Origin of the sequence: Streptosporangium sp. NPDC049248, from assembly GCF_040678965.1 — a bacterium.
Classification (GTDB): domain Bacteria; phylum Actinomycetota; class Actinomycetes; order Streptosporangiales; family Streptosporangiaceae; genus Streptosporangium; species Streptosporangium fukuiense.
The window spans coordinates 1-57,671 of record NZ_JBFAQY010000017.1; the positions used below are offsets into that span (position 1 = coordinate 1).

Below are 57,671 nucleotides of genomic sequence, written 5' to 3' on the forward strand. Positions count from 1 at the left end.
TCCAGCACGTGTATGCCTCGGCCGGTGACCACACCGTCGTGCTCGCGGTCACCGACGACAAGGGCGCCACGGGCACCGCCCGGCTCACCGTCCATGTCACCAACGCCGCACCCGAGGTGACGGTCAAGGCGCCGGCCGCCGGCAAGATCGTGGCCGTGGGCACCCCGGTGTCGCTGAACGCCTCCTTCACCGATCCGGGCACCGCCGACACCCACACTGCCACCTGGACAGTCGGCACACAGCAGGTGGCCGCGGCGGTGGCCGAAGACGGTGGTAAGGGCACGGTCACCGGCTCGCACACCTTCACCAAGGCCGGCCGTTACCCGATCGCGGTGACGGTGACCGACGACTACGGCGGCGCGGCCAGCGCAGACACCGTCGACGGGGCCACGATGTATGTGCTGGTCTACGACCCGGTCAGCTCGCTGGTGGGCGCCGGTCAGATGACCTCGCCCGCCGGCGCCTGCCGGCTGAGCACCGCCTGCGCCAAGGAGGGCACGGCGACCTTCGCGGTCACCGCCCGCTACCCGCGCAAGGCCACCACGCCCAGTGGGGCGCTGAACTATCAGGCCCCCGACTTCAAGCTGCGTGACACCTCCTACGCGGTGCTCGCCGCGGCGGACGGCACCACGATCCTGCGCGGAAAGGCACGGGTCAACGACAGCACCGATGTCAGCTTCGAGATCACGGCTGTCGACTCCGGCAAGCCCCTCGACCGCACCGACCAGCTGCGGGTGAGGGCATGGGACAAGAACGGGAAGCTGGTGTATGACAACCAGCCGACCGGCTCGACCTCACCGGTGACCGGCGTCATCCGCGTCAGCGGCTGAACCTGACAGTTCCGCGGGCCTCAGACCACCTGAGGCCCGCGGACATCCGGCTCAAACCCCCAATCACACTCAAATCGCTTGAGCAAGCATGAAAGCGCTCCATCCGCCTGGCCCTCACTGTCACCCTTCCGTGTCAACGACTCGTTGACAGGGTGAGCCTCCCGGGAGGGATCACAGCACGCCGTCTCCATATCAACGGGGTGTTGACATCTGCCTTCGGTTCACTGCTTCGCGACGCCCGACGCGACGATGGTCAGGATCGGCCAAGGGATGGAGCTGGGCCACCGGCGCGGACGCGCCTCGGTCGACGCGCTCGGTGACGACGGGTACGGGCAGTTGATCAGGCAGGGGGTCGACCGTCTCGCCGATCGCCTGCCGACCCCTGAGGATCCGGACTCCGGGGACGGAGCCCGCCGCCGGATCAGGTCATGTGCGGCGGGCGGGCTGCCGGGCAGGTGAATCGCCTCCCCGTCCCGGTGCGGCAGGCGAGCGTCGCGTCGATGCTCGCCGGGTCAAGAGGTCAGCAGCGCCGCGTAACGGTCGAGGTCGACGTTTCCCCCGCTGATGATCACGCCGACCCGCTGCCCGCGCAGCTGGGGGGCGAGATTGCGGACGGCGGCGAAACCGAGGCATCCGGTGGGCTCGACCACCGTTTTCATGATGGACCCGAAGATCCTCATGCTCTCGACGAGCTCGGCGTCGGTGGCGGTGAGGATGTCGTTGACATCGCGGCGGATGATGTCGAACGGGTAGGTGCCCAGGTGCTGGGTCTGCGCGCCGTCGGCGATGGTCTTCGGGGTGTCGATGTGCACGATGGTTCCCTGGCGCAGTGATCGCCGGCCGTCGTCGCCCGCCTCGGGTTCGACGCCGTACAGCGCGCAGTCCGGTGACAGCGCCCGGGTCGACAGCGCCGTGCCGGACAGCAATCCGCCGCCGCCCAGCGGTACGAAGAGCGCGTCGAGCTCGCCGACCTCGTCGAACAGTTCCTCGGCCGCGGTGCCCTGACCGGCGATCACGTGGGGGTGGTCGTACGGGGGGATCAGCGTGAGGCCGCGGTCGGCGGCCAGCGCCCGGCCGATCTCCTCCCGGTCCTCGGTGTAGCGGTCGTAGCGGACGACCTGCCCGCCGTAACCCTCGGTGGCGGTCACCTTCGCGGCCGGCGCGTCGTGCGGCATGATGATCGTGGCCGGGATGTCCAGCAGCCGGGCGGCCAGGGCGATCGCCTGGGCGTGGTTGCCGGAGGAGTAGGTGATCACGCCGGAGCGGCGCTGCCCGGGGGTGAAGCGGGACAGGGCGTTGAACGCGCCGCGGAACTTGAACGCGCCCACACGCTGGAAGTTCTCGCACTTGAACACCACATCGGCACCGACGCGTTCGTTGATCAGCCGCGAGCGCAGCACCGGGGTGCGGTGGGCCTGTGACGCGATGCGGGCGGCGGCGCTCCGGACGTCGTCGTAGGTCGGCGACTGGGACATCGGCTGGCTCTTCTCTGTTGGACACGGCCGGGGCCACGATCTCGGCGGCCCGGGGCCTGGGTGATCCGTACTCCTCCTGCGAGGGCAGGATCCTACCCAGAGCGCGGAAAGCGCCGCTGCCGCCTGTCGTGGTGACCGGCTTGCTCTGTCGAACGTGTTTACCGAACCACCCGTTCACCACTCAAGCACGTTCTAATATTTCTTGGCACGCTCCGGGGCGCCTCCACATGGTGAGCACCGAACCGCTGCGCGATGTCGCCTCCACCATCCCGGCGAGGGACCAGACCAGAGGAGAACCGTATGATCGATGTCACCCGGCAGATCAGCGCCGTACGGCGGCAGGTCGGCAGCCGCGTGCTCGAGGCGGGTGAGGCGCGTGTCGTGACCATCAGCCAGACATACGACACCGAGATCGAAGACCTCTGGGACGCCTGCACCAACCCCGAGCGCATCCCCCGATGGTTCCTGCCCATCTCCGGTGACCTGCGGCTCCATGGCCGCTACCAGCTTCAAGGCAACGCCGGCGGCAGGATCGAGCGTTGCGACCCGCCCAAGGGCTACGCCGTCACCTGGGAGTACGGCGGGGACATCAGCTGGATCGAAGTCCGGCTGACGGCCGAGCCCGGGGGCGGGGCGCGTTTCGAACTCGAGCACATCGCTCATGTCGACGACAGGTGGGAGGAGTTCGGGCCCGGCGCGCTCGGCGTCGGCTGGGACCTGGGGCTCGTGGGCCTGGCCATCCATCTGTCGTCGGCACAGGCCGTGGACCCGCAGGAGGCCGAGGCATGGGTGGCGTCCGACCAGGGCAGGCGGTTCATGGAACTCAGCAGCCTGGGGTGGTACGAGGCGGACGTCGCGGCGGGTGCTGACCAGGCCCGGGCGAAGGCGGCGGCGGATCAGGTCATGGCCGCCTACACCGCCCCGGCCGCTGAGGCGTCGAGCGAGCTCTGACGCACCGGTCGGCCGGGGGAGCCGGTGAACGGACGGCGAAAGCGGTCGAGGTGGTCGTGGATCGGTGCGCGCGGCGCGCCGTCCGGGCTAGCATCGGGTCGTCCGGCCTGAACGGGGACGGTGCCGGCCCGCTCCCTCGGCGGGCTCCGGCAGGCGGCCGGTGCCGGGAACGCACACGGATCGGGTTCTGGATCCGGCCGCGAGGTGCCCGGGCCGTCGGGTGGTGGGTGACAGAGCGATGAGGAGGAGAGCGGTGATCCGGCGCGACAGGCGGGCCGGATCCCTGGGCCGGAGGGATCCGGCAAGATCATGTAGAGCGTCGCGATTCTCTGTGCAGGTGGTGTTGTGGTGGCAGTCGGTACGATCCTCCGTTTCGACGAGGTGCGCGGATACGGTTTCATCGCCGCTGTCGGAGGAGGCGAGGATGTGTTCTTCCACGCCAACGACTTCGGTGAGAACCGGCATGTGGTTCAGCCGGGCCTTCGGGTGGAGTACGAGGTCATGGAGAGTGAGCGCGGCCTGAAGGTGTCGACGGTCAGCCTGGTGGACCCGCCGTCGGCGCGCCGGCCGGTCGCGGTGACGGCGCCGTCGGTGACGTCCTCCTCGGTCGCCTCCCCGCAGTTCGGCGACGACGACGGCGTGTGCGACGTGCTGTCGGCGAAGTCCTTCAGTGGCGCGGTCACCGAATTGCTCATCGAGAACGCGCCCACGCTGACGGGTGCGCAGATCGGGCAGGTCCGGCGGCATTTTCTGGCGTTCGCCCGATCCCACGGCTGGGTCGACGACTGACACCTCTGTCGTGGGGCCCGCGCGTCCTCCCGGATGCGCGGGCCGCGGCCGCTTCGGTCGCCGAACGAGAACCGGCCGACGCGCCGGTGAGGGTGATGTGGGCCGTCCTTCTCGCGCCGCGGGCCGAGCGGTGCGGCGGAGATCGCCGGGGCACCGGTCCCGACGGGCGTCAGAAGGGCCGAGGGGTCTCCGTGGAGGGCTGTACGACCACCAGGGACCTGTCCACCGGGATGGAGGCGACCAGGAGCCGGGTCGCCTCGGCGTGCCTGGACAGGATGACCACCTTGTTGCTCTTCACATCGACATAGCGGACGCTTCCGCCGGTCGGGTGGTTCGGCAGGGACTCGTCGAGCTTCTGCTTGATCGCCCTGAGCTTCGCGAGCGACGCGGCGACGACCTTGGGCTGGGCGCCCGCCGCGACGATGCGGGGGACGTCGGCCGCGCGGGTGGTGGCCACCACCAGGGTCTCGGAGAGGGTTCCCATCAGCCAGGATCCGCCGAAGCAGCCGCCGAGCATGTCACGGAGCCTCGCCTCGACCACCGTCAACCGGGCCTCGTTGCGCAGCCGGGTCTCGGCCTGTGCCCTGGTGAGGCCGAAGTCGCGTTGGAGCGCTTCGATCACGCCCGGCGGTAGCTGTTTGATGGGATCGGGCGGTGGCTTCCGTTTCCCGGTGGACGAGGCGGCAAAGGCGCTCGCCTCCCGAACCGGGACGGCTGCCGGGACGACCGACGAGGTAAGCACGGTGAGCGTCAGGACGCACCCTGCGGTGACGATGTGCCTACGGGACATGAGCCTCTCCTCGACTCCGGCTTCTCCGGACCTGAGGGGACCCCGCATCTGCGACTGGTGACGCGACACGGGTGATACAACTCTAATTCAGCCGTCGCCGGTCACGGCCACGGGGACCGGACGCCACGCGGATGGCGATTTCGAGCCGGGCCACCGGGCCGTTCCCGGATCTCCCGCGTGGGGGCCGGTGCCGCCACGCCACGCCTGAGCAGCGCGGATGCCCGCCTGGGGAGTCCGTTTCGCGCACACTGTGACTGATCCGTTGGAACAGGCCGGGCCCGCCGGCCTCTCGCTGATCGGTGTGGAGTGGTTCGATGAGCTTGTCCAGGCGTGAGATGGTCGCAGGGCTGGGTGTGCTGGCCGTTCCCCTCGCCCCGCGGCCGACGGCCTCGCCCTCACCGGAGTCCCGGTCGACGGCCGCGCTGCCGGTCGTTCCCGCCGGTGCCGATCCCGGGCGGCTCGCCCGGGACGAGGGCTTCTGGAGCACCGTGGCGCGGCAGTATCGGGTCAGCCGGGACTTCGTCAACCTGGAGAACGGCTACTACGGGATCATGCCCGAGCCGGTGCGCCGTGCCTACCAGCGCAACACCGACCACCTCAACGAGGTGAGCTCCTACCTGCTGCGCAACACCTACAAAGGGCGGGCGGACCAGGTCAGGAAACGCATCGCGACCATGCTCGGGGTCTCCATGGAGGAGATCGCCCTCACCCGTGGCGGTACCGAGGCCCTGCAACTGCTGATCGCCGGCTATCTGCGGCTGCGCCCCGGCGATTCGGTGATGTACGCCGACCTGGACTACCACAGCATGCAGTACTCCATGAACTGGCTGCGCGACCGGCGTGGCGTCCAGGTGGAGCGGCTGGTCATTCCCGAGCCGGCGACCCGCCAGGCGGTGCTCGACGCCTACGCCCAGGCGTTCCGGGAGCACCCTCGGGTCAGGCTGCTGCTGCTCAGCCACATGAACAATCGCACCGGGCTGGTGGTGCCCGTGCGCGAGATCGTCGCGATGGCCCGCGAGCGGGGCATCGACGTGATCGTCGACGCCGCCCACTCCTGGGGGCACCTGGATTTCACCATGGGCGACCTGGAGGCGGATTTCGCCGGATTCTCCCTGCACAAGTGGATGGGCATGCCGCTGGGGGCGGGCTTCCTCTACATCCGCAAGGATCGCCTGGCCGACATCGACGTCGCCTTCGATGATGTGACCTTCCCCCGCGACGACATCCGTTCGCGAGTGCACACCGGCACTCTGAACGTCGCCCCCGTCCTGACCGCCGACGTCGCACTGGACTTCCACGACGCCCTGGGCGCCGCCGCCAAGCAGGCGCGGCTGCGCTTCCTGCGCGACCGCTGGGTGAGCCAGGTGCTCGACATCGACAACCTGGAGATCCTCACTCCCGAGGAGCCCGCCATGTACGGCACGATCACCGCGTTCCGGATCACCGGACGTACCTCGGAAGCCGAGAACGTCGCGATCGCCGCCGACCTGATGAAGCGACACCGGATCTTCACCGTCAACCGCGGCGGCCCGGCCAGGGGCGACTGCGTGCGGGTGACACCGGCGCTCTTCACCGGCTGTGACGACGTCGACCTGCTGGCCGCGGCGGTGCGCGACATCGCGGGGCGGATGCGTGTCTGAAGGTCCTCGTGCTCCGGTACGTCGGCGAAGTCCTGCGGGCCGCTCCTTGAGTATGCCGACGGGTGTCCGGATCGGGCAGGTCGGACGGCGTTTCCTGACGTTCGCCCGATGACGCGTGCCGCGGCGGGACGATCCCGGGTGATGGGGCCCGCGCGTCCGCCGGGACACGCGGACCCCCGGGTTCAGTTGCCGAACGAGAACCAGTTGAGGTTGACGAAGTCGGCGGGTTGCCCGCTGGTGAAGGTGATGTAGACCGTGTGGGTTCCGGTCACCGAGGCGATGTTGGCCGGGATCGTACGCCAGCTCTGCCAGCCGCCCGTGTTGCCGACGGCGAAGTCGCCGATCGGAGCCGCGGTCAGGCTGTCGAGGCGCACCTGGACCAGCCCGCTGACCCCGCCGGCCGCCCCGGACGCGACGCGGGCCTTGAACTGGGTGGCCGCCGCGCCGCCGAAGTTGACTCCGTCGAAGCGCAGCCAGTCGCCGTTGCCGATCTGTGCGACGTTCTGCCCGCCACCGGTGTCCGTGGTGGTCTCCAGCGACGTGCCCGCCTGCGCCTGGTAGCGCTCGGCCTGGATGGTCGAGCGGGCGTCCACCCCGCCCGGAGGGGGAGTGATCGTCGGGGTGGGAGTGGAACCGGAGCCGCTCTGCCAGACGGCCACGTAGTCAACGAGCATCGGACGGCCGGAGACCGTCGCCGCGGTCGGGGTCTGCCCGGCCAGCGCGTTGGGGAACGCCCCGCCCATGGCCACGTTGAGCAGGATGAAGTAGCCCTGGTGGCCGGTCATGTTGCTCCAGGTCCCGGCGTCGAACTGGGACTGGCTGACACTGTGGAACTGCTGTCCGTCGACGTACCAGCGCAACTGGTTCGGGGTGATGCTGCGGTCCCACTCGAAGCGGTAGGTGTGGAACGCCGACTGGCAGGAGGAACCGGGGCACGTCCGGCTGGCGCCGATGCCGGTGGTCTCGTTGCAGGGCCCGCCGGGGTTCACCCCGCAGTGGAGCACGCCCCAGACGGAGTTGATGCCGTTGACGTTCTCCATGATGTCGAACTCGCCGATGCCGGGCCAGTTCCAGTAGCTGCCGCGATACGGCGCGCCCAGTGCCCAGAAGGCGGGCCAGTAGCCCAGTGCGGCGTCACCGGTGACGTTGGGCATCTGGATACGGCCCTCGATGCGCAGGATGCGGCCGTCGGCGGGCTTGAAGTCCGAGCGGCGGGTCTCGATGCGGGCGGACGTCCACTCGCTGCCGCTCTTTATCGGGGTGATGCGCAGGTTCCCGCCACCGTCGAGGCTCAGGTTGGCGGAGGAGTCGGTGTAGCGCTGGATCTCACCGGTGCCCCAGTTGGCGGGACCGCCCGGGTAGGCGTGGCCGGTGTCGACGATCCAGTTGGCGGAGGAGGGAAGCGACCCGGCGCCGCCGGTGAAGTCGTCGCTCCAGACCAGGGACCAGCCGGAGGGGGTTGCCGGGACGGAGGCGTGGGCGGTGATGGCGATCATCATCGGCACCAGCGCGGCGACGATGACCGAGATCCATCCGAGAGAGCGCTTTCTTTCTGAGGGGTGGCTCATTCGGAACCTCTCACAAGGCGAATAAAGTGGACGGTCGACCATCGCTGCAGCATAAAGACCGATTAATACCACTGTTACGCGAAGGTTAAGCCAGGGTCAACACCCGAGTCGGAAAAAGCAAGAGAGCGCTCTCAGTGCTCGTTCGCGCCGGGTTCGGCCATCGCTTCGCGTTCCGGACGTGCTACCCGCGCCGCCGGCTGACGTGCGGCGTTCTGTCGGGGCCCGGGTGGCCGCTCGCCTTCTGTTCGGGCCGTCGGCCGGCGGAAAGTCTGACAATGCCTTCGGAAATCCACTGACTCGAATATTTACCGTTAGGAAAGTTTCTTTTATATTCGAGTCACCCCCCCAGCCAAGGAGCAGTACATGCGCAGAACGGTCACCTTCCTCGCGACGGCGATCATCGCCATCGCCGCCACCGTGTTCGTCGCCTCACCGGCCAGCGCGCACGGCTACATCTCGTCGCCGCCGAGCCGTCAGGCCATGTGCGCCCAGGGCCGCGTCTCCAACTGCGGTGACATCATCTACGAACCGCAGAGCGTGGAGGGCCCCAAGGGCCTGCGAAACTGCCACGGAAACGTCGGTCGGTTCTCCCAGCTCAGCGACGAGAGCAAGGGCTGGCCGGCCACGAGTGTCGGCAACTCGGTCACCTTCAACTGGGTGCTGACCGCCCGCCACGCCACCAGCACCTGGGAGTACTACATCGGCAACACCCGGATCGCGGTCTTCAACGACGGCGGCAGGCAGCCCGGCGCCACGGTCTCGCACAACGTGAGCCTGGGCGGCAGGACCGGCCGTCTGAAGGTTCTCGCGGTCTGGAACATCGCCGACACCGCCAACGCCTTCTACTCCTGCGTCGACCTGCAGCGCTGACCCGTCCGGCCCGCTCCCGCTCCCTCCGCGCCCCGGTGGGGCGGGAGCGGTTCCCGTCATCCTGATCGCAGCTCGGGTTTCCCGCAGTGAGCGAGCGACCCGGCGTCCTCCGGCGCCCTGCCCTGCCGGGCGGCGCGCAGGGCGTCGGCGAACCGGGCGAGGTCCAGTTCCCCGGCGGGCAGGTCGCCGTTGACCACCGCGCGGGCGCACCCGCGGAACACCTCGCTGAAAGCGGAGTAGTAGGAGTACTGCGGGCGTGACTCGGCCTTGCACAGGGCCTGGTGGATCTTCCCGGCCAGCTCCTGGAGCATGGAAGCGGTGATCTCAGGGTCCTCGCCGGGAGGGCCGGCGGCGATGGCCGCCCCCGTCGAGGGATTCGCTCCCGCCCCCGGCGTGCAGTCCGTTCTCCCGGAGAAGCCCGTTTCCGTCCCGGGGGAGACCGAGAGTTGGTCACAGCTGCGCGGGGCGCGCCGGTACTCCTCGTAGACGGATTCGAGCACGGGCGGATAGCCGCTGCAGGCGAACAGCCGGGCCTGTGCCTGGTGGCCGGTCAGGAAGTCGATGAGCATCCGTGCCTGGTCCGGATTCTTCGAACGCGCGGAGATCGCCAGATTGAAACCACCGAGGATGCCGGTACTGGGCAGCGCGGCCAGGCCGAAGCGCAGGCGCCGCTGGTCGTCGTACATCGAACTGTCCGTGGCCAGGCGGTGGAACGCGAACGGCCAGTTGCGCATGTAGCCCGCGCCCTCGTCGCGGAACGCGTGCAGGCTGTTCTCCTCTGCGGAGTGCTTCGGGCCTCGCACCAGGAGTCCGTCCTTGAAGGCGTCGAAGGTGTCCTGCTTGGAGAACTCCTCCGCACCACGTGCCAGGGTGCCCTCCCCCAGCAGCGCCTGCCAGTGGGCGAGCGCCTCGCGTACCCGCTCGCCGTTGGCCTCCTCGTCCACCACGATCCGGTCACCGTCGGTGACCCTCCCGCCCTCGGAGAGGATCGCCTCCATCAGGTTGACCGTGCCGCCCTCGTAGTCGCCGAGTTGCACGGCGTACCCGCCGCTCCCGGCGGCGTACTTCCAGAGCTGTTCCATCGTGGTGGGCACCGGCAGGCCTCGGCGGTGGAACAGCAGGGGCACGTCGGTGACGAAGGGCACCGCGTACTGGACCCCGTCCACCTGGCCGGTCTCCAGGACGGTGTCCACGAACAGGTTCGCCTTCTGGGGGTCGAGTGGGTACGGCAGGATGTAGCCACTTCGGGCGAATTCGGTGATCCAGGCGACGTCCACCGAGAGCACGTCGTAGGCGCAGCTCCCGAATTGGGATCGGCCGGCCATCTCGACCCGCTGCTCGTCGGTGGGGTCGGCCACCTCGACCAGCATGACCTGGGTGGTGTGTGTACGGTTCCACTCCTCGATCAGGTCGCGGCGGAAGCTGCCCGCGGTGATGTCGGAACCGGTCGCCACGGTGAGCCGGTCCGACCTCCCGCAGTCGCTGGATTCCCCGACGGGGAACGAGGGGACCTTGGTGGTGAGGGAGATGAGCAGCGAGGCCAGCACCATTCCCGCCAGCACTCCGGCGCCACCCCAGCGGCGCTGGGCGGGGGTCAATCCGCTGACCAGGGCGACAGGGCGGCGCATCAGGCTCATCGAAGATCCCTTCCCCGCAGGCTGGAGATCAGATGTCTCAGTGCCTGCCGTATGTCGGCTCCTGCCTCCACGCACTCGCGGTACTTCCCCTGGCGCGGGGGAGAGCGGTCGCAGCCGTTGTCACCGAGAGCCAGGACGTAGAGGGCGCTGACGTTGGACGCGCGGGCGAGGGTCGCGCCGATGCTCCTCCCCGATGGCTCGTCGTTGAAGACACCCCCGTCGGTCACGACGACGAGGGCACGTCCCGGGGCTCTGGCACGCCCGTTCAGGTTCATGATCATGTCCGATATGGGGGCGTCGGAGCCGTCAGGTGTCGCGCCGGTGACCATCCTGGTCAGACTGTCGAACTCCGCGCGGCCCACCGCCTGATGAAGCTGCCTGAACCGGGTCCTGTCTTTGACAGTGGAGAAGGAGCTCAGCGTGAAATCATCCCGTGGGGTGATCAGCGGCTTGATGTCGGGAAAGGTCTCACGCAGTCGTATGAGCAGGGACCGGGGCGGTTCGGCCATCGAACCGGACACGTCAAGGGCGATCTCGGCGTCGACGCGGGGCAGCCGGCCGAAGAATTGGCCCTGGGCCTTTTCCAGTTCCTGGAAAGTGCGCACGGGCTGCCTTTTCCCGGGGCCCGCGCCGAAGAGCGGGTTGGCGACCAGCCAGGCGCGGAACAGGTCGAGCGCGGCCGTGCGCTCCTTGTTCCGCTCGTTCGGCCAGTCGATCCTGACGAACGGGTAGTCCAGCCCGGAAAGTCCGGGGGAGAGGAACTCCTTGAGCTTGGTCATCCCACTCGGCGCCCCCTCCGGGCAGCGGGGGTCGTCGAACCGCCCGTTGTTGTACTCCCTCAGGCTGTGCAGCGGGATCACCAGGGCGGGACTCTGGTCGAGCTCCGCGTCGGCCCCGCGGGTCGCGATCCTGACCCGGCAGAGCAGCGAGCTGACACTCTCGGCGACGAGGCCGAGCTGCTCCGCCCCCAGGACGTTTCCCAGGGGCATCAGGTCGGAGACCGCGACGAGCCCGGCGGTGGAGAGTTCGGGCTGTGGGTAGTTCACCGGCATGGCGAACTTCGAGCGGATCACCTCCCAGAGGTCGGGGAGACTGTGGCTGTCGGGCGGCCCCGGAGGGAGCTCTTTCCTCACCCTTTCGGCTCGCCCGCTGATCATGCCGACCACCAGCCGGTCGGACGCGACCGATGAGCCGATGTCGAGGGTGGCGCCGCCCGGCCCCACATAGTTGGTGACGAGTTCGGCCTCGCCGGTGCTGGTGGCGATCCAGGCGTCGGGCCGGGGACCGTACAGCCGGCGAAACGGCTCGTCGCCCTCCTGCCGAGCGTCGTCGCGGTACCAGTTGTCGCCGAAGGCGTAGGTCAACTCGCCGATCGAGGGCGCCACTCCCACCGAGATCGCGTACGGGGCGCAGCCGTTCAGCAGTTGCTCCCGGGTGAAGTGAGCGATGCTCTCTTGCAGGATGGTCATGTTCTCCGGCGCGGTGACGACGCGCAACTCCAGCGGCCGGTCGCAGTCGGGAGGCCAGATCCGGTGGCTCAGCCACGTTCCGCCCTGGACGACCCCCCAGGGGATCGTGACGATCGAGACACCAAGGAGGACACTGATGTAGCCGGCCGACAGCTTGGACATGAATCGTCTCAGCCGCAGGAGCCTCTTCCCCGGCGCGGCGGATGCGGGCCTCCTCGCCGCGCGGCGACGCCTGGCCGGTTCGAGCCGCCGCCGCAGGAAACGGGCGAACCTGCCCAGCGTCAGCAGGACGGCCACGGCCAGGCCGATCACCGCGCAGACGAGCAGGGCCAGGCCGGCGCCGAGTGCCCGCACGCCGTCCGTCAGCACCGTGACCAGGCCGGCGATGCCGCTGGCGACCAGGGCGGTCGCGGCGGTCTCCTTGAGTTTCGTCGAGAGGCCGCCGGGCGGGTCGGCATCCGGTTCCCGCGAGCCGTCGGTGGACGGGGAAGGGGAGGAACCGGACATGGACATCACTGCCTGTTCGACGATGTGAATGACGGGCTTTCAAACAGCTGTGCCGCAAATAGGTACCGGTAAGTGAAGGAACGTTGCGGAGTGCGGTCTAGAGAGGCGACGTCTCGAGGATGTTGCTGTGGGGTGAGTTGAGGGGGTTTGTCGGTCCGAGCCGATCCGGAGAGGTCCGGATCGGCTAAGATCCTAAACCGCTCGGCCGTCGAGTGCGACGGACGCCTTGATTTCGCCCCCTTTTTTATCGACACTAAACATCGATTCGGGCAGGTAGCTTTCTGTGCTCCCCGTGGTCTTATTCGGCGCCGGGAGGAACGGGCGTGGCGAACCGTTGTTCGTGACCTGGAGTCCCTGGTTGCCGGCGATCGCGGCGGGGTAGATGATCATTCCAGGCCCGGTGGACTCGCTGGGTGATCCCAGAAGGGTGACTCGGAGTGGTCATGTCATCGCGAAAAAGATCGTCATTGAATATGAATCGGAATGGCTTGCGTAGACTTTGTGGGCATAGCGTCCCAAAGCGTGCAACCCGACTTTCTGGGTACGCTTTAATTGCCCGAACCTCGGTGATTCAACGCCACGGCAATGGGGAACGGATATCGTGCGTCCAGGGGTCCCGGCGCCCGTCGGGGCAGGGGTCGGCACTGTCGAGGTGATCGTTGGCTCGTCGCACAAAAAAATTCGCCGATATGGCCACGGCGCTTCTGGTAATTGTTGGAATCCTAGTCGGACTGCCGATCGGAATGGTCGGAGAATATTTTCCGGGAACGGTGGCCGAGAACCGGATCACATGGGTCGCGATTTTCGGGTTGACCGCCTTCCTCACGGTCCTGCTGACCCGGCTGACACCGGAACTGATGAAGTCGCGCGCTCGCGGCGGGCTCTTCCAGGTGCCCGACAGAAGGGCGGGATGGGTCCGCAGAACCGAGCTGGACGACGTGGTCTCCACCCTGACGATGAGAGGCTCGGGAACGGTCGGCCTGACCACCGGCATCGCCGGGGCGGGCGGTTTCGGTAAGACGTCCCTGGCCGTGGAGGCGTGCCACAGCGATGAGGTGCGGAAGCGGTTCAAGGGCGGCGTCATCTGGGTCACCGTGGGCCGCGACCGCGCCGGTGTCGACCTCGCGGCGCTGGCCAACGACGTCACGGAGGCCGTGACGGGCACCCGGCCGGAGTTCTCCAGCCCGGAGCAGGCCGGCCACCGGATGGCCGAGATCCTGGCGGAGCGGGGCCGGACGCTGCTGGTGGTCGACGACGTGTGGAGCCTGTCACAGCTGAGCCCCTTCCTGGCCGCGGCGGTGCGGTCCCGGGTGCTGGTGACGACCCGCCTGCCCAGAGCCCTTCCCCCGAACGCGATCGCGATGATCGTCGACGAGATGGCACCGCGAGTGGCCGTCCAGTTGCTGAGCCGTGGGCTGCCGCCGATGAACCCCGGGGCCGTCAACAGCCTGATGGGCCTGACGGGAAGATGGCCGCTGCTACTGGACCTCGTCAACGCGCGCCTGCGTGACGAGTACGGCGGCGGGGTGAACCCCGACGTCGCCGCCCGCCGGGCGGTCGAGCGGCTCGGCCGGGCCGGACCCGCCACCCTGGACGTCACCGTTCCCCGCCAGCGGGAGACCGCGGTGCGCGTGACGGTCGAGCACAGCCTTGAGGCTCTCGGCGTGTTCGACCGCGCCCGCTTCCTCGAGCTGGGGGTCTTTCCGCAGGACGCCGACATACCGGTCGGCATCGTCGAGCTTCTCTGGCGCGCCACCGCCGGACTCACCCCCGAGCAGACCGAGCGCCTCTGCGCGAGGCTGCACGACCTGTCACTGATCAGCAGGCACCGGACGGAGGGAACGGTGTCGTCGGTCACGATCCACGACGTCATCCGGTCACACCTCCGCTCGGAGTACGGGCTGGGGAGAGAGCGCGTCGAGGCGGTCAACCGCGACTTCCTCGACGAGGCCCGCAACCTGATACCCGACGACGACCTCGCGGCGGACGCCGAATGGTGGAGGCTGCCCAGGGAGGTGCCCTACCTCTGGGACCATCTGCTGTTCCACCTCGCCGAGGGGAGAAGGCATCGGGAACTGGAGTCGATCCTGCACGACGTGCGATGGTTCGTCACCCGGGTACGAGCCTTCGGGGTGGCCGCGGCGGAGTCGGATCTGATGCTGTCGACCTCCCGCTCCGTCGCCGGGGTCCGGCAGCTGATCGCCCGGAGCGCACACCTGCTCACCCCCTTCGAATCGGATGCCGTCTCCACCGCGAACCTGCTGGCCCGCCTGTACGCGTTCCCGCCGATGCGGGCGTCGATCGAGCGCTACAGCCAGGAGACCGAGACCTCCTTCCTGAGAGCCCGCTGGCCGCTGCCCGACATCGGCGCCACCTGTCTGCTGGGCGTGCTGACCTCGACGACGAAACGGCTGAGGGACGTATCGATCACACCGGACGGATCGAGATTCGTCGTCCACGGCCGCGATGGTGTGCAGATATGGAAGACCGACGGCACTACCCGGACAACGCTGGCCACTCACCGGAAGCCGGTTCACGAGGTCGCCGCCGCGCCGGACGGTTCGTGGCTGGTGACCCGTTCCGGACGCCGGAGAGTGCAGGTCTGGGGGATCGACGGCACCCAGAGGGCGATCCTGGAGAACGGCGTCGGCAGGCTCGCCGGGATGGTGGCCGCGCCGGACGCCTCGTGGCTGGCGACCCTCTCCGCGCGGGGAAGGGTCGTTCTGTGGAACCCCGAAGGAAGCAGGCGCGCCGTTCTGAAGAGCGGGGTCGGCAGGCTCGCCGGGATGGTGGCCGCGCCGGACGCCTCGTGGCTGGCCACCTTCTCCGCGCGGGGAAGGGTCGTTCTGTGGAACCCCGAAGGAAGGAAGCGCCTGACCCTCAGGAGCCCGGTCAGGGTGAGGACCAAGCCGAGAACCCTGAGGGACACCCTGCTGATGCGCGGCTGGAACCAGGAGAACGAGAAGGTCTCCGGCCGGAACAGGCCGATACGCGAGGTCTCCAAGATGGCCGTCTCGCCGGACGGCGGCTGGCTGGCGACCCTCTCCGGAGACGGGAGCGTGCGCCTGTGGGGAGTCGACGGCGACGAGAGAGCCGTCCTGACGGGACACGTCGGAGCGGCACCCGGGATCCGCATCGCCCCTGACGGCAGCTGGCTGGTCACCTGGACGTCCACCGGCTCGGTCCGGCTGTGGGAGTCCGACGGCAGGCAGCGGGCCGTTCTGCCCGGGCATGCCGGGGTGGTACGTCAGGTGGTGATCGCCCCTGACGGCAGCTGGCTGGCGACCCTCTCCGAGGATCGAAACGTGCGGCTGTGGGAGTCCGACGGCAGGCAGCGGGCCGTTCTGCCCGGGCATGCCGGGGTGGTACGTCAGGTGGTGATCGCCCCCGACAGCAGCTGGCTGGCGACCCTCTCCGGAGAGCGGAGCGTGCGGTTGTGGGAGTCCGACGGCGGCGAACGGGCAGCCCTGTCCGGGCATGCCGGGGTGGTGCGTCAGGTGGTGATCGCCCCTGACAGCAGTTGGCTGGCCGTCTGCTCGCAGGACGGGGAGGTCCGGATGTGGCAGTCGGAGCGCTCCGGACGGCAGAGTCGCAGGGGCCGGACCGGGATGGTGCGCAAGGTGACCATCTCCCCCGAGGGGAACTGGATCGCCACCCACTCCGGCGACGGCTCGGTGAAGCTCTGGAACGAGGACAGGATAGAAGGGGCGACCCTCACCGTTCCCATCGAGACCAGCCACTACGGCGCGGTCTCGCCGGACAAGACGTGGCTGGCCCTCTGGTCCGGCGATCACGTGATCCGGATACGCGGAGCCGGTGGCCGCAGGAGGGCCATTCCGACAGGGCACACCGGACGTGTGCGGGGAGTGGCGATCGCCCCCGACAGCAGCTGGCTGGCCACCTGGTCGGCGGACCGGACCGTACGGCTCTGGGGTGCGGGCGGCAGCAGGAGGGCGGTGCTGGCCGGTCACACCGGGCCGGTGCGCGAGGTGGTGATCGCCCCCGACAGCAGCTGGCTGGCCACCTGCTCGGAGGACGGCACCGCGCGTATCTGGTGGGCCGACGGCACCGAGCGGGCAGTACTGGTCGCGAACATCCGGGCGACCGCGCACATCCTCATCTCCCCGGACGGTGCCTGGCTCGCGACCCTGTCCATCTACGGAAAAATCCAGCTCTGGAAACCGGACGGCAGCAGGTATGCCACTCTGAAAAGCAGGGTGGAGGCCATAGGAGAGATCACCGTCGCACCCAACGGCAGGTGGTTCGCCATCGTCTCGGTCAACGGGACGGCGGGCCTGTGGGGAGCCGACGGAAAGGCGCGGGCCTCGCTCAAGGGATGTCCGGGAGCGGCCCGGCAGGTGGTGATCGCCCCCGACGGCACCTGGCTGGCCGCCTGCTTCGAGGACGGCACCGCGCGCGTCTGGTCGGCCGGCGGCAGGGATCGGGCGACGCTGTCCGCGAAGTCGGGCAGGATCCGCGGTGTGGCCGTCTCCCCGGACAGCAACCTGCTCGCCACCTGCTCGGACGACGGAACCATCCGGCTGTGGGACAGGTACGGAGAGTCGGCGGGGGCCGGAGCCAGGGTCGAGGCGGGCCTCAACTGCCTGGCCTGGTTCCCCAGCGGCTTCGGCCTGGTCGCCGGGGGAGACCAGGGCCTGTACGGCTTCGACCTCTACCCGCCCCCCGCCTGAACCGAGCGGTCGGGTCGCTGTGTACATGGCGAGCGCGACGGCCACCCTGTCATCGGCCGGCACCCGGTGAACCGTGTCGGCCGGTGTTTCACGGGCCGGACGCAGCCCCCATCTCGGGTGCGATGCTGACGTCACTCAAGATGGTGCTTCCCGGCCGCGACGCTCTGGGGCAGGGACGCTCCCCATGGATTCGATGCGAGAAAGTCGCAGATTGCGGGGTAAGTGTGTCGGCCGGACGGAATCCGCAGACGGCGAGGGGAGAGCCACGGCTGTACGGTTGGATGATCGTGCTGGCCGCGGTGGTTCTTCTCGCGGACCAGACCTCGAAGGTCTGGGCGATCTCGGCGCTCTCGGACGGCGAACGCATCCCGGTGATCTCACAGCTGATCCAGCTACGACTGCTGTACAACCCCGGTGCCGCGTTCTCGATCGGGGCAGGGGCGACGTGGGTGTTCGCCCTGGCGGCGGCCGTCGCGGTGGTCGGCATCCTGTACACCGGGCGGCGGCTACGCTCGCCCGCCTGGACCGTCGCGCTGGGCGGGCTTCTGGGCGGCGCCTTCTCCCACCTGCTTGACCGCCTCCTGCGTTCCCCCGGGTTCGGCCGGGGGCATGTCGTCGACTTCATCGACTACGGCGGCCTGTTCGTCGGCAACGTCGCCGACATCGCTCTCGTGGGAAGCTGCGCCCTGCTCATGCTGCTCAGCCTGCGTGACGTCCCCCTCGGGGGCATGGCCGACCGGGGGAACGCCTGAACCAGGTCCTCGATACGGCCCTCGGACTTCACCGTTCCGGCCGTGGTTCTTCGGCGAGGCGTCGCTGCGATCTTTACCGCTTATCGTCCAGGGTCCGCCCCGAGCTCTCTGCTTGGTCGGCGAGCTCGGAGCGGACCCATCAAGGGATGCCTATACGGCTACTCCCATCCGTACGCCGTCGCCCTTCTCGGTAGGTAGCGCCGAAGGTTCTCGGCGAATCTTCCCCATGCGGAGAAGGCGAACCCCTTGGCTATGGGGGAGGTGAAGCCGTTCCCGTGTATTTCTGCGTTCGGGCCGTAGGCGTGAATTCTGAGATAGAGGTTCTTCTTGTCTCCAGCCTTCCTGAAGATTTTAAAGCTGATCTTGGAGCCCTTCGGCTCGAAATGCCTGCCCAGTGCGACGAACCTGAAATATGTTTGGCCGATCCCGTGAGTCTTGACAGTCGCGTCGGGACCCCTTTTAATGTCCAGCCTGCATACTTCATTAAGGTGAAGATTCTGGCCGCAGTCGTTTTTGAAGGGGAAGGCTCGATTGAAGTGGGTAAGGATCCACCTCATGGCGTTGGCCGGCCTGAGCTCTGGGCGGTAACCGGCCGGGAACTCATAGGTGTAGCTGAATCTGCCGTCTAGGTCGAGGTTGTTCTGCGGATCTCCGAATCCGTACTCGTAGGCATTTGCGTTGCCCCCTTGGACGGAGTCCACAGACAGGAACCGTCCGGTGGTCGGGTTGTAGAGCCGGACTCCCATGAGGATCAGGCCACCGAGCGCGTCGCTGCTGCGCTGGTGGCTGCCGAGCCAGCCGTAGCGGGTGGGATTCGTGGTGTTCTCGGCCCGGGGGACCCCGTACTCGGTTTGCTCCCAATAACCGCCGAGGGAGGCGGTCGGGGAGTTCGCCGTGGTCGCGACGACATCCCCGTGCAGGTTGGAGAGCTGGAGCGTCACGGTGCCATCGCTCTTCTGAATCGCGGAAAGCCCCGAGGATCCGGTGAGGTTCCGGGTCCAAGCGCCACCCGCTTCAGCGATCCAGGCCGGGCTGTCGCTGCTCCCGAAGTAGTGGTTGACGACCTCGGTGCCGGGGCCGCTCTGCATGGAGTGAATACGGTTGGCAGGATCGATGCTGAACGTCCGGGTCTGGGTGCCCTGCGTAAGCGTGGACACCATGTCGTTGGAGTGGTAGCCGATCTGCAGGTCGGCTCCGCCGCTGACATCGGTGCCCGGAACCGTAAGGGTCCGGCCCAGGTTGTCGTAGGTGTAGCCGGCGGAGTTAAGACGATCCGCGGCGTCGTAGGTGTCGTTCTCGCTGATCGGAGTGGTGCTCGTGGTGCACTCACCGTTGGCGGCGGGACCGTGGGTGGTCTTCGCCGTCCGGTTGGTGTTGACGCTGAAGGCGTAGAGACGCGTGGTGCACTCACCCTGGTAGGTGTCGTAGACCTCGCTCAGCCGTCCGACCTTGTCGTAGCGGTAGTCCACGCGTCCCGCGGGGCCGCTGGACCATGCCTTCTGGCCGTTGAAGAAGGTCCCCGCGCCGAACGAAAGCCATGAGGTGCTGTCTTTTCCGTACGCGCGCTGAGTTTCTTTTCCGGTGGCGTCATAAGTGTGGCCCGCCCATATCTGCGCGAATCCGTACCACTCGCCGATGCTTTGGCCGTCGCCATTGTATGCAAAGGTGACGACGCCGCTGTTGTTGGGAATTCCCATGTCAACTGCGGTGACCAATCCACGGCGTTCTTCCCGGCCGCGGTTGTCGGCGCCGTCATAGGTGTAGGTGTAGGTGCCTTTTCCGTCGTTGAGGGTGGCGACCTGACCGTCCACGTTGTACGTGGTGGTGGCGGTGTTACCTCCGGCATCGGTGTAGGAGATGACCCGGCCGAAGCTGTCATGAGTGGTGGACAGAGTCTTGTCGCCTGCGGATGTGGTTGAAACCAGGCCGTTCTGCTGGTCATAGCCGGCCACAGTGTCCGGAATCGCAGTCCCGCCGTCCTGGGCGGGTGTGACCTGCAGACTGCTGCGGGTCGGTCGGCCTGCCGCGTCGAAGGAGCTCACGGACGTACGAGTGGTCCCACCGGCTGTAGAAGTCACCTTGACCGGCTGGCCGTAGTAACCGTAGGTGAAGGTGGTCGTGGGCAGAGGATTCCCAGTGGGTTGGGCCGCCGGTACGGTCCTGCAGACTTTCCCTGCCCAGTTCGGCTTCAGACCACATGACTGGACCTGTGGATGGGTGCCTGCGGTGTAGTAGTAGGTCAGCGTGGTGCCGGCGTCGGTCCCGCCAGAGGCAGGCATACGCATCTCGATCGTCCGGCCGTCAGAGTCGTACCGGGTGCGTTTGACGATATCGGTGGCGCCGGGCACGACGGTGGTGATGGTCGTCGGCATGGCGAGGTCCCACCCGGACGGGTCAGTGCCCACGATCGGGGCGTATCCGGTCACGGTGGTCTTGGTATCGGCGGCGACCGAGACAGCGGTCCCGTCGATCACGGTCGGGAACACCTTCATCGTCGTGACGATTGGAGCCGGCCCGGGCTTCGGACGGCCTTCGTCGTACGTATAGGTGGTCGTATTGCGCGCCGAGACCGTGGCACCCGAGTCAAGGACCGCACGATGTGCCGGACCGGTCTCGGAAAGTGGTTCGCCGCGGCTGCCGTACTCGGTTACTGATGCGAGCAGGTCTGCGCGCTCCGCGCTCGTGTTGCGACCCCGCACGTAGACGTCGGTCGAATCGGTCGGCACAAGTGCCTGAGCTCGGTTTTCAGCGGACAACGACCAGACCACCTCGCCCGTTGAATTGTGGCGACGAGCCGAGATCTGCCACGCGCCGGCGCCGAACTTCGCGGCGTTGACCGTACGTCCGTTGACATCCTGGTAGGCGATTCTGGCGTATTTCCAGTCACCGGCCTCCGCCCGATAACTTCCGTCACCGTTGCGCGGGGGGACATGGGACGGGGGGAACAGAGCGCTACCTTCGACTGGAAGGTCACTGGTCTGTGCCCAGGTTCCGGTCTGTGTCGCAGACAGGTTGATGGGTGCCGTCTGACCTGCGATGGGCACGTCGTACACAATGGCTTGCCTGATCTCACGATTCTGATCGTCGACGCGTGAGATATGCGCGACCCGGTTCTTGGTCGAGTCGTACTCCAGTGTCCAGGGGGACTGCCCCGGCGGTGTGACCTGGGACAGACGCCCATGACCGTTGTAGTAGTAGGTCGTGAACAGGTTCGGTGAGATCCTCGGATCCCAAGTCTGACGCAGTCGACCGCTTGAGTCATAAAGATAAGAAGCGACCGTAACGGTTCTCATGGAACCGGTCTCGAGGTCGTAGGCCGTGTAATCGATCTTGGATACTTGGCCGTTGACGGCGCCCCAGCCGGAACCCAGGCCCGTCGCGGTGGTGGACGTGGCGTAAGTCAGTGTCAGCGCGACGCAGCCCGGATTAAGAGTGCTCGTGGTGCAGGTGACTCCCTGCGGCGCCGCGCCCAGGATCTTCACCACACGACCGGCTGTATCCCGATGGTAGGTCTGCTCGACCTCATCACCCGGAGCATCGACGCTAGCGGCGGACCAGATTCCATTGACCGCAATGAAGACGGTCTTGACGTCGTCGGGGCTGGTGAACGTGAACTGGGTGGCTGAGTTCTTGACAAGCTCGCCGGTGTCCGCGGCCTCCGCGATGCCAGTGAATTTTCCATTGGCATCTATGACATACGTCGAAATCGAACCATTGGTCTCAACGAGATTCACGTACCCTTCGGCACTGTGATCCTCGAATTTCAGACCGCCGACCCCACCGACCGGGTCGGGGAAAGAGGGGGACCATCCCGGGCCGAACGGGCCCGATGCCACGATCCCCGGGTTAAGCGTGGTGTGACCACGATCAACGGCCAGGCCATTGACATTCACGTCGGTCTGGTCTACGGAGAAGTCTCCGGTATGGAGGGACAACTGGCCCGGCCCGATGTTCCCTACGGCCTGAGAAGCGCCGAAGGACGTCCGTTCGACAATGATCGTGTTGGGGGCGGTACATTCCATGCCACTTGAGTTCCCCGAGTAGCAGGCTTTGACTTCAACGGGTCCGTCACCCTTGCCCCAGCGGGCAAGGGATTTGGTGACGTCCCAATCGAGTTGGGTGAAGTCCTTGCCGGTGTCACTGCGGGGGAACGGCCAGGCAGACAGGTTCTGTCCGGTGCCGGGGACGGTGATGTCCGCCACCGGGATTTCACCCCAGGTGGTCTGGTCATGGTGGGCGGGCCGGTACTTGTAGGTGACCCCGGTCTTGGCAGGGACGGCCGAAGCGGTCAGCGGCGCGAATCGCTGGGTGCGGTCGTCATCGACGGGGGTGACCAGACCGCCGATGCCGACGCCGAAGTGGTACCAGGCGGTTGCCGACAGGTTGCCCAGCCCGTCGTGGGCCTGAGCGTAGATGGCATGCCAGCCGTCCTTTGGTGTGATCCAGAACTCACCGGGCGAGCCGCCGCCGTTGTTGGTGACGGCCTCGGTCGGGTTGGAGTTGTCGATGGACCACTGGTAGCCCTCACCGTCATCGCTGATGGTGTCAACGGTGCATCTGACCTCGTCGGTTCTCGCTGCGTTCCACACCCCGTACTCGTATTCGCACCAGATGGTGGGGGTGTGGGGAACGAACCCGTCGACACGGTGGTCGGAGTAGGAGGTCCAGGCGCTGTAGGTGTGGCCGTCGAAGGCACGAACCCGCCACTTCCACAGCATGGCGTTGGACAGCAGGCCGGGGGGAAGGGTGACAGTGGCCTCTTGACCGGAGGGGACGAAGGAGCTTGACCTCGACCACAGCGGCGTCCCGTCCGCCTTGACCGCCTCGAAGTCCAGGCGGACGGCCCCGCTCTCGGGGTCGGTGGCGACGGCCAGCAGTTCGGGATTGGTGCCGCTGTAGTTCGTGTTGTTCCAAACCTTGTACGGGGTCAGAGCCAGGCCCGTCGGCGTGGCCGGTGCGGTGTTGTAGGTGACCTGCAGCGCGGGTGGGTTGGTGTTCTCCGAGGAGGTGAACACCCGGAACCCGGTCGGGTCGGTCTCCGGTGTGGCCTGGAGCGCGAGGCCGTGGTTGGGCTGGCCGTCGGCCCATGCCTGGGCGATGGCGGTGGCGTCGAACGGCATCACCCCGGAGGGGCAGGAGGAGTCGAAGCCGTGGGAGTCGGTGGAGACGGCGGCGCCGTCGGCGGTGGTGGTCGGCTGGGTGTTCCAGGTGACGGTCGAGGCCGACCAGCTGGAGGTGGCCCGGCGGATCTGCACGCCGGCTCCGGTGTCGGCACACTGCTTGGCGTAGAGGTTGCGCATGTTCAGCTTCGCCGACAGGATCTTCTTACCCGTCAGCGCGGAGGCGTCGAACTTGACGAGCCCGCGCCACGGCATGTTGGTCCACGACCCGACGTCCATCGTCGCAGCCGAGCCGTAGTTGGTGTTGGGTTCCAAGGAGTAGACGGCGGCGTCGGCGACGGGAGCCAGGTTGAGGGTCGGGTCGACCGTCACCGGGTACTGCGTGGCCGGGTCGGCCAGGAACCCCGCGTCCGGCTTCAGCACCAGGACCTGGCCGTCCTGGCCGGTCTCCACCTTGGTGGACATCTTGGCGCTGCGGCCTTCCGCCGCGGGGCTCAGCGCCGCCTTGCCCGCGCCGGCCTCCCACATGCGAGGCGTCGGTCCGGAGGCGATCTTGCGGTCCTTGCCGTCGGTCACGGTGAGGCCGCCGTGCTTGGCCTGAGCCAGCTTCAGGCCCTTGGTCTTGATCGGTAATCGCAGCTCCAGCGGCCCCGTCGGGCGCTCGCGCAGGACCAGGTCGTAGCGCAGACCACTCTTGAGCGCCTGTACGACCAGGTCACCGCCGGGCACGGCATCCTTGAACGTGGCGGTGTTCCCCGAGACTTCGGGTTCGCCGAGTTCGGAGGGCCAGGAGACCGACAGAGACTTGTCGTCCTGCTCCAGTGTGGCGAAGGGGTCCTTCCCGCCGGTGGCGGAGATCCCGACTTCTGCCGGGCCGGCCTTGGGCCGCAGCACCTTGCCGTCGGCCACCAGGCTCAGATCGATCGGGACCAGATCACCCATGTCGTTGCGGACCCGGACCGGGCCGGAGAACACCTCCGTGGTCAGCGTCCCATCCGGGTTCGCCCATGTGCTGGACGTCTCGGTCCGCTCACCGGTGATCTCCACCCGGGACTTCTGCTGACGTGCCGTCAGTACCGCCGACACTCGATCCGGCCGTTCGGCCGTCAGCTGATCAGCCTTCGGCTTCGGATCCGCAGCGGCAGGGGGTGCCTGGGGCACTCCTGACAGTAGTGACAGGCCGACGGATAACGCGGTGGCCTGAACGATGAACCGGAACCCAGGTCGGCGAGACGGGCGTCTCACGGGTGGGTTCCCGCGCGCGTTTTGCGTCATTCCATACCTCGAAACGGTCAAGGAATAAAAATTCTCTAAATAGATATTCGGGAAACCGGAAATCCGTAAGATCAATATTCTGTTACGGGTGATCAATTAGGGTGACTGTGAGATGTGGGATATCCCTGCGGGCTGGGAAATCATGCGGGAATCGGCCGAGCCGAGCCAAAGGGCGAGATCAAATCGATGCAGAACGTTCTGATCGTCTGGATGGACAAGTGGCTCGCTGATGGATTCACAGCACAGCCGAGCGGTCTTGGTGAGGGGTCGGCTACCCTGGTCCCCGAATACGGGTTGCCGTTGGAAACGCGTGGCCGTGAACGAAAATGGTTGATCTCCGGCGGCAGGGCCCCGGCAAGTTCTCGATTTAACCTGTTCTGCTCCCATGGCGAGCATGACCACATCGGCCTGTCGTGCCTGGTCGGCGACCGGTGCCGCGATGTGGACCTCAGTGTGAACCGGGAGGAATCCCTAACTTGCCGGGGTCCTGGGCTTGATATGGTCCCTTGATGCTCTACCCGGAAACATGTTCCGTCTGCGCTGCACGTCTAGATGATTTTCGGGCGCATCGCGTGACCACATTGATTCTGCGTGTATGTGGTTCAGGGGGTTGTGTCGTTGTTCACCCATCCCATGGCATGATCCGGGGCGCGTGCCAGGATCTCAATATGTTCGTTGTCCGGTGCGGGCACGCCGTGCAGTAGGGGTGAACCTGGTCCTGTGTCGATGGACGCCAGGATCATCTTCTTTTTGTTGAAACTTTTTCCTGCCGTCTTCGCTTTCCGGGTGCCCGTGCAGATGTCTCCGTAATTAGAATGGAAAAAACCGTTCGGTCAACGAGTTGAATTCTTAGTGTATCTACCAAATTGACGGATCAACATACCGCCTGAATCTGATCCTTTCTGCACCCCTGGCGGTAGGCCGTCTACAACTTCTGTGGTACGTGAACCGGGACTTTTGGTCTCGGATGCCGACCTTGAGTGGTCAGGGTCACGACGCGTCGAGGATCAGGCCGGTTCCGGCGCTGAAGCCGTTCAACGGCGTCAGCCGGTACTGCAGGGTCGAAGCTCTCCGGTCGGTGAGACGGTCGCGTCCCTGGGACGGGCGGGTGGTTAGGGCGCCCCGGTGCGGATCAGGTGGCCGTCACGCTCATCGGCGGTCAGCCGGTCTCCGAGCACAGGGACTGGGGCGCACAGCACCAGCCGCCACTTCCGCCCTCCTTGCGTCGTTCGAATCGTTGATGGCGGTGCGGCGGCCTTCACCGGGCCGTCCGTGAGCAGCGGGCGGTTACGACACGTCATCTTGCCGTCACGGGCCTGTGGGCCTTCGGCAAGCTCGCTGCAATCGAGGCCAAGCGACCCACAAGCGCGACCGGTGATGATCGGCGACCGACGTCCCCCAGCCGTGCCCGGAAGGCGCGACCATAGTCATGGAATCACTCCTGTGCACTGGTTATTCAGCCGTGCCTCCGCTCAGCGGATCACACTTCCCCTGCTCGTCATGGCGATGGGCTCTCTGGCTGGCGCCGGTGCCGGAGAAGGCCTCTGGCCCGGGTCTGCCGGGGCTGGCCGAGGGGGTCGGCAAGGACTCGGCCGCGAATGCCGCGGGTGCTGGGGCGACCGTGACGGCTGCGGATGCGGATGCGGGTGGTGGGTCTTCGGTGTTCGCCGCGTCGCCGCAGGCCGGGGCGCGGAAGCTGGAGATCACCACGGTCGATTCCGGCAAGCCGGCCTGGCACCGACCGGCTGCTGGTCAGGGTCTGGAAGAAGAACGGAGAACTCATCCACGACGACAGCGCCTCGCTCTCACCGGTGAGCGGCGTCATCCGCGTCAGCGGCTGAACCCGACACGTTCGCGGGCCTCGGACCCCCGCCCGAGGCCCGCGAACAGACCAGCTCAAACCCCACCCACCCGCGAAGCGGACCAACAGCCACCGAAACGGTGCGCTGATCCCGTCCGTTCAGTGCACGGACGGAATCTGTCGCCGCCGTGTCGCGTCATCGAGCCGATGAGGAGATCAATAATGAGGTCAGCGGGTCTCAGCTGGAGTATCAAGGTGCGTGGGGAAAGGTTTCACGAAACTTGCCGACCTTGCCCGGTCCCGCCACCACGTGAGCCCGTTCCGGCCTGCCAGCCGGGCCACCTTCTCAAGATGCTGAGACGCGGTGTCGTTGTCACCCATGGCGGAGGCGAGCAGGGCCAGGTACCAGTCGACAGGCCCCATGCAGAGCACCGCCGAAACCGTTGAAATCCGCTCGGAATACGGCAGCAGCGCCGAGTAGGTCACCTGGCAGGCCGGCAGGTCACCAACGGCGGCCTGGGCCGCGCCTTGCAGGCAGGTCGCGGAGAGCCATGACCAGTCCAGAGGAGGTGCCGGCCAGCCGTTCGCGGCCAAGGCCTGGGCCTCCTCCGGGCGGCCCTGTGCGCACAATTGCAGCACCCGGGCATCGTGATCCACACTGGGATGAGCACCGGTGATCGCGTCGATCGGCGGCCCTGCCTCCGTCATGGTGCCCCGGTGATAGTGAAGCATGAGACGCCCGATCGCCACCGCGCCGCTCGCATACCAGTAGCCGATTCGGGTGGCCTGGCGTTCTGCCTCGTCGTACAGGATTTCGGCGTCGTCGAACCGGCCAGCCAGAACGAGCCGGTTGATCCGCCATATGGTGTGCTGAAAGCGCGGCCATGGCAATGACAGCCGTTCCAGCATGGCGTCGCAGCGGGCGGCGGCCGCGTCCGCACCGGCCAGGTCGAACAGCTCCAACCGGTGGTGGGTGAACATCATCTGGGCGAGTAGTTCGAATTCCGGCATCCGGGTGCGCAGTGCGAGCTCGTGCAATTCCTCGGTGAGCTCCAGCAACTCTGGGATATGCAACGGCTGAGGCAACGATAGGTGCCGGGCGTTGAGCATCCGCATCAGCAGGTACGGCTCGCCCAGCCGACGAGCGATCGCCACGGCCTCAGCGGAAAAGGTGTAACCGCGTGGGTCATCGGTCCCGTACAGCTCCTGTGCCAGTCCGCCCAGGAGCAGGGCTCGCTCGTGGCCGTCGGCCTCGGGCAGCGCTCGCAGCGCGGCCTCGAACCGATCCACCAGCCGCAACTCCGTCGCGCTGTACGGGTCACGCAGTGTCCAGATCGCCGGGGCGTCCAGTGCGGTGAGGGCGCGGGCGGTCAGCTCCGAGCTCGCTCCGGCTCGGTCGGCGGCACGCACGGCCTCCGAGCGGGCCTGTCGCGCACCGATCGCGTCCCCTGCCTCCAACAGCGCACGGACATGCCGTAGCAGCAGCTCCACGTGCTCTACCGGGTCACCCGCGCAGGCGCCGTGCGCGGCGACCGCCCGGCCCCACCAGACAGCCGCTTCCTCGTAGGCCAGGCGCAGGCTCACCTGTTCGGCGGCGGCGGTCGCCCAGCGTGTGGCATCGGCGTACGCGGCCGGGCCGGCCTCCACCGCGTGATGAGCGATGACAGTGATGTCCACGCCTGGCCGGGAGGACAGGGCGGTCATGACCGCCTGGTGGGTGACCGCCTTGCGCAGCGGCGGGATCTCGTGGACGAGGGTCTCCCAGACCAGGTCGTGCGCGAACGCCATGGAACCCTCACCTGGAACGATCAACCCGGCCTGGGCGGCCCGATCCAGCGCGTCGTAGACCTCCACCCACCCGATCTCAGATGCCTCGCACACCTCGGCGACCACGCCCGGGTCGAAGTTCCGGCCGATCAGTGCGGCGACACCCAGAACCTCACCGGCCCGCGCACCCAGTCTGCTCAGCCACCAGCGGATCAGGTCGGCCACCGCCTCGGGAACTGCGCCCAGATCTCGTCCCTGGGCCAGCAGCCGAGCGCTTTCCCGCACGAAGAAGGGGTTGCCGCCGGTCCGCTCGGACAGGCGCTCGGCGGAGGACTCGTTCAGCTCAACGCCCATAGCCGAAGCGACCGCCCGCACGTCCTCCACCCCCAGGCCGGTCAGCCGGATGCGAAGCAAGTCATACCGGGCGAGATGGCCCAGCAAACCATCTAATGAGAGACGGAACGAGCCACCGGGAAGTGCTGTGCCATGGATCGCCGTCTCATGGAAAGCCGTCTCGCGGAATGCGGCGACCAGCGTCAGCGGGACGTTCGCCGTCTCGCTGCCCACCAGCATGGCGACATCTCTGAGCAGTTCGAGTGAGGCCGGGTCGGCCCAGTGCAGGTCGTCAAGAACGATCACCAATGGCTGGGTCTGTGCGGTCGCGGCGAGCCAACGGGCGATGGTTTGGTTGCGGTGGAGCAGCGCCGTCTCAGTGGAGCCGCTGGGCATCTTTTCATCGAGGAGTCCGGCCAGCGCCTGACGGTCCGGTGGCGGCCAGATCTCATCCAGCGCGCGCAGCACCTGCAGCCACGGCCACAGGGCCGGGGTTCCCTCCACACTGTGGCAGTTGCCCCACAGCACCACATAACCGAGGCTGGCGCACTGGTCGCGAAACGCCTCCAACAGCCGGGTCTTGCCGATGCCGGGCTCACCGCTCACCGCTGCGATGGTTACGCCGTCCCGGCCCGCACGTATTGGCAGCATCTTCAACTCCGAAAGCTGCCGCTCCCGGCCGACAAGGAGTCGCGGTGGCGACTGCGGCGGTATGGGTACCGACACCGCGGTGGCGGTCAAGGGCGGGATTGTCAGGGAGTCGGAGTGCCGGAGGATGTCCTCCTCCAACGCCCTTAGTTCCGGGCCGGGGTCGAGGCCGAGCTGTTCGGTGAGCAGGTCCCTGGCACGGCGGAGTACGGCGAGCGCGTCGGCTTGCCGCCCGGTGCGGTACAAGGCTACGGCCAGCAGACACCACAGCCGCTCGCGTAGCGGGTGCGCGAGCGCCTCGGTCTCCAGATGGGTGATCACTGCCTGTGGGCGGCCGAGGTCCAGCAGGGCCTGGGCGCGCCGCTCGATCGCGACCAGGCGCAACTCGCGAAGGCGGCTGACATCCGCGATGGCCCAGGTCTCATCGGCGAATTCGCCGTACGGCTGGCCGCGCCAGAGCCGCAACGCCTTGTCCAGGGAGACGAGCACCTCGCCGGGAGGACATGACTCCGAGCGGGTGACCAGTTCGGTGAACCGGATCGCGTCGACGTTCGTGGTGGCGAGCAGGTATCCGGGAGGCCGTCCGATGAGCAGCAGGGGAGGGGTGCGGGGGTTGCGGCCGGGCTCAATGGCCCGGCGGAGATTCGATACATACGAGTGCAAGCTGGACAGGGCGCTGGGCGGAGGCGTCCCGCCGTACAGGTCATCGATCAACGTGTCCGCGGATACGACCACTCCCTGCGCGAGCAGTAGCCGGGCCAGCACCGCACGCGGGCGCGGGCCGCCGAGATCGACCTGGACCCCGTCATCGTTGTAGGCCCCCACCAGGCCGAGAACCCGAAACTCCACCATTACCACCTACGATCTCAGTGGGCATGTCGCCACGAGGATGTCCATGGGTTCGTGAAACCCGATGAACGGCGGCCCCTGCGCCTTGCTGGGGACTCTGCTTCCTTGTTTCACATCGAGTGCCTTCTGGGGAAGAAAGCTCTGTGACATCCGATGCATAGTGACTGCCTGCTCTGCCGTAGCTCGCCCCTCGTAGCGTGATGCCGAATCCACCGAAATCCGATACCTGCATCTTAGGGGGTATGTGTCGTGGATCACGAAGCCGATTTTCGGAGCCGGAACTGATCGGTGCGACGTCAATGGTGACCGCCGGTCTCACGGAGAGTACGCCCAGGTGACGGCGGCCATGAGAAGCCATCCGTGCGGAGCCGGTGCACATGCGGATCGTCGATGGGGAACGCGCAACGCGCCGGACGGTGGCAGGGGGAAGCCGACCGCACACCCAGGGCGGCACGACGGCACCTCTCACCGCGATCACCGCCGCGCGTAACGGAAAGATCGCGGAATGTTGATCTCGGGCATTCTCGGCAACGCCTTCGTGCCCGCCCGACCGGAAGTGAAAAAGACGTCATGTGCTGTCACGACGGCACGGCTCGGTCATGCCTTGCCGTAGCCGGCAGGGGGTCACTCTCCTGGAGAGTCGATCGTGCTCACGATCACACCGCCCGGAGTCGCGGGGAGACGCCAAACGCTCGTGCAGCCGATGTGTGATCCGGCCGTAAGGCGGGGCGATTGGCGGTGAAGTGACGACTTCCGCCAGGAAGAACGCTCATGTCGTAAGGTGTGGGCTGCCCAGGGGGCGCGCTCCCCAAAGCACACTCGCAGGTAACGGCAAGTAGTGGTGACTGCTCGCCCGCCCTGAGCAGGCGGGCGAGCAGGACGAGGACTCCGCCAGATCCATCAGGCAAGGCGGAGTCCGTCATGTGGTGGGGTACGTGATGTCAGATCAACCGCCGTCTCCTCCCGGAGTCATTTCTACTGTCCGCCGGAGTTCGTGACCGCGGGGCCTCCTGCCGTCAAGCGATCGGAGTCGCTTGGAACGGCTTCGGATTCCTTCAGGTGGGTGAGGGCGACGGTGGCGAGATCGCTGATCGTGCGGCGTTGCAGGAAGACCGCCACCGGCAGGGTGACGCCGAGGTCGGCCGCGATCCGGTTGCGCAGCTGAACTGTCATGAGGGAGTCGAGGCCCAGGCGGTGCGGGCGCTGCGCCGGGTCGACCTTCTCCCGGGGGAGCTGGACGATGGCCGCGACCTGCGTGCACAGGTACGCCGTGATGAGCTGTTCGGCCTGCTCGTCGCCGAGACCGGCAAGGGTGGCCGGTGCGAGCTCCGCCATGGGGGCGGCGCCCCCCGGACCGTCTTCCAGAAGGTGCCGCAGGAGGGACGAGGTGCGCAGGGTGGGGAAGTAGTGGGTCCAGGCGGTGGGGTCGAACGACATGACGGACGCCTGGGCATGCGGGGAGGGGAGCAGGCGGCCGAGGACGGTCAGGCCCTCGGCGGGAGCGAAGCCGGCGAAGCCGCGCTCGTTCAGCCGGAGGTCCTTGCTCGCCTTGGCGACCTGTCCGGTGGCGGACCACTGTCCCCAGTTGACGGTCAGGGCCGGGAGCCCGTTGGCCCGCCGGTGCCAGGCCAGCCCGTCCTGGTAGCCGTTGGCCGCGGCATAGTTGCCCTGCCCGGGCGAGCCGATCACCGAAGCCGCGGACGAGTAGAGGAGAAAGAAGTCGAGGGGCAGGTGGCGGGTGAGTTCGTGCAGGTGCCAGGACCCGTGGACCTTGGGAGGCATGGGAGCGAGGAACCGGGTACGGTCCAGCTGTGCCAACGTCCCGTCGTCGAGGACGACGGTGGAGTTGACGACTCCTCGCAGGGGAGGCATGCGCCGGGCGATGTCGTCGAGGAGATCTGCCACCGCTGCCCGGGACGCTATGTTCGCCGTGGTGATGCGCACCTGCGCGCCGGCGGACCGCATCGCGGCGATCCGGTCCGTCACGCTCTCCGAAGCGCCGCTGCGGCTGACCAGGACGAGATGGCGCGCGCCGTTCTTGACGAGCCACTCCGCGGTGAGCAGCCCGACCCCGCCGCAGCCGCCGGCGATCAGGTAGGTCCCATCCGGCCGTACGGGGACCGGGCTCGCGGAGGCAAGCGGTCGGCGGCGGAGCCGCGTGGTGTATCTGCGACCGTCCCGCAGGGCGATCTCCGTCTCGGTCCCGTCGTTCCTGATCTCGGCTGAGAGGGCACGGAGAATGCCGGAGTCCGGGTCCTCGGGAAGGTCGATCATTGAGCAGCGCAGTTCGGGATGCTCATAGGGGATCACCCGGCCGATGCCCCACACGGCGGTCTCCGCGGGGTTGACGTCACCGGTACCGTCCGGAGTCTGGGCGGTGGTGGTGACCAGCCAGAGCCGGGGAGCAACCTGCTGATCACTCGTGAGCGCCTTGACCAACGCGAGTACCTCGTAGGAGCGCTCCAGCGCGTCCGGTCCGGTCACCTCCTCGACAGGGCGCGCGGTGGACAGGCGCACGACGGCTCTCGGGGGCCACGCCCCGCTCTCCGCCTGCTCCTTGATGAGCATCGTCCAGTCCTCGGTGGAGGCGAGGTCGAGCACGCACCGTTGAGGGTCGAGCCTCTGGTAGCCGGCACCCGGCTGGACCAGCAGCGCCTCGCCGCCGGCGGCCGCCAGCGAGGCGCACAGTTCGGCGCCGAGGGGGGAGTCGCTCACCACCAGCCAGGGAGACCGCTCGGGTGCGGGGTCGGTGAGAGGCTCCAGTTCCGTCCACTCGACGCCGTACAGCAGACGGCCGGCCTTTCGCTCGACGACCTCGGAAGGCTCCTCGCGCAGCCGCTTGATCTGGAACCCGTCGATGGAGGCGAGCAGGCGCCCCTCGTCGTCGCTGATCAGCACGTCGAATTCGACCAGGTCGGGCTCTTGTACGGCTGATGTCCGCACGGCGGTCGACCACAGGCGAGTGCCTGCTTGTGTGCGTGCGTGCACGCGGCAACGACCGGTGCGCACCGGCAGGTAAGTGTCCTGTACGGCCCGAGTGCTGTCGAGCAGGGCCATCACCGGTTGAAGGGCCGAGTCGAGCAGCGCCGGATGAAACAGGTAGCGGTGCAGGTCGGCGGCGATGCCGACATCGACTCGCAGTTCGGCGGCCACCGCCGTGTGCGTGCGGTGGAGCGCGACGATCGACTGGAAGGGGCCGGTCTGCTCGATGCCGCGACGGCGCAGCGCGGCGTAGTGCTCCGCCACGTTGACTGTCTGCGGATAACAGGTCAGGTCGGGACTGCTCCTCCAGGGGGCCTCACCAGCGGAACTGTCGGGACGTAGAACGGCTGTTGCGATCGGGGTCCATTCGGTCGTCCCGCTGCCGGTAATCTCGGCGAGGTAACACGTCCAGCGGCGGCCCTGGTCGTCTTCATCCGGCTCGAGGCGGGCCTGGAGGCGCTGGGGCGTTCCGGAGGTCAAGAACACGGCGCGTTCCAGGTGAAGCTCCTCCAGGGCGAAGGAGCGGTCGCCGTACACTTCCGCACCGGCGGCCAGGGCGAGCTCGTGGTAGGCGGTGCCGGACAGCATGGGCATCTCATGGACGCGGTGGTGGCTGAGGTAGGGCAGCCGCTCCTCGTCGAGGTCGAAGTCCCACACCAGGGTGCCGGCGGGGGCCAGCGTGAGGCCGGTGCCGATGATCGGGTGCCCGCCGCCGTCCCCGACGGCCCCGGTCCGCCTGACCGGTTCCCTCCAGTAACGCTCGCGCTGCCAGGGGTAGGAGGGCAGGGGGATGTGGGGTCCACGGTCGGGCTGCATCCGGGGGAAGTCGATCGTCCGCCCCTTGACGTACAGCTCGGCCGCGGCTTCCAGAAGGGCGGTGCGACCGGGCGTGTCGCGGGCGAGCACGGTGACGACCACCCCGTCCTCGCCGGCGTGGCGCAGGTTCTGCTGGATGGCCCGGGCGAGCAGCGGGTTGGGGCTGAACTCCGTGAAGGTGTCGAACCCCGCCTCCACCAGATGCTGGACGGCGTCCGCGAACAGCACCGGCTCGCGAAGGTTGTCCGCCCAGTACGCCGCGTTCATCTCGGGCCCGTCCAGGAGGCGGCCGGTGACCGTGGAACACAGCGGGACGTCGCCCCACCGGGGACGCAGGGGGGCGAGCAGTTCGAGGAGCGGTTCGCGGAGGGGGTCCATCTGCGGGCTGTGCGAGGCGATGTCCACCTGTACACGGCGCCCGAAGACGCCTTCGGCGTCAAGGTCGCGGAGGATGGCGTCGATCTCCTCGGGCTCGCCGGCGAGCACGCAGGAGACCGGGGAGTTGCTCACCGCCAGGACCGTGGTTCCGCGCCGCTTCATGATCAGCTCCTGGGCGCGTTCGGACGACAGCTCGACCGCGGCCATCGCCCCCCGTCCGCTGGTGGCCCGGATGAGCCGGCTGCGGCCGCAGATGATCCGCGCGGCGTCGTCGAGATCGAGGATTCCGGCCACGTGTGCGGCCGCCACCTCTCCCATCGAGTGCCCGACCACGACGTCCGGTTCGAACCCCCACGACCGCCACAGGCGGGCGAGCGCGACCTGCACCGCGAAGATCGTCGGCTGGGCCACATCGATCTCGGCAAGGCGGGAGGTATCCGGGGCGGCGTTAAGCTCGGCGGTCAACGACCAGTCGACGTAGGGGCGCATGGCGTTCTCACAATCGGCGATCGCCGCGGCGAAGACCGGCTCCTCGTCGAGCAGGTCGCGACCCATGCCGGCCCACTGCGCCCCCTGGCCCGGGAACACCCATGCCGTCCGGTGCGGGGTGCCGGGATCGCGGACGTCATCGGCCTCGCCGACGTACACGCCCTCCGCGTGGCCGTTCGCGGCGAAAGCGTCCAGTCTGGCGGCGGCCTCCTCGCTCGTGCCGGCGACGACCGCCAGCCGCTGGTCGTGGTGGCTGCGCCGTGCTCCCGCCGCGCCGGCGATCTGGTGCAGCGAGAAGGGGAGCAGGTCCCGGTAGCGCGCGGCGAGCGCGCTGAGCGCGGAGGGGGTACGCGCCGAGATCGGCAGCAGCACCGCGCGGTCGCCGTCCTCGTGCCGCTCCTCCGGCCGGTTCCACTCGTCCGGCCGCGAGGCGGAGGGCGGCTCCTCGACGACGATGTGCACATTCGTGCCGGTGATGCCGAAGCTGCTGACCCCGGCCCTGCGGGGGCCGCCCACCTGTGGCCAGGGCTGTCCCTGGTCGCACACCCGCACCCGGATCTCGTTCCAGGGAATGGAGGGGTTGGGCGAGGTGAAGTTGAGGCTGGCCGGGAGCCACCCGTGCCGCACGCACAGCACGGTTTTGATCAGTCCGGTGATACCGGCGGCGCCCTCGGTGTGGCCGAGGTTGGTCTTCACCGAGCCCACGAGAAGCGGCCGGTCCTCGGGCCGCCCCTGCCCGAGTACCCCGTCCAGTGCGGCGATCTCCACCGGGTCGCCGGCGCTGGTGCCGGTACCGTGGGCCTCCACGTACGCGACGCTCGCCGGGTCCACCCCGGCGTCCCGGTAGGCCGCTTTCAGGGCCGCCTGCTGTCCAGGGACCTGGGGGGTCATGAAACTGTCCGAGTGCCCGTCGTTGCTGGCGGCGGCCCCGCGGATCAGGGCGTGGATCCTGTCCCCGTCGGCCAGCGCTCGAGAGAGGGTCTTGAGCACGACGATGCCCGCACCTTCGCTGCGGACGTAGCCGTTGGCGCGGGCGTCGAACGCCTTGCACTGGCCGTCCAGGGCCATCATCGCGCCCTGGGAGAATCCAATACCGTGGTCGGGGGTGAGGATGGCGTTGACGCCGCCGGCGAAGGCGAGGTCGCACGTCCCCGTGCGGAGTGACTGGACGGCGAGCTGGATGGCGACCAGTGAGGAGGAGCAGGCGGCGTCGAGCGCCACGCTCATCCCCTTGAGGTTCAGGGCGTGGGAGATGCGGCCGGCGTTGCCCCCCCGGGTGCTTCCCGCGACCGTGTGCACGTCGAGCTCTTCGAGCACCCCCGACTGCCGGTCCCAGTAGTCACTGGTGATCACTCCCATGAAGACCGCGCCGGTCAGCTCCGGCATCCGTTCCAGCACGAGACCGGCGTCCTCGAAGGCCTCCCAGGCCACCTCCATCACCATGCGGTGCTGGGGGTCCATCGCCGCGGCCTCACGGGGGGAGATTCCGAAGAACTCGGCGTCGAACTCGTCGATACCGGAGACGAAACCGCCGTACTTGGAGGCGATCTTGCCCGGTACGCCGGACACGGGGTGATAGACCTCCTCGACCGGGAACCGGCCGGATGGGATCTCGGAGATCGTGTTCTCACTGCGGCACAGCAGCTCCCACAGTTCTTCCGGGGAGTTGGCGCCGGGCAGCCGGCAAGCCATCCCCACGACGGCGATCGGCTCTGGCGAGGACGTGGTTTCGTGGTTCAAGCTCATTGCGGTGTTCCTGTCACTGCTTTTGGGCGGAAGGCCGGGAACTCCGCGCCCCTGCCTGAGCGAGCAGCGCGGAGTCACTGCGGCCGGAGAAGAGGCCGCGCGTCTTCGCAGCCTGCTGTTCCAGCGCATCGAACGATGGCGGTCGTCACTTGCCGCCGACTTGTGGACCCCCTTGCCGCCGGCTTGGGTTTGCGTCCCGAGATGACGCCGGGCCGGCCGCGGCCGGCGCGGGTAAGGGTGTGGTGAGGGAGCCGACCAGCGCGGCGATCAGGGGAAGTGCGGATCCGCTGAGCGGAGGCACGACTGAATAACCAGTGCACAGGAGTGACTCCGTGACTATGGTCGTGCCTTCCGGGCACGGCTGGGGGATGTCGGTCGCCGATCATGACCGGTCGCGCTTGTGGGTCGCTTGGCCTCGATTGCAGCGAGCTTGCCGAAGGCCCACAGCACCGCCGTGGTCACCTGCCGGTACCGCGAGCCGAACCGCGACATCGTGCTCAGGGCGTACTACGCCGCCCTGACGAGCCGAACCAGCAGAGCGGGAGCCACGCCGTGACCAGGCGCAGCCGGTGTGCGATGAGGAACGTGGCCGCGATCGGAAATGCCATGCCGGCGACGGTGTCGGGAATCGCCGGCGGCACTGGGCGCCACGCCGGGAGAAGCGCGAAGGTGACGACGAGCGAGAGCAGCACCGGCGCCGTGGATGTGAGGGCCGACACGGTAACGGTCACGCGCCATACCGTAACTCCCGTTCAGATCGCCATGGCGGGCGTGTCTCACCGCCGGGCAGGGGACGCCCCGGAGTCGGTGGGCACGAATTCCGGTCGGCGGTCGATGCGCGTGCGGTCGGCCTCGGACCCGAAGTGATAGTCGATCTTCCGGGTCGCCTCCGCCCACTGCTTCATCGTGCGCACGGGGGTGAGCGTCTCGACCACGAACGGGTCGTGCCAGCGTTCGACGGCTCGTCGCCACAGCTCCTCCGGGGGGTCAGTGAGCACGTTGCCGACCGTTCCCTCGTAGGCGGCCATCGCCCGCGCGGCTCCGTCCGGCTCGATCTGCAGGACGGGGAAGAACGTTCCGCCGCGGACACGGTCGGGGTGCATCTGCAAGGCCAGGTTGTCGGTCGTGGCCACGTGCACGGACGACGGCGCCAAGGACCGCAGATGTTCTCCGTACTCGTGACCTCCCAGCAGCTCGACCTGGGAGTCGGAGAGCAGTTCGTGCTGTGCGAACCCCTCACGGCTGGCGAGCCCTTCCGGTATCGCCACCCCGAACGCGATGGACTCCAACTGGGGGAACCTGGGCGCGATGACGGTGCAGAAGTCTTCGAGCTGGTGGAAGTTGCTGCTGACCACGACACAGTCGATCCCCAGGCCGAGGCGATTCCCCCCGCTCAGGTGCCGCCTCTCGGCGGCGTCCGAGCGACTCCAGCGTCGCCGCCACACCGTGCAACCCGTTCAGGAGGCCGGGGAGCGGGTCGGAGGCCCGGCGGGTGGCCGTGACGAGCCAGTCCACATAGTCGGACGGCACCTCGGCGCCGACCTGTCGCAGCGCCCAGAGCACGCCGGCGGCGCCGTTGGCCACGGTGAACCCGCCGGTCGCGAACTGCTGCGGATCTCCGGGGAAAAGCCGGTCCTTGCGGTCGGGCGTCGCGCTCGCGGTGATTCCCGCCACGAGCGAGTCGCGGATGGCCGGCCAGTCGGGGTTCTCGACACTGAACATCTGGGCCGGTCTGTCCTCGCCGAGAGGCCCCTTGGCCTTGCTGAACTGCCGGACCAGACGCGTCCCGAACGCCGGCGGCACCGGGAAGTGCTCGGTGATGACGTCGGTGAGGCTGATGAGCTTGACCGGGTCCCGGTCCTGCAGGGGAGCGATGGGGAGGAAGATCCACTGCCGCAGGCAGTTCATGACATAGTCGTCGGCGGCGCGGCCGGAGAGCTCCTTCGGCGCGGCGAATCCCGCCGCGGCGAGGCCCGGGATCTGCGGGTCCGTCAGGTCGGACGCGATCTCGAAGTCGATCAGCGCGACGCGCCCGTCCGGGCGGACGATGATGTTCTCCGGGTGCAGGTCGGCGAATCGCACCCCCCTCGCGTGGACGGACATGAGCGCGTGGTCGACCTTGGCCAGGATGTCGGTCGCCCACCGGGTGTACGCCGCCAGCGTCTCGGCGCTCGGGTCGGGACTGGCCAGCGGATAGCGCTCGAACATCTCGTCCAGCAGGGTCTTGCCCTCGATGTACTCCTCGACCAGGAAGTGGTGTTCCCAGATCGTGCGGTAACCGAGCAGCCGGGGTACGCAGTCGAGACCGCTCAGCCGCTCCAGGATGTCGCGCTCGTGTGCCAGCCTGGTGACCGCGTCGACACCGCCCGCATCCAGGCCCGCGTGCGGGCGGGCCTCCACCAGCACCACGTACCCTCCGGACGCTTCGTCACGGGCGAGGTACACCCCGCCGCCGTTGGAGAAGTGCAGTGCCTTTTCGATCTGCCAGGGGAACTCCTCCTCGGTTCCCGAACCGTGCTTCGCGACCGACTCGCGCAGTACCTCGGGGATGGAGACCCACTCCGGCACGGTGAACGCCGGATCCCGTTTGTCCGGGACCAGTTGCCCGTCGGGTGTGCGGATCGCGTACCCCGGGCTGCCGTCCGACTTCGTGTAGGTCATCGGCTGGAACGCGCCATACCGCACGTAGACCGGTGAGTCCTCATACCGCAGGTCGCTGAGGATGTACGGGCCGGTGAAGTCCCGCAGGAGCTCGGCCAGCGCCGGCAGCACCTCGCTCAACTGATCCTCGTCGACCGGGTACAGCGTGATGAGCTTGCCGCTGCCGCCTCGCTCGGCGTACTTGTTGTTGAGCAGCCGCATCGCCATCTTGCTTCTGAGGAACTTGACGGCGATGTTCCGGCTGACGCAGAAGTCCACCACGAGATCGCAGACGGTGCCGGCGTCGGCGTCGGTTCCCGAGACGTGGATCTTCCATCCCTGCTCCGGAAGCGCGATCTCGGGCGGGAGCAGCACGACCCACAGGTCGCTCTCGCCGATGCGCCACCCACTGGGGAGGGGTCGGCGCGCCGTGGGGAACCGGTTGTCGTCGTCCGGTATACGCCAGACCGGTTCGAAGAACACCGGATCGGCCTGGCAGTAGGTCACAAGCTGGGGAAGTGTCTCTTTCATCTGGTCGAACTCCAGGATGCTGAAGGCGCGAGGGGAACTATTCGCACGAGATCGTGTTTTCTGACATCACACGCCGGTCGCCGGCCGCCGGGGACGGTCCGGTTCGAGAACGACCGGCAGTCCGAGGAGGTAGCGCACGCTGCTCTGCCGGTAGTGCAGACTCTGGGAGTCACGGGCGAGCTCCATGTCCGGGAAGCGCCGTGCGAGCGTGCCGATGGCGATCTGCGTCTGGGCCCTGGCCAGTTCCGCTCCCAGGCAGTGATGGTGGCCGTGCCCGAAGGAGAGATGGGGGTTGCTCGCCCGCTCGATGTCCAGCAGGTCCGGATCGGTGAAGAACGACGGGTCCCGGTTGGCCGCCACCAGTGACGCGCTGAGGAGGTCGCCCTTCGGGATCGGCGTGCCCTCCACATCGATCGGGACCGTCACGTGACGGGCGATGCCCACGGGGAACGGTGTGATGAGTCGCAGCAGTTCCTCGACCGCGGTGACGATCAGCGTGGGGTCGTCCACGAGCCGCTTCCACTGCCCGCGCCGTAGCAGGGCGGCGACACCGCTCGCCAGCACGGTCGTCGGCGCCCGATGCCCGTTCACCATCAGAAACCTGGCCGCCGAGATGAGGTCCTCTTCGGACAGTCCGTCTCTCTCGGCTTCGACGACCCAGCCGAGCAGGTCATCCGAGGGGCGGTTCTTCCGGGCCGCGATCAGGGCGCGCAGGTAGTCGTCGATGTCGCTGTGCGCCTTGGGAGGCGGGGAGACAAGCCTTTCCAGGATCCACTCGTGTATGTAGCCCCGGTCCTGCTCCGGCACGCCGAACAGCTCGCACAGGACGGCGACCGGCAGGGGGTAGGCGAACGTCGGGAGGAGGTCGATCACCTCGTGGGCGGGGATCGCGTCCAGCAGCGCGTCGGTCTCACGTTGTATGCGCGGACGCAGCGCCTCCACCCGTCGCGGTGTGAGGTGCCGCTCGATCAGCCGACGCAGCCGGGCGTGCTCCTGCCCCTCGATCGTGATCAGATCCAGTTCGCCTTGATGCGCGAGAGCCGGATCGGCCGACTGGAGCCGGAACCCCGCCGTGATCTCCGCGTCCCCGGTCAGTCCCGGGCCGGCGAGGGTCGTGGTGGTCGCCTCGTGCCCGGTCAGCAGCCAGGACGTCGCCATGCCGGACGCGTTGACCCGATGGATCGGCCCCAGCTCCCGCCACTGCCGGAGCGCGTCGGGATCGTTGAAGATCGCCGGGGTGAGTACCGGGAGCCTTGCCGGGGCCTTCAGGTGAGCGCCCGCCTCGCCCGCCTGCCGGTCCAGATCGGTAAGGAAGGGAACGAGCGCCGGGATCACCGTCTCCGGGGCGGCGGTGGAGAGCACCAGGACCGGGCAGAGCAGATCCGGGGCGGAGTCTCCGGATGCCGGACTCCCATCACTCGGTGAGCCCACGACCACCACCGCGGCCACACGCTCCGGATGACGATCCGCGACCTCCATCGCCGCAGATCCGGCCGCACCGTAGCCAAGTAGCACAGCGCGATCCGGGCTGTCCGGCGCCGCCAGGAAATCCGTGATCCCCCCGATGCACGCGTCAAGGTCACCAGCCGGTACACCGGTCATCCGCACCTGCCAGCCCCGGCCGGTGAACTCGTCCTCCAGGCGCTCGCTCCCGGCACCCCGGTTGACGATCATCAGGACACGCCCCCCGGCGCCCTGGGTCGACTTGTCATCCTTCGAGGCCGTAACGGACAGTGCCCCGATCACACCGTTGGCGACTGTCGCCACGTCGTCTTCCCCCCGATACTGCGGTAATTCAGAACGCCCCGCTTGGCTTGTGATCAATGCTTTCGGGGGAAGTTGGGATGCTCTTGTGGGCACTTGGGGTGTCGTTGGGGCCGACTTGTGAGATTCCCGCCGTGGAGCGTCACCTGCGAGGTCCCGTCGCTGTCCGCGTGTTCGCTCCTCGGCTGGGCGCGGGTGACGGACAGGAAGACCGGGGCGAGCATGGCCGGTGCCTCTTTTGGTGGCCTGGACCCCTGGGAGGCGGCGTCGGGTTCGGGCTCGATCCGGGGCGTCCCGGCATTGCCGCAGCCGAGGGGCGGTGCGGGAGACTTGGAAGGTGACAATCGAGAACGCCCGCCCAGGTCCGCCGGAGACCAGCCCCTCCATCGTGCTGCTCACGCTGGCGCATCGGATCGAGTCCGAGCTCGGCGCCGCCCTCGCGCCGCTCGGGCTGACGGTGAGCAGGTTCGGCCTGCTCGGACACATCTCCGGCGTGCCCGGCGCGTCGTTCAGTGACTTGGCGCGAATGTCCGGAATCACCGTCCAGAGCGTTCATGCGGCGGTTAAGGCGCTGTCTGGGGCCGGGCTCGTTCGTGACAACACCGCTCGCGCCGGGTCCGCTTCGGCCATCGAGATCACACCCGAGGGGGCGAGCCTCATGCGGGAGGCGATGAAGGCGGTGAACGGGGTGGACGAGCGGCTGTTCGGTTCGGACGCCGACCCGATCCAGCGTCAGGTCGCCGACGCGGTACGCGCCGCGTTCGAAGGGCGTTCCCGGTCCTGATCCGACGTGCGAGCCGCCCCGGGCGGCGGGAGCGCCATGCCTCCGCCACTACCTTCAGGCAGCCTGAAGCATCTGCTAAGCTTCAGGCTGCCTGAAGGATGTGGAGAGGGGAACTCCGTGGAAGGTTTGCTGCTGTCGGTCCATGTACTCGCCGGCATTGTGTTCATCGGAGGCTCGGCCGTCGCGACAAGCCTGTTCTCCCGCTATGCCCCGGTCGCCACGAGTGTCGCGGCGCGCCCGGCCGTCGTGGGCGCGCCCGTCGCTCCACAACCGGAAACCTCGGGAGACCGCGACCGGGCCGTGGCTGTCGCGCTGCACCGCATCACCCGCGGCTACGGCGTCTTCGGCATCGTCGTGCCCGTCGTGGGGATCGCTCTGGCCGTCACCCAGGGCCGGATGGGCGAGATCTGGATCAATATCTCCATGGTCCTCACCGTCGCCGCGGGTGCTCTGCTCGCCCTGCGAATCTGTCCGGAGCAACGCGAGGCCCTCGCCGTCCCCGGCGACGGCAAGCGGTTGCGCACCCTGAGCATGCTCGCCGGAATCTACAACCTGCTGTGGGCGACCGTCGTGGTCCTCATGATCGTCCGCCCGGGAGCCCAGGCGTGAGCACCATCGAAGATCCGTGGGATCCGGGGCATGGCATACGACTTCCAGGTCTGTGTCGACGCGTGAGAACCCCACGTGCTCGCCGACCGGTGGGCCGAGGCACTCGGCTGGGAGGTCGACCTCACGACGAATCCTGAGAGCCGGTGAGCGGTGTCTCGAAGCAGGCCAGCCAGGTGGTGAGGAGCGATTCGAGGTGCGCGGCCTCTTCGGGGGTCAGCTCGTCGAGGAGGCGGCGTTCGTTGCGCATGTGCTCGGCGAACGCCCGGTCGATCAGTTCCTTGCCGGCGGGGGTGAGCGCGACCACCCGGCCGCGGCCGTCGCTCTCGCTCGGGCGGCGGGCGACAAGCCCGTTGCGTTCGAGCCGGTCGATGCGCTTGGTCATCGCGCCGGTGGTGACCATGGTGAAGGCGGCGAGTTCCCCGGGCGCGCGCTCGAACGGCGCGCCGGCGCGCCGGAGGGTGGCGAGGACGTCGAACTCCCCCTCCCCGAGCCCGTATCGCCGGTAGACGACACAGAGCTGTTCGGTGAGGTGCCCGGCGAGGCGGTGGAGCCGTCCGATCACCCCCTGCGGGCTCACGTCCAGGTCCGGGCGCTCGCGGGCCCATTCCTGCTGGATGCGGGCGACGTGATCCAGGGATTCGCTCATGGAGGACAATATAGCTTCCAGGGAAGTTATATTGTCTTCCATGGAAGCTAATTTTCGCTGGGTGCTGGTCACGGCGGTGGCCCCGATCGCCTGGGGGACGACCTACTTCGTCACCCACCGGTTCCTCCCGCCCGGCTACCCGCTGTACGGGGCGGTCATCAGGGCGCTGCCCGCGGGGCTGCTGCTCCTCCTCGCCGGCGGGAAGCGCCCCCACGGGTCGTGGTGGTGGAAATCCCTGGTTCTCGGGACGCTCAACATGGGCGCGTTCTTCGCGCTGATCTACCTGGCGGCTCAGCTGCTCCCGACGGGCATCGCCTCGATGATCATGGCGACGTCACCCGTCGCGATGATGCTCACCGCCTGGTCGCTGCTCTCGGAACGTCCGCGGATCGCGCACCTGGCCGGAGCCGGCATCGGCGTCGCGGGCGTGTGTCTCATGCTGTTCGCCGGCGCGGCCGCCGTCGACGCTCTCGGCGTACTCGCGTCCGTCACGGCCATGGTGATGTCGTCGGTCGGCTACGTACTGGCCAAGCGATGGGGCACGGACGTCGACGTGCTGTCGTCGACCTCGTGGCAGCTCATCGCCGGAGGAGTCGTCCTGGTGCCTTTCGCCGTCGCGGTGGAGGGTCCGCCGCCGGACCTGGGGGGATCCGCGATCCTTGGGTTCGGTTATGTCAGCGTCGTCGCGACGGCTCTCGCCTTCGCCGCCTGGTTCGCGGGACTGCGGCACCTGCCGGCGGGAACGGTGGGACTCGTCGGGTTGCTGAACCCGGTGACCGGGGTACTGCTCGGCACGACGATCGCCGGAGAGGTGCTCACCGTCCAGCAGTTCTGCGGGCTGGTGCTGACCTTCCTCGGAATCCTCCTCGGGCAGCCCGTCGCGGCCCGCCTCGCCGCGGCCGTCCGAACCAGGCGTTCACCCTCCGGCTGCCTGCCGTGATCGGCCTGTTCCCGACGTTCCAGCCGTAGATCGTGATGGTCCGGGTGAGTATCGTCGTCGTATGCCTGAACTGATCGCGCCCACCACGCGTTTGCACTCCGCCTGGCGTGAGGCGCATCACGAGTGGGGTCCCGGCCTCCACGAGGACGGATTCGGGCTGGGGCCGTCCGACGAGGTCGACTCGCCGGACGGATTCGCGGCCTGGGTGGCGCGACTGGCCGAGGGGTCGGATCCGGCGAAGCCGGTGGAGGCCGGCCGAATGGGTTGCGTGTATCGGTGGATCGTCGAGGGCGACCGGGTGCACGGCGGGATCGCGCTGCGGCACGGGCTCAACGACTACGTGCTGCGGTTCGGCCACATCGGGTACGGTGTCCGACCGTCCTCACGTCGGCGTGGGCTGGCCACCTGGGCACTGGGCCGGATGCTCGGCGAGGCGCGGGAGCTCGGTCTGGACCGGGTGCTGATCGTCTGCGAAGCCGACAACCTCGCCTCAGTGAAGACGATCGAGCACAACGGCGGTGTCCTCGAAGGCGTACGGGACACCGGATACGGTCCCGCACGGCGCTACTGGATCAAGATCTAGCCGGCGGGGGCCGGCACGGAGACGGATACGGCCACCGCCGTACGACCGGGCGCCGGTGGCCATCGGCACCTGCGGGCAGCCCGCATGTCATGTGATGGAATATCCGCTTCTAAGCTTCAAGGTGTGACGAAATACCTTGATGTGCATCCGGAGGATCCGCAGCCTCGGCTGATCGGCCAGGTGGTCGAGCTGCTGCGTGCGGACGGGCTGATCGCATATCCGACGGACTCGTGCTACGCGCTGGGGTGCCGCCTCGGTAACAAGGAGGGCGTCGACCGGATCAGAGAGATCCGCCACCTGGGCAGCGACCATCACTTCACCCTGGTCTGCAGAGACTTCGCGCAGTTCGGCCAGTTCGTGCATGTGAGCAATGCGCTGTTCCGCTCGGTCAAGGCGGCGACCCCCGGCGGATACACGTTCATCCTGCCCGCGACCAAGGAGGTACCGCGGCGGTTGCTGCACCCGCGGAAGAAGACGGTCGGCGTCCGGATCCCCGGCCACGTCGTCACGCAGGCGCTGCTGGCCGAACTCGGCGAACCTCTGCTGTCGAGCACCCTGCTGCTGCCCGATGAGACCGAGCCTCTGACGCAGGGCTGGGAGATCAAGGAGAGGCTCGATCATGTGGTGGACGCCGTCATCGACTCCGGTGAGTGCGGCGCCACCCCGACGACGGTCGTCGACCTCTCGCAGGGCGAGCCGGAGATCCTCCGCCGGGGCACCGGAGACCCGTCCCTCTTCGAGTAAGACGGCCGACACCGTTCACGGTGGGTCTGGCGCGTCCACCCGGCGACTTCGCCAGGTGCAGACCCCGCCGGACAACCGCACCCGACGTCCTCACCGCATGCCGGTTCTTTCGTCAGCTTCTCGGCCGTAAACGACCGAGCGTGCAGCTCCTCGCCGTCGATGGGTTCGACGGTTCAGGCCGCGTCGTCGGCAGCGTGACTCACTGCCCAGCCCGCCACCCCGCGCGAGGCGATGTTGCGGGCCGCGTTGACGTCGGCGTGCTCAGCGAAGCCGCACGACGTGCAGGAGAAGGTCGCCTGATCGGGCCGGTTCCTCTTGGCCACGTGCCCGCAGGCCGAGCAGGCCTGCGAGGTGTAGGCCGGATCGACGTGAACAACGGCGACGCCCTGGCGGGCGGCCTTGTAGGCGATGAACCGGCCGAGCTGGTGGAAGCTCCACGAGTGCAGCGTGACCCGCTGGGGCTTGCGGAGCCGTACCCGGTCACGGATGCCCTGGAGGTCTTCCAGGGCGATGCCTTGCCCGGTGCGTGCAGCCTCGGTCACGATGCGTTTGGCGATGGTGTGGTTGGTGTTCGCGGCGAACCGGGCCTCGGCCCGGCGACGCCGCTTCAGCAGCCGTTTGGCGGATGTGGTCTGCTTGGCCTGCAGGCGGCGGCGCAGCTCGCGGTGGCGGTGGCGGACCGCGTTCAGGGTTTTGCCGCTGTGGCGAACTCCGCCACTGGTGGTCGCGATGTTGGCGATCCCCAGGTCCACCCCCAGGAATCCGTCCGGGGCGGCGACCGGCCGGTCGGGAATGTCGCAGGTGGCGATGAGGAACCACATACCGTCGCGATACAGCAGGTCTGATTCGCCCTTGCGGTGGGCGGCCAACGTCTGGAGTTGCTCGGCCGAGGCGGTGAACGCCACGTTCTTCATTCGTCCGCGCGTGGTCCAGATGCTCACTGTGCGCGTGTCCATCTGCCAGGACAGGCAGCGGTCGTCGAACGGGTGGGCCGCGCCGGGGCGAAAGACGATCGGCGTGGCCAAGACCCGCTCGCGCCGGACGGAGCCAGGTTTGCCCAGGTTGCCGTGGCGGATATTGGCGTGCAGCGTGGCGTAGGCGTCGGCGACCTTCTTGACGACATGCTGCGCGGCCTGAGCCGCCAGCCGGTAGTCGTCCTTGATCTGCCCGTAGGCGTGCCGGCGCAGGTCGTAGTTGCGAAACACCCGCCGCTGGTGGGCGAGCGCTGAGACCCAGGTGGCCGCGGCGTTGACCGCGCGCAAGGTCGCCTCCAGCGCCGCCGCCTGCTCGGGCGTCGGCAGGAGTCTCACCTGCACCACCAGCTTCACAACGCCCAAACTATCCTTTGGCCCATGTCACCGTGATAGGAATCCGACCTGCGCCGGGGCCGGGGCCGAACCGTTGTCCGCACGCTGCGCGTATTCGGTCTTCACACCCGGGTATCGGTGCGGGGTCTTCACCGGCGCACCGCCGCGCCGCTGCGAAGAAATCATGATCGAGGTGTGCGGCTTGTTGAGTTCAACGGGGAGCGCGACCATGTCCGCCTGCTCGTCGGCTGCCCGCCCAAGGTCGTCCTTGCGGCCCTGGTCGATTCCCTCAAGGGCGTCTCGGCCCGCCTGCTGCGCAAGGAGTATCCCGCTGTCCGCAGGTATCTGCGGGGCGGCCGCTTGCGGTCTCCGTCCTACGTCGCCGCCTCCTGCGGCGGCGCCCTTTTGCGCCTTGTCAAGAAATACATCGAAAACCAGGAGCGCCCGGACCAACGACCGGACGTTCACAACCCCAGGACCGGGAAGCGATTCCTCCCGGGCGTGAACACCCGGGGTTCCTCGCTAGATAACGCTGAAGCGCGCTGACCACGGATAACGATCCTCAAGTGCCTTTCCTCAGCTTCGTCAACGACAGGGCTGATCTTCGAGCCGTGACCGCGACCGACATCGGCACGAGTGATGAGGACTTCGTCAGCGTCGCTTCGGCGGTCTGCGATAGGTGACGACCTTGTCACCCGGTCCGGGGTACGCCATGATCAGCAGCCGCTGGGTTCCGTACTTCTCGCCCTTCCAGGGAAACCAGGCGAAGTGCAGGCGGATGCGGTAGTGCCCCTTACGGCCGTTGAGCGACAGGTCCGGCAGTTCGGTGCCGCTCAGGCCGTCCATGAAGATCATCTCGCCGTCCTGGTTGGTGTAGCCGACCTCGACGACGTTGTCCCAGCCCTTGGTCTCGACCGGTGGGCGGCGCGTGTAGGTCTCCAGCGTGACGCAGACGTGGAAGTCGGAATGTGTGCTCACCGTCACGTAGCCGGGTCCGGCGGTGACCGGACCGGCGCTCGTGCTCTTGCCCTCACCGGTGTATTCGCCGTACAGCTCCAGCCTTGCCTCGGGCCACTCCGGCTCCTTGAGGCGGATCGCCTTGGCGGGCGTGACGAGGGGGCGGTGACGCGGGGTGGCGTCGCATTTGCGCTGCTCCTCGGCCATGAACTCGTTGAACTCGCGATCCTCGGCGGCCGCTTCCGCTGTGACCTTCGCGTTCGCGGCCGGGCAGATCCCGGCGAGTACCCCGCTCAGGTCGCGGACGTTCACCCCTTCCACCTCCCTCAGGCGGGCCAGCTCGCGCGGATCGTTGCGGGTGTAGGCGGCGCACAGGTAACGGCCACGGTCGAGCAGCACCTGGTCGGGCGCGGTGGCGGCGAACGCGAGCACCTGCTGTTGGCGTACGGCGCAGATGAAGGCGCGCGGGCCGGTCGGCGGCGGGGGTTGCACGGGCTCGCCGTCCATCTCCCAAGGCTCGGGAGGCGAGCAGTCCTCGGCCGTGGTGACCGGACCGCGCGCCTGGTCGGCCACCGGCAGGAGGCACAGGGCCATGAAGGTGGCCAGCACCGCCACGAGCACGTGGTGGCGCGGGCGGGCGGCAGACGGGACGTGGTACAGGAGGAACAGGACGAGAGCGGAGGCGGTGAGCGCGGCGCTGTACCACAGCGGGGAGAGCCCGAAAAGGATCTCACCCTTCTCGTTCTGGTCGAACAGCCCGTCCGGGTACAGGGCCAGCCGCTGCTCGGTCATCTCGGGGACGAATCGCCAATCCGCCTCGGACGTCGTCGTGAGGGCGGTGGCGACGCCTGCCGCCGCGGCGAGGGTCAGGGTCAGCATCGTGGCACGCAGCAGCCGCCTGGTCCTGCGTACGACCGCGACCAGGACCAGTACGGCCGGGGCGCCGACCCCGATGAGCAGGTCCAGGGCGACCCAGAGCACCGTCGCCGGATAGCTCACGTGCCCGTGGAAGAGGTCGTCGACCGCGCCCCGGGGGCCGATCCACGCGGGCATGCCGTCCGCGAGGTTGACGGCCGCGGGGATCAGCGGGAGCAGCACGGCCACGGCGGCCAGGGGCCACGCCCGCGCGGGTGCTCCCCGGACCGCAGGCGCCGGAGACGGTGCGGGTGTCAGGGCGCCCAACTCGTGGGCGGAGCGTGCCTGCCACACCGTCCCGAAGACGCCCAGAACGCCCAGGAGCATGAGCAGCAGCAGGTCGTAGTCGATGCCCGAACCGCCGAACGAGATGAACGAACCACCTCCCGACGACAGCAGCGACAGCACGGCCGAGGCCCTGCCTAGCCGCACGGTGCCTCGGCTCCACCGCGCGTCCCTGGCCTGGCCGACCAGGATCGGCACCAGCCACAGCAGGTAGACGGCGTTGCCGAGCTGGTACGGAGAGACGAACTGCAGAACGGAGTAGTGGCCGAGGCCGTAGGCGACGGTGTAGGCCATGCCCATGGCGGCGTTCACCAGCCCCGCCACGAGCCCGAGCAGCCGCAGCCATCGAGGCAGGACCCCGGCGAGGACCACGAAGAACAGCCCGACGACGGCTACCTGGAGCAGGTCGAAAGGCAGGCCGGACCACCACTGGTAGGGGATCGGAAGCCGGTACAGCAGCGTGCAGGCGAGGCTGAGGTACAGGGCGGCCCGCAGCAGCCGGACCGGCCTGGCGTTGACGGCCGCCGCCCCGGCCGGACGCCCGCGCAGCACCTGCCAGTAGGCCCATCCCTGCAGGACTCCGCCCGCGACCATGAGGAGCTCCACCCACCAGGTGTAGGGCACGAAGTCCGAGTCCCAACCGCCGGTGACGATCTCGCGCAGCAGCGCGGGATCGCCGGTGGCCAGCGCGTGGACACCGGCCACGACGACCACGGTCACGTAGACGGCGGCGAACAGCGTGGCGATTCTGCCGAAACGGTAGCGGCGCACGGGAACCCCCTCGGGCACGAGCGGACAGGATTCCGAGCAAAGGCGCCCAACCCTAGCGAGCCACCACCGAAACGATCAAGTGGCCGAAGGGCCGTCGCCGTCTCCGAGGGCGGCGCGCAGTCGCCGTGCCATCATCGGCACGTCCCATCCCCGCGTCCTGCGCTCGGCGCGCACCCGCACCACCCACCCGGAAAGCTCGCCGTCCCTGGCCACCGCCATCACTCCTCGAACAGGGAAGGACACCCAACGCACACGTTTTCCCTCGCCCAGGGTGAACCTGCTGATCAGGTGATCTTCCAGGGGAGAGCGGGTGAAATGTTGAGGCGCGGGGTCGCGGTGGGGGTCCGCGCAGAACCCGACTCCAGGATCAGGCCACCGCTTCTTCCGATCCAACTTTCCGGTGGAAGGCTGAAGGCGATGACCTGATTCCAGGGGGCGATCGTAGGAACCGGATTCGCCGGACACCACGACCACCACGGAGGAGATCGTCCGCGGGCGCGAGCACGCCGCTCCGTGAGCGAGGACGACGACCTGTGGCCGGTCGTCCCCTCCGGGGTGGTGGCCGGGAGCGGTCACACCACTTCGAAGTCGGCCATCATCGCCATGTCCTCGTGTTCGAGGTTGTGGCAGTGCGTCATGTAGCGGCCTCGGTGACCTTCGAAGCGGACGAGCACCTCCACGACCTCGTACGGTCGCACGTCCACGGTGTCCTTCCAGCCCGCGTCGGTGGCGGCGGGCGGCCTGCCGTTGCGGGAGAGCACCTGGAAGTGGGCCAGGTGCACGTGTACGGGGTGGTGGAAGTCGCTGGTGAACCGCCAGATCTCGGCCGTGCCGAGACGCGGCCGGGCCAGCGGCCTGCCCGGCCGGAACGGCTGCCCGTTGATCGTCCAAAGAGCACCCGGTCCCCGCCTGGTGGCGCGGAAGTCGAACGTCCTGGTGGTCACCGCCGAGGAGCGGTCGGCGGGCTCCGGCCGCGAGAGCCGTTTCGGGATCGCGCTGCCGTCGACGGCCCGCCTGGTGACCAGAAAGCGCATCACGTTCCTGGTGGGGCCGCTTCCCAGGGTGTTGAGCAGGGTCACCTCACTGCCCACCGGGTAGCCGGAGAAGTCCACGACCAGGTCGAACCGTTCGGCGGGGGCGATGACGACCGCGGAGTGCGTCACCGGCGCGGTCAGCAGCCCGGCGTCGCTGCCGACCTGTGTGAAGCGGCCGCCGGGGGACAGCTCCAGCCGGTATCGCCGGGCGTTGGAGGCGTTGAGCAGGCGCAGCCGGTGGCGGGTGGCCGACACCTCCAGGAACGGCCACGGGGCGCCGTTGACCAGGATCACGTCGCCTTCGACACCCTCCATGTAGGCGTCCTCGACTCCCGGTGTGACCCGCAGGCTCGGGTCGAGCGACGGGTAGCGGAACGAGCCGTCCTCCTCGAAGGACCGGTCACAGATCATCAGCGGGATGTCACGCTCGCCCTTCGGCAGCGGCAGAGCGTCGTCCTCGTCGTCGCGGACGATCAGGAACCCGGCCAGCCCCCGCCACACCTGCGGCGCGGTGAAGTCCATCCGGTGGTCGTGGTACCAGAGCGTGGCGGCCCGCTGGTCCAGCGGGTAGAGGTAGTCCCTGGCCCCGGAGTGGAACGTCCACGACGACAGGTCCGCGCCCGTCCCATGCCGGGTGTGGCCCCCCGGCGGCGGCCCGAACCCCTGGCTCGCGGGCACCACGAGATCGGTCGGGTAACCGTCGGAGTCGGGCGGGGTGACGCCGCCGTGCAGGTGGGTGGAGGTGGGCACCGGCAACTCGTTGCGCACCCTGACGGTGGTACGGCCGCCTCGGCGCAGGTCGAAGGTCGGCCCGGGGAAGGTTCCGTCGAACCCCCACACCTCGGTCGTGGTGCCGGGGATGATCTCCATCCGGGCCGCGCGCTGGACCACCTCGTAGTGGCCCGGCCGCGTCGGCCGGGCGAGTGCGGGGACGGGCAGCGGGACGGTGAACGGCCTGGGCAGCGGCAACGCGCTGGCAAGGGTCTCGCCGGCGGTCTCGCCGGTCAGACCCCCGCATCCGGCGACGGCGAGGCCCGCGCCGCCCAGCAGGCCGAGGAAAGCTCTGCGGGAGGTCATGCCGCGGCCGTCCGCAGGCCCCGCCACGTCCATGCGCACAGTACGGCGGAGAGGCCGAAGATCGCCATGCCGAGCGGGAAGTGCAGGGCGACGACCCGGTCCTGGCCCAGGGCGACCTGCGCCGTCTCCAGGGTCACGAGCCCGGCGCTCGCCCCGGCCGGCCAGAGCGGGCCACGGCCGGGCCGCCACAGTCCGATCGCGGCCCCGAGCTGGAGGTAGAGCAGGACGTGCGTCACGCCGGCGTTGTTCCGGTGCCAGGTGAGCATGTCCACATCACCGGTGACGAACAGCCCGGCCAGCGCGGCCTGCCCGAGCACTCCGAGCAGGTGCGCGGTGGCGAACAGGCGCAGTGACCGGATGACCCAGCCAGGGAAGGGTGGGGAGTCCATGCGTGCCATGCTTCCGATTCGGGGCTTGACGATCGTCGCCCCGAAGACGGCGTTTCGCGCTACACCCCAGGATGTATCCGAGGCCCCGGGATGCCACCGGGGAGGTACGCCGGACCTCCCCGGCCGGCGGGAGGACCGGCCGGATCCGGTGGCCTACCGTGGCAGAGGTGAGGAACCACAGGACGGACACGCTGATCGCGCTGGCCGCGCTTACCGGGATCGTCGCGGGCACCTACGGCGGACTGTCCTGGTCGGGGCCGTTCGAGCGGCCGCTGGACACCACGGGTCTGGCGTTGATCACGGTGTCGTCGCTGGCACTGGCCTTCCGCCGAAGGGCGCCGATGGTCGTCGGGGTGGTCGCCGTCGCGTGCGGCGTCGCCTACTACGCGGGGCGGTATCCGGGCGTCTTCGTCGCCGCGCCCGCGCTGACGGCGATCTACACTGCGGCGACCCTCGGCCGTCGCAGGCTGGCCGTCGCGCTCGCCGTGGCGCTGGCCGTGGGTGTCTACGGCCTCATCGCGCTGTCCGACTCCGACCCCGCGCCCGGCGACGGGTTCAGTCTGCTCAGCGGATGGCTGGTGGCGATGGTGGTCATCGGCGAGGTCGTCAGGAACCGCCGTGCCTCCGTGCGGGAGGTCGAGCGGCGTGCGATCGAGGCCGAGCGCACCCGAGAGGAGGCCGCGCTGCGCCGGGCGGGAGAGGAAAGGCTGTGGATCGCCCAGGAACTGCACGACACGCTCACCCACAGCATCTCGGTCATCAACCTTCAGGCGTCGGTCGCCCTGGAGTTGCTGGACCGAAAGCCCGAGCGGGCCCGCGAGGCGCTCGTCGCGATCAAGGATTCGGGACACGAGGCGATGCGGGAACTGCGCGCCACACTGGGGGTGCTGCGGCAGGCGGAGCCGGACGGTCCGGAGACGGGGCTGGAACGCCTGCCGAGGCTGGTGGCCAGGGCCGAGGCGGCGGGGCTACCGGTGAGGTCCACCACCGTGGGAGTGCCACGCGGGCTTCCCCCGGACATCGACCGGGCGGCCTACCGCATCACACAGGAGGCGTTCACCAACGTGCTGCGCCACGCCGGGCACGCGTCGATCGCGCTGACGCTGGAATACCATCCCGCCATGATCGTGGTACGGGTCGAGGACGACGGTGAGTCCGGCACGGGCGTCGTGGAGCACGGGATGGGCCTGATCGGGATGCGCGAGCGCGCGGTGGCCGTCGGCGGCTCGCTCACCGCCGGGCCGCGCGACCGGCAAGGGTTCGCCGTCCGCGCCGAGCTGCCGCTGGCCGGGCAGCCGTGATCAGGGTGCTGCTGGCCGACGACCAGGCGCTGATGCGCGCCGGTTTCCGTGCCCTGCTCGAACTCGCCGACGACATCGTCGTGGTCGGCGAGGCGGGCAACGGGGTGGAGGCCGTCGAGCTGACCCGGCGGCTGCTGCCGGACGTCACGCTGCTGGATGTGCGGATGCCGCTGCTCGACGGGATCCAGGCGACCCGCAGGATCGGCGCGGATCCCGAGCTCGACGGGGTCCGGGTGGTGATCCTCACCAACTACGCCCTCGACGAGTACGTCTTCGCCGCCCTGCGCGCGGGCGCCAGTGGATTCCTGCTCAAGGACATCGAGCCCGCCGAACTGCTGCAGTCGGTGCGGGTGGCCGCCCGAGGCGACGCGCTGCTGTCGCCGTCCGTCACCCGGCGGCTGATCGAGGAGTACGTCGCCACACCGCCGCGCCCGGTGGCCGGTCCGGGGCTGGAGCGACTGACCGAGCGGGAGCGCGAGGTCCTGGCGCTGGTGGCGGCCGGCATGTCCAACGAGGAGATCGCCGGCCACCTGGTCATCAGCCATGCCACGGTCAAGACGCACGTCAGCAGGACGATGACCAAGCTTGGCGCCCGTGATCGCGCGCAACTCGTCGTCTTCGCCTACGAGTCGGGGCACGTCGTCCCGGGAGCCGGTCGCTGAACCGCGCGTCCGCCGGGATCCCGGGTGTCACGCCTCCCCGATCGGCCGGGAAATCGGCCTCTCCGCTCGATGAGGCCGCGCCTATGATGTCGTGAATTGCCGCAGTGCCGCGACGACGCAGGAGACCTCATGAAGGCGGTTGTCCAGGACGCGTACGGCTCACCCGAGGTTCTCGAACTTCGAGAGATCGACAAGCCGGTGGTCAAGGAAGACGAGGTGCTGGTACGCGTTCGCGCGGCCTCCGTCCATCCGGATGTCTGGCACGTCGTGAGTGGCCGGCCGTACGTCCTCCGTCTTATGGGAGCCGGGCTGCTCAGACCGAAGAACCGCGTTCCGGGAACGGATGTGGCCGGCCAGGTGGAATCGGTGGGCAAGAACGTGACGCGGTTCCGACCGGGTGACGAGGTGTTCGGCGAGACCATCCGTGGCAACCAGTGGAAGAACGGCGGCGCCTTCGCCGAGTACGTGTCCGTCTCACAGGACGCCCTGGCATCGAAGCCCGGCAACGTCACCTTCGAGCAGGCCGCGGCCGTACCCACCTCCGGGCTCATCGCCCTGCAGAACCTTCCGGAGGGACGGCTGCGGCCAGGACAAAGTGTGCTGGTCAACGGTGCCGGCGGCGGCGTGGGATCCTTCGCCGTACAGCTCGCCAAAGCGTACGGAGCGACGGTGACCGGTGTCGACGACAAGGCGAAACTGGACATGGTGCGTTCGCTCGGCGCGGACCGTGTCATCGACCACACCCGGGAGGACTTCACCCGGAGTGGTGAGCGCTACGACCTGATATTCGACGTTCCGGGAAACCATTCGTTTTCGGACTGCCGGCACGCCCTCACGCCCGAGGGGACCTACGTGCTCATCGGGCACGACCGCTTCGGGGATGTGGGTGGCCGCTGGCTGGGAAGCCTGCCGCACTTCTTCAAGCTGATGGCGCTCTCGGTGTTCCGGAGTCAACTGCCGACGCCGAGTTCGTCGACGCCGAGCAGACAGGACTCGATGGCCGTTCTGAGGGAGCTCCTGGAGACAGGGAAGCTCACGCCGGTCATCGACCGGACGTACCCGCTGGGCGAGGTCCCCGAGGCCATCCGCCGTCTGACCGGGGGCAGGGCCCAAGGGAAGATCGTCATCACCGTGTAGCCGGATCGAGGTACGGCGGTCCGCCGCTCGTGATTTGGTGAGGAAACCCCAGTACCGGCCTGACCGGAATTCCGGTCGGCGCGTTCGACGGCGGACGCCTGGCGTGCGGCGGCAGAGGCGGCCGCCACCGGGAGCGGGTGGTGGAGTCGGCGGAGGATGTCACTTCTCGAACGTCCGGGGCGTCTACATGAGTAGGGGAACCCGACAACGAGGAGGGTAAAGCCGCAGTGACTGATGCGGACGCCAGGTCGGTCGCAGACTTCGAGAAGAACCGGAAGCTGTTGTTCAAAGTGGCATACCGGGTGCTGGGCAGCGTGGCCGACGCCGAGGACGTCGTTCAGGAGTCATGGCTGCGCTGGAACCGCGTCGACCATTCCCGGGTCACCGATCCGCAGTCCTTCCTCATCCAGGTCTCGACCCGGCTCGCTCTCGATCGGTTGCGGCGGGCCAAGGCCAGCCGGGAGGCCTACGTGGGGCCGTGGCTGCCCGAACCGCTGCCGACCGGGCCGGAGATCGGAGAGGGGGCCGAGACGGCAGACTCGGTTTCCATGGCCATGCTGGTGGTGCTGGAGACCCTCTCCCCGCTGGAGCGAGTCGTCTTCGTGCTGCGCGAGGCTTTCGAGTTCTCCTTCGCCGACATCGGCGCCGTGCTCGGTCGTTCCGAGCCCACGGTCCGGCAGATCGCCCGCCGCGCTCGCGCGCACGTGCGTGAGCGACAGCCCCGGTTCCGCTACGACCGCAAGGTCCGCATGCAGGTCACCGAGCGCTTCCTGGCCGCGTGCCTGGGCGGCGACATCGACAGGCTGCTCGACCTGCTCGCCCCCGAGGTCACGCTGTGGAGCGACGGGAACGGCCTGCGGGGTGTGCCCCGGACCTCGGTACGGGGGGCGCAGAAGGTCAGCCGCCTGCTGATCCATGGCATCCAGAAGGTGCTGCGGCCGTCGGCCGGGGCGTCGCCGGGCGAACGCGGCGGCGGGTCCGTGGTGGACGTCAACGGAGGTCCCGCCGCGCTCATCGTCGCCGCCGGTGAGACGGTCGCCGTCGTCGTGGTCGATCTGGATCCGGTCACCGACCGCATCACGCAGATCTGGATCATCGCCAACCAGGACAAGCTGGGGGGCATCGAAGGGGAGCGGTGACCGGACCCGGTGGCGAATCCGCACGGGCCCGCACGGGCCCACACGGGGGCGTACCGCTCGGCACCGTGGCCCGCTGCGCGGTGCGGGACGCGGGCAGCGCCGCGGACCCACCGGAGGACACCTTCCGGAGCTTCGCCTTCTCAGCGCGGCTGGTCCGGAACCGAGCCCGGCGCGACCCGGGCGGGGCGGATCTCGCCGAACAGCTTGAGCGTCGCCGGGCGCAGCCGCTTTTGCGCCTCGGCCGGCCAGCGCAGAAGCAGGGAGGAGAACACCGTCTCCAATATGATCTTCAGGTAGGAGCGGCCCGAGCGGCCGACGGGGATCTCGGTGCACAGACCGGACACGGTCGTGAAGGCCTCCTGCCGGCCGAGCCGCAGCCGGGCCTGCCCGTCGACCCCGTTCGAGGACCCGTCGGCCGCGAGGTCCACCGATTCCCAGAACAGCACCGGCGCCTCGTCGTCGCGCAGCCACGCCGGGCAGGACGGCAGCGGTAGCTGCAGCGCGAATCCCGCCAGCACTCCGCTCGGTCGCAGGTAGAAGGAGCCGTGGAAACAGGGCAGCTCGTAAAGGAGCCGCGGACCTTTCGACGTGTTCATCGACAGTGTCCCCCCGATGGCGTCCATGGGAACCCGCCAGGCACTGGGGTCGATGTAGGAGTCGTCTGGAACGGAGACCAAGAGGATTCACCCCGTTATGCGATACGGACGCGGTGCTCGGATTCAAGCTCGGTTACCAAGTAAGACGCACCGCGGAGCGGCGACGTGACATCGCTCGCAGTGCGAGGGGGCGCATGTCACGTTCCGGTGGCGGCGAACGTCTTCCTTAGAGAGAGATGCCCCCTTCTGAGAGCTGGTGAAGGCACGGATGTCTTTGCAAGGCAAGTTGGCCGGGACGGTCCACGGCAGGTTTTCCCAGGTGGGCAGGCCTGCTGACATGGCGCTCGCGACCGGTTGGGGCGACGACCTCCCCTCGCGGGACGGCTTCGCCGACAGCAAGGAGGTCGCCGACACCTTCTTGTGGGGCGCGAAGGCGAGCGGCGCCGACGGAGCCAAGGTCGTCTTCGGCCCGGCCGCCAGGCCGCTTCCGCAGTTGCCGATCATCGTCGACGCCGAGGGCTGTCTCATCGCCAGGGGCGACTTCTCGGTGCCCGTCGGCCCCGGTTACTGGGAGCGCGGTGACGCCGAGGCCGAGGTCAGGCAGAAGGGAGGTACGGCATGAGCACCGAACCGAAGACGGTTCCCAAGGCCGTCGCCGGCCCGTCGAGTTTTCTCGACGACCGTATC

Annotated in this window: 38 protein-coding genes and 2 pseudogenes (1 of these 40 running past the window's edge); 20 read left to right on the top strand and 20 right to left on the bottom strand. The window is 68.3% G+C overall.

Annotated features, from left to right (window positions below; translation table 11 throughout):
- Positions 1–830 (top strand): PKD domain-containing protein (locus AB0K21_RS27190; RefSeq protein WP_364154338.1); only part of this gene is annotated, 830 nt, incomplete at its 5' end.
- Between the two features lie 270 nt (positions 831–1,100).
- Entirely contained in the window at positions 1,101–1,289 is a 189-nt protein-coding gene (locus AB0K21_RS27195) for a hypothetical protein (RefSeq protein ID WP_343977981.1), read from the top strand.
- A 53-nt stretch (positions 1,290–1,342) separates the two neighbouring features.
- On the opposite strand, the gene AB0K21_RS27200 is transcribed toward AB0K21_RS27195, so the two are convergent.
- The gene (locus AB0K21_RS27200; RefSeq protein ID WP_343977978.1) at positions 1,343–2,305 is read right to left on the bottom strand and encodes a threo-3-hydroxy-L-aspartate ammonia-lyase; all 963 of its coding nucleotides are present in this window, start codon (positions 2,303–2,305) and stop codon (positions 1,343–1,345) included.
- Between the two features lie 300 nt (positions 2,306–2,605).
- On the opposite strand from AB0K21_RS27200, the gene AB0K21_RS27205 reads away from it, so the two are divergent.
- Both AB0K21_RS27205 and AB0K21_RS27210 read left to right on the top strand, forming a co-directional pair.
- Entirely contained in the window at positions 2,606–3,256 is a 651-nt protein-coding gene (locus AB0K21_RS27205; RefSeq protein ID WP_364154342.1) for an SRPBCC family protein, read from the top strand.
- Between the two features lie 348 nt (positions 3,257–3,604).
- The gene (locus tag AB0K21_RS27210) at positions 3,605–4,045 is read left to right on the top strand and encodes a cold shock domain-containing protein (RefSeq protein WP_343977972.1); all 441 of its coding nucleotides are present in this window, start codon (positions 3,605–3,607) and stop codon (positions 4,043–4,045) included.
- A 169-nt stretch (positions 4,046–4,214) separates the two neighbouring features.
- Here AB0K21_RS27210 and AB0K21_RS27215 read toward each other — a convergent pair whose 3' ends face one another.
- Complete coding sequence (locus AB0K21_RS27215; RefSeq protein WP_343977968.1) at positions 4,215–4,835, bottom strand: S1 family peptidase; 621 nt, start codon at positions 4,833–4,835, stop codon at positions 4,215–4,217.
- 314 nt (positions 4,836–5,149) lie between these two features.
- On the opposite strand from AB0K21_RS27215, the gene AB0K21_RS27220 reads away from it, so the two are divergent.
- Positions 5,150–6,475 (top strand): aminotransferase class V-fold PLP-dependent enzyme, encoded by a 1,326-nt coding sequence (locus tag AB0K21_RS27220; protein WP_364154346.1) that lies wholly within the window; start codon positions 5,150–5,152, stop codon positions 6,473–6,475.
- Between the two features lie 182 nt (positions 6,476–6,657).
- On the opposite strand, the gene AB0K21_RS27225 is transcribed toward AB0K21_RS27220, so the two are convergent.
- Positions 6,658–8,043, bottom strand: coding sequence for a glycoside hydrolase family 16 protein (locus AB0K21_RS27225; RefSeq protein ID WP_343977961.1), 1,386 nt, complete (start codon positions 8,041–8,043; stop codon positions 6,658–6,660).
- A gap of 363 nt (positions 8,044–8,406) precedes the next feature.
- Here AB0K21_RS27225 and AB0K21_RS27230 point away from each other — a divergent pair, with 363 nt between their 5' ends.
- Positions 8,407–8,913: a lytic polysaccharide monooxygenase auxiliary activity family 9 protein gene (locus AB0K21_RS27230; protein ID WP_343977958.1), complete on the top strand. Its 507-nt coding sequence runs from the start codon at positions 8,407–8,409 to the stop codon at positions 8,911–8,913.
- A gap of 56 nt (positions 8,914–8,969) precedes the next feature.
- Here AB0K21_RS27230 and AB0K21_RS27235 read toward each other — a convergent pair whose 3' ends face one another.
- The 3 genes from AB0K21_RS27235 to AB0K21_RS27245 all read right to left on the bottom strand — a co-directional run bounded on the left by AB0K21_RS27235 (position 8,970) and on the right by AB0K21_RS27245 (position 12,916).
- Complete coding sequence (locus AB0K21_RS27235) at positions 8,970–10,550, bottom strand: extracellular solute-binding protein (protein WP_343977955.1); 1,581 nt, start codon at positions 10,548–10,550, stop codon at positions 8,970–8,972.
- Positions 10,547–12,526 carry a hypothetical protein gene (locus tag AB0K21_RS27240; protein ID WP_364154351.1) on the bottom strand — a complete coding sequence of 660 codons (1,980 nt, stop codon included), beginning with the start codon at positions 12,524–12,526 and terminating at the stop codon, positions 10,547–10,549. Before AB0K21_RS27240 ends, AB0K21_RS27235 begins: the two co-directional genes overlap by 4 nt.
- 192 nt (positions 12,527–12,718) lie before the next feature.
- Positions 12,719–12,916 carry a hypothetical protein gene (locus tag AB0K21_RS27245; protein WP_343977949.1) on the bottom strand — a complete coding sequence of 66 codons (198 nt, stop codon included), beginning with the start codon at positions 12,914–12,916 and terminating at the stop codon, positions 12,719–12,721.
- Positions 12,917–13,335: 419 nt separating this feature from the next.
- Here AB0K21_RS27245 and AB0K21_RS27250 point away from each other — a divergent pair, with 419 nt between their 5' ends.
- The gene (locus AB0K21_RS27250; protein WP_364154354.1) at positions 13,336–17,217 is read left to right on the top strand and encodes an NB-ARC domain-containing protein; all 3,882 of its coding nucleotides are present in this window, start codon (positions 13,336–13,338) and stop codon (positions 17,215–17,217) included.
- Positions 17,218–17,498: 281 nt separating this feature from the next.
- The gene (locus AB0K21_RS27255; protein ID WP_343977943.1) at positions 17,499–17,969 is read left to right on the top strand and encodes a signal peptidase II; all 471 of its coding nucleotides are present in this window, start codon (positions 17,499–17,501) and stop codon (positions 17,967–17,969) included.
- Positions 17,970–18,127: 158 nt separating this feature from the next.
- Here the strand turns inward: AB0K21_RS27255 and AB0K21_RS27260 are convergent, their stop codons facing one another.
- The 7 genes from AB0K21_RS27260 to AB0K21_RS27290 all read right to left on the bottom strand — a co-directional run bounded on the left by AB0K21_RS27260 (position 18,128) and on the right by AB0K21_RS27290 (position 41,111).
- Positions 18,128–24,250 (bottom strand): DNRLRE domain-containing protein, encoded by a 6,123-nt coding sequence (locus AB0K21_RS27260; protein ID WP_364154359.1) that lies wholly within the window; start codon positions 24,248–24,250, stop codon positions 18,128–18,130.
- A gap of 2,143 nt (positions 24,251–26,393) precedes the next feature.
- Complete coding sequence (locus tag AB0K21_RS27265; RefSeq protein WP_364154362.1) at positions 26,394–29,765, bottom strand: BTAD domain-containing putative transcriptional regulator; 3,372 nt, start codon at positions 29,763–29,765, stop codon at positions 26,394–26,396.
- Positions 29,766–30,737: 972 nt separating this feature from the next.
- A complete protein-coding gene (locus tag AB0K21_RS27270) occupies positions 30,738–36,173 on the bottom strand; it encodes a type I polyketide synthase (protein ID WP_364154365.1) in 5,436 nt (1,811 codons plus the stop codon).
- Positions 36,174–36,670: 497 nt separating this feature from the next.
- Positions 36,671–36,904: a hypothetical protein gene (locus AB0K21_RS27275; protein WP_343977931.1), complete on the bottom strand. Its 234-nt coding sequence runs from the start codon at positions 36,902–36,904 to the stop codon at positions 36,671–36,673.
- A gap of 45 nt (positions 36,905–36,949) precedes the next feature.
- Positions 36,950–37,462: a hypothetical protein gene (locus tag AB0K21_RS27280; protein WP_343977928.1), complete on the bottom strand. Its 513-nt coding sequence runs from the start codon at positions 37,460–37,462 to the stop codon at positions 36,950–36,952.
- Positions 37,410–39,344: a class III lanthionine synthetase LanKC gene (gene lanKC / locus AB0K21_RS27285; protein ID WP_343977925.1), complete on the bottom strand. Its 1,935-nt coding sequence runs from the start codon at positions 39,342–39,344 to the stop codon at positions 37,410–37,412. Before lanKC ends, AB0K21_RS27280 begins: the two co-directional genes overlap by 53 nt.
- Before the next feature lie 66 nt (positions 39,345–39,410).
- On the bottom strand, positions 39,411–41,111 hold the full coding sequence (locus AB0K21_RS27290) for a cytochrome P450 (RefSeq protein WP_343977921.1): 1,701 nt from the start codon (positions 41,109–41,111) through the stop codon (positions 39,411–39,413).
- Between the two features lie 334 nt (positions 41,112–41,445).
- Here AB0K21_RS27290 and AB0K21_RS27295 point away from each other — a divergent pair, with 334 nt between their 5' ends.
- The gene (locus AB0K21_RS27295; protein ID WP_364154371.1) at positions 41,446–41,892 is read left to right on the top strand and encodes a MarR family winged helix-turn-helix transcriptional regulator; all 447 of its coding nucleotides are present in this window, start codon (positions 41,446–41,448) and stop codon (positions 41,890–41,892) included.
- 117 nt (positions 41,893–42,009) lie between these two features.
- Positions 42,010–42,501 carry a hypothetical protein gene (locus AB0K21_RS27300; protein WP_364154374.1) on the top strand — a complete coding sequence of 164 codons (492 nt, stop codon included), beginning with the start codon at positions 42,010–42,012 and terminating at the stop codon, positions 42,499–42,501.
- Positions 42,502–42,622: 121 nt separating this feature from the next.
- On the opposite strand, the gene AB0K21_RS27305 is transcribed toward AB0K21_RS27300, so the two are convergent.
- On the bottom strand, positions 42,623–43,147 hold the full coding sequence (locus AB0K21_RS27305) for a MarR family transcriptional regulator (protein WP_343977913.1): 525 nt from the start codon (positions 43,145–43,147) through the stop codon (positions 42,623–42,625).
- Between the two features lie 40 nt (positions 43,148–43,187).
- Between AB0K21_RS27305 and AB0K21_RS27310 the strand changes: the two genes are divergently transcribed.
- The 3 genes from AB0K21_RS27310 (at position 43,188) to AB0K21_RS27320 (ending at position 45,414) form a co-directional block, all read left to right on the top strand.
- Positions 43,188–44,087 (top strand): EamA family transporter, encoded by a 900-nt coding sequence (locus AB0K21_RS27310; RefSeq protein ID WP_343977910.1) that lies wholly within the window; start codon positions 43,188–43,190, stop codon positions 44,085–44,087.
- A gap of 61 nt (positions 44,088–44,148) precedes the next feature.
- A complete protein-coding gene (locus tag AB0K21_RS27315) occupies positions 44,149–44,670 on the top strand; it encodes a GNAT family N-acetyltransferase (RefSeq protein WP_343977908.1) in 522 nt (173 codons plus the stop codon).
- Positions 44,671–44,754: 84 nt separating this feature from the next.
- Positions 44,755–45,414 (top strand): L-threonylcarbamoyladenylate synthase, encoded by a 660-nt coding sequence (locus AB0K21_RS27320; protein WP_364154379.1) that lies wholly within the window; start codon positions 44,755–44,757, stop codon positions 45,412–45,414.
- 173 nt (positions 45,415–45,587) lie between these two features.
- Here the strand turns inward: AB0K21_RS27320 and AB0K21_RS27325 are convergent, their stop codons facing one another.
- Complete coding sequence (locus AB0K21_RS27325; RefSeq protein WP_364154382.1) at positions 45,588–46,742, bottom strand: transposase; 1,155 nt, start codon at positions 46,740–46,742, stop codon at positions 45,588–45,590.
- Positions 46,743–46,890: 148 nt separating this feature from the next.
- Here AB0K21_RS27325 and tnpA point away from each other — a divergent pair.
- Positions 46,891–47,168 (top strand): annotated as a pseudogene (gene tnpA / locus AB0K21_RS27330) (IS200/IS605 family transposase); the annotation flags it as partial.
- 204 nt (positions 47,169–47,372) lie between these two features.
- Here tnpA and AB0K21_RS27335 read toward each other — a convergent pair.
- The 4 genes from AB0K21_RS27335 to AB0K21_RS27350 form a co-directional block, all read right to left on the bottom strand.
- Positions 47,373–49,649 carry a DMT family transporter gene (locus tag AB0K21_RS27335; RefSeq protein WP_364154385.1) on the bottom strand — a complete coding sequence of 759 codons (2,277 nt, stop codon included), beginning with the start codon at positions 49,647–49,649 and terminating at the stop codon, positions 47,373–47,375.
- Between the two features lie 75 nt (positions 49,650–49,724).
- Entirely contained in the window at positions 49,725–49,892 is a 168-nt protein-coding gene (locus AB0K21_RS27340; protein ID WP_364154388.1) for a hypothetical protein, read from the bottom strand.
- A 329-nt stretch (positions 49,893–50,221) separates the two neighbouring features.
- Positions 50,222–51,760, bottom strand: a complete 1,539-nt coding sequence (locus AB0K21_RS27345; RefSeq protein ID WP_364154391.1) for a multicopper oxidase domain-containing protein — start codon at positions 51,758–51,760, stop codon at positions 50,222–50,224.
- On the bottom strand, positions 51,757–52,149 hold the full coding sequence (locus AB0K21_RS27350) for a hypothetical protein (RefSeq protein WP_343963710.1): 393 nt from the start codon (positions 52,147–52,149) through the stop codon (positions 51,757–51,759). The genes AB0K21_RS27345 and AB0K21_RS27350 overlap by 4 nt, the downstream gene beginning before the upstream one ends.
- Positions 52,150–52,316: 167 nt before the next feature.
- Between AB0K21_RS27350 and AB0K21_RS27355 the strand changes: the two genes are divergently transcribed.
- The 4 genes from AB0K21_RS27355 (at position 52,317) to sigJ (ending at position 56,388) form a co-directional block, all read left to right on the top strand.
- A complete protein-coding gene (locus AB0K21_RS27355; RefSeq protein WP_343963708.1) occupies positions 52,317–53,450 on the top strand; it encodes a sensor histidine kinase in 1,134 nt (377 codons plus the stop codon).
- Positions 53,447–54,112: a response regulator transcription factor gene (locus AB0K21_RS27360; RefSeq protein ID WP_364154395.1), complete on the top strand. Its 666-nt coding sequence runs from the start codon at positions 53,447–53,449 to the stop codon at positions 54,110–54,112. The genes AB0K21_RS27355 and AB0K21_RS27360 overlap by 4 nt, the downstream gene beginning before the upstream one ends.
- A gap of 129 nt (positions 54,113–54,241) precedes the next feature.
- Complete coding sequence (locus AB0K21_RS27365; RefSeq protein ID WP_343963704.1) at positions 54,242–55,249, top strand: NAD(P)-dependent alcohol dehydrogenase; 1,008 nt, start codon at positions 54,242–54,244, stop codon at positions 55,247–55,249.
- Positions 55,250–55,476: 227 nt separating this feature from the next.
- Positions 55,477–56,388, top strand: coding sequence for an RNA polymerase sigma factor SigJ (gene sigJ, locus AB0K21_RS27370; RefSeq protein ID WP_343963702.1), 912 nt, complete (start codon positions 55,477–55,479; stop codon positions 56,386–56,388).
- Positions 56,389–56,528: 140 nt separating this feature from the next.
- On the opposite strand, the gene AB0K21_RS27375 is transcribed toward sigJ, so the two are convergent.
- Positions 56,529–57,065 carry a hypothetical protein gene (locus AB0K21_RS27375; RefSeq protein WP_343963700.1) on the bottom strand — a complete coding sequence of 179 codons (537 nt, stop codon included), beginning with the start codon at positions 57,063–57,065 and terminating at the stop codon, positions 56,529–56,531.
- Positions 57,066–57,426: 361 nt separating this feature from the next.
- Between AB0K21_RS27375 and AB0K21_RS27380 the strand changes: the two are divergent.
- A pseudogene (locus tag AB0K21_RS27380) lies at positions 57,427–57,606 on the top strand ((2Fe-2S)-binding protein); the annotation flags it as partial.
- Positions 57,603–57,671: the 5' end (the start) of a ubiquinol-cytochrome c reductase cytochrome b subunit gene (locus AB0K21_RS27385; RefSeq protein WP_343963698.1), read on the top strand. The gene runs 1,569 nt beyond the window's last position; the window shows 69 of its 1,638 coding nt (coding positions 1–69); it begins with the start codon at positions 57,603–57,605; its stop codon lies off the right edge, out of view. The pseudogene AB0K21_RS27380 and the gene AB0K21_RS27385, both read left to right, overlap by 4 nt.

Coding starts and splice junctions, on each gene's coding strand:
- AB0K21_RS27270 (WP_364154365.1), bottom strand. CDS start 36,173: ATGAGCTTGAACCACGAAACCACGTCCTCGCCAGAGCCGATCGCCGTC.
- AB0K21_RS27215 (WP_343977968.1), bottom strand. CDS start 4,835: ATGTCCCGTAGGCACATCGTCACCGCAGGGTGCGTCCTGACGCTCACC.
- AB0K21_RS27225 (WP_343977961.1), bottom strand. CDS start 8,043: ATGAGCCACCCCTCAGAAAGAAAGCGCTCTCTCGGATGGATCTCGGTC.
- AB0K21_RS27350 (WP_343963710.1), bottom strand. CDS start 52,149: ATGGACTCCCCACCCTTCCCTGGCTGGGTCATCCGGTCACTGCGCCTG.
- AB0K21_RS27230 (WP_343977958.1), top strand. CDS start 8,407: ATGCGCAGAACGGTCACCTTCCTCGCGACGGCGATCATCGCCATCGCC.
- AB0K21_RS27195 (WP_343977981.1), top strand. CDS start 1,101: ATGGAGCTGGGCCACCGGCGCGGACGCGCCTCGGTCGACGCGCTCGGT.
- AB0K21_RS27365 (WP_343963704.1), top strand. CDS start 54,242: ATGAAGGCGGTTGTCCAGGACGCGTACGGCTCACCCGAGGTTCTCGAA.
- AB0K21_RS27265 (WP_364154362.1), bottom strand. CDS start 29,765: ATGGTGGAGTTTCGGGTTCTCGGCCTGGTGGGGGCCTACAACGATGAC.
- AB0K21_RS27200 (WP_343977978.1), bottom strand. CDS start 2,305: ATGTCCCAGTCGCCGACCTACGACGACGTCCGGAGCGCCGCCGCCCGC.
- AB0K21_RS27235 (WP_343977955.1), bottom strand. CDS start 10,550: ATGAGCCTGATGCGCCGCCCTGTCGCCCTGGTCAGCGGATTGACCCCC.
- AB0K21_RS27205 (WP_364154342.1), top strand. CDS start 2,606: ATGATCGATGTCACCCGGCAGATCAGCGCCGTACGGCGGCAGGTCGGC.
- AB0K21_RS27240 (WP_364154351.1), bottom strand. CDS start 12,526: ATGTCCGGTTCCTCCCCTTCCCCGTCCACCGACGGCTCGCGGGAACCG.
- AB0K21_RS27345 (WP_364154391.1), bottom strand. CDS start 51,760: ATGACCTCCCGCAGAGCTTTCCTCGGCCTGCTGGGCGGCGCGGGCCTC.
- AB0K21_RS27255 (WP_343977943.1), top strand. CDS start 17,499: ATGATCGTGCTGGCCGCGGTGGTTCTTCTCGCGGACCAGACCTCGAAG.
- AB0K21_RS27245 (WP_343977949.1), bottom strand. CDS start 12,916: ATGATCATCTACCCCGCCGCGATCGCCGGCAACCAGGGACTCCAGGTC.
- lanKC (WP_343977925.1), bottom strand. CDS start 39,344: ATGAAAGAGACACTTCCCCAGCTTGTGACCTACTGCCAGGCCGATCCG.
- AB0K21_RS27310 (WP_343977910.1), top strand. CDS start 43,188: ATGGAAGCTAATTTTCGCTGGGTGCTGGTCACGGCGGTGGCCCCGATC.
- AB0K21_RS27315 (WP_343977908.1), top strand. CDS start 44,149: ATGCCTGAACTGATCGCGCCCACCACGCGTTTGCACTCCGCCTGGCGT.
- AB0K21_RS27320 (WP_364154379.1), top strand. CDS start 44,755: ATGTCATGTGATGGAATATCCGCTTCTAAGCTTCAAGGTGTGACGAAA.
- AB0K21_RS27305 (WP_343977913.1), bottom strand. CDS start 43,147: ATGAGCGAATCCCTGGATCACGTCGCCCGCATCCAGCAGGAATGGGCC.
- AB0K21_RS27220 (WP_364154346.1), top strand. CDS start 5,150: ATGAGCTTGTCCAGGCGTGAGATGGTCGCAGGGCTGGGTGTGCTGGCC.